At 45.8% G+C, this 57,671-nt stretch carries 48 protein-coding genes and 2 pseudogenes (1 of these 50 running past the window's edge); 18 read left to right on the forward strand and 32 right to left on the reverse strand.

Annotated elements, in window-relative coordinates:
• Window positions 1–78 precede the first annotated feature (78 nt).
• The 3 genes and pseudogenes from HMPREF9446_RS19420 to ligA all read right to left on the reverse strand — a co-directional run.
• Window positions 79–216, reverse strand: a pseudogene (locus HMPREF9446_RS19420) (ISAon1 family transposase); the annotation flags it as partial.
• 267 nt (window positions 217–483) lie between these two features.
• Window positions 484–1,377 carry a 4-hydroxy-tetrahydrodipicolinate synthase gene (gene dapA, locus HMPREF9446_RS00140; protein ID WP_009123412.1) on the reverse strand — a complete coding sequence of 298 codons (894 nt, stop codon included), beginning with the start codon at window positions 1,375–1,377 and terminating at the stop codon, window positions 484–486.
• Window positions 1,378–1,480: 103 nt separating this feature from the next.
• Window positions 1,481–3,478: an NAD-dependent DNA ligase LigA gene (ligA, locus tag HMPREF9446_RS00145; RefSeq protein ID WP_009123413.1), complete on the reverse strand. Its 1,998-nt coding sequence runs from the start codon at window positions 3,476–3,478 to the stop codon at window positions 1,481–1,483.
• Between the two features lie 152 nt (window positions 3,479–3,630).
• On the opposite strand from ligA, the gene trmD reads away from it, so the two are divergent.
• A complete protein-coding gene (gene trmD / locus HMPREF9446_RS00150; protein WP_009123414.1) occupies window positions 3,631–4,308 on the forward strand; it encodes a tRNA (guanosine(37)-N1)-methyltransferase TrmD in 678 nt (225 codons plus the stop codon).
• Between the two features lie 93 nt (window positions 4,309–4,401).
• On the opposite strand, the gene HMPREF9446_RS00155 is transcribed toward trmD, so the two are convergent.
• The 5 genes from HMPREF9446_RS00155 to HMPREF9446_RS00175 form a co-directional block, all read right to left on the reverse strand.
• Window positions 4,402–5,313 carry a dihydroorotate dehydrogenase gene (locus HMPREF9446_RS00155; protein ID WP_009123415.1) on the reverse strand — a complete coding sequence of 304 codons (912 nt, stop codon included), beginning with the start codon at window positions 5,311–5,313 and terminating at the stop codon, window positions 4,402–4,404.
• Window positions 5,301–6,077, reverse strand: coding sequence for a dihydroorotate dehydrogenase electron transfer subunit (locus tag HMPREF9446_RS00160; protein WP_009123416.1), 777 nt, complete (start codon window positions 6,075–6,077; stop codon window positions 5,301–5,303). The genes HMPREF9446_RS00155 and HMPREF9446_RS00160 overlap by 13 nt, the downstream gene beginning before the upstream one ends.
• Window positions 6,078–6,203: 126 nt before the next feature.
• Window positions 6,204–6,665, reverse strand: a complete 462-nt coding sequence (locus HMPREF9446_RS00165) for a helix-turn-helix domain-containing protein (protein ID WP_009123417.1) — start codon at window positions 6,663–6,665, stop codon at window positions 6,204–6,206.
• Between the two features lie 874 nt (window positions 6,666–7,539).
• Window positions 7,540–8,559, reverse strand: a complete 1,020-nt coding sequence (holA, locus tag HMPREF9446_RS00170; RefSeq protein WP_009123418.1) for a DNA polymerase III subunit delta — start codon at window positions 8,557–8,559, stop codon at window positions 7,540–7,542.
• A gap of 60 nt (window positions 8,560–8,619) precedes the next feature.
• Window positions 8,620–9,396, reverse strand: a complete 777-nt coding sequence (locus HMPREF9446_RS00175; RefSeq protein ID WP_009123419.1) for an AMP nucleosidase — start codon at window positions 9,394–9,396, stop codon at window positions 8,620–8,622.
• 64 nt (window positions 9,397–9,460) lie between these two features.
• On the opposite strand from HMPREF9446_RS00175, the gene HMPREF9446_RS00180 reads away from it, so the two are divergent.
• Window positions 9,461–9,910: a type I restriction enzyme HsdR N-terminal domain-containing protein gene (locus tag HMPREF9446_RS00180; protein WP_009123420.1), complete on the forward strand. Its 450-nt coding sequence runs from the start codon at window positions 9,461–9,463 to the stop codon at window positions 9,908–9,910.
• On the opposite strand, the gene HMPREF9446_RS00185 is transcribed toward HMPREF9446_RS00180, so the two are convergent.
• The 7 genes from HMPREF9446_RS00185 to HMPREF9446_RS00215 form a co-directional block, all read right to left on the reverse strand.
• Complete coding sequence (locus HMPREF9446_RS00185; protein WP_009123421.1) at window positions 9,905–13,033, reverse strand: efflux RND transporter permease subunit; 3,129 nt, start codon at window positions 13,031–13,033, stop codon at window positions 9,905–9,907. The genes HMPREF9446_RS00180 and HMPREF9446_RS00185 overlap by 6 nt on opposite strands.
• Window positions 13,034–13,073: 40 nt before the next feature.
• Entirely contained in the window at window positions 13,074–14,174 is a 1,101-nt protein-coding gene (locus HMPREF9446_RS00190) for an efflux RND transporter periplasmic adaptor subunit (protein WP_009123422.1), read from the reverse strand.
• A gap of 33 nt (window positions 14,175–14,207) precedes the next feature.
• Entirely contained in the window at window positions 14,208–15,635 is a 1,428-nt protein-coding gene (locus HMPREF9446_RS00195) for an efflux transporter outer membrane subunit (RefSeq protein ID WP_009123423.1), read from the reverse strand.
• Between the two features lie 73 nt (window positions 15,636–15,708).
• The gene (locus HMPREF9446_RS00200) at window positions 15,709–16,494 is read right to left on the reverse strand and encodes a porin family protein (protein ID WP_009123424.1); all 786 of its coding nucleotides are present in this window, start codon (window positions 16,492–16,494) and stop codon (window positions 15,709–15,711) included.
• A 20-nt stretch (window positions 16,495–16,514) separates the two neighbouring features.
• On the reverse strand, window positions 16,515–17,693 hold the full coding sequence (locus HMPREF9446_RS00205) for a PCMD domain-containing protein (protein WP_009123425.1): 1,179 nt from the start codon (window positions 17,691–17,693) through the stop codon (window positions 16,515–16,517).
• 142 nt (window positions 17,694–17,835) lie between these two features.
• Window positions 17,836–18,675 (reverse strand): zinc ribbon domain-containing protein, encoded by an 840-nt coding sequence (locus HMPREF9446_RS00210; protein ID WP_009123426.1) that lies wholly within the window; start codon window positions 18,673–18,675, stop codon window positions 17,836–17,838.
• A gap of 5 nt (window positions 18,676–18,680) precedes the next feature.
• The gene (locus HMPREF9446_RS00215; protein WP_009123427.1) at window positions 18,681–19,775 is read right to left on the reverse strand and encodes a Nif3-like dinuclear metal center hexameric protein; all 1,095 of its coding nucleotides are present in this window, start codon (window positions 19,773–19,775) and stop codon (window positions 18,681–18,683) included.
• A gap of 137 nt (window positions 19,776–19,912) precedes the next feature.
• Between HMPREF9446_RS00215 and HMPREF9446_RS00220 the strand changes: the two genes are divergently transcribed.
• Complete coding sequence (locus HMPREF9446_RS00220; RefSeq protein WP_039968157.1) at window positions 19,913–20,314, forward strand: DUF4891 domain-containing protein; 402 nt, start codon at window positions 19,913–19,915, stop codon at window positions 20,312–20,314.
• Window positions 20,315–20,316: 2 nt separating this feature from the next.
• On the opposite strand, the gene HMPREF9446_RS00225 is transcribed toward HMPREF9446_RS00220, so the two are convergent.
• The 3 genes from HMPREF9446_RS00225 to HMPREF9446_RS00235 form a co-directional block, all read right to left on the reverse strand.
• Window positions 20,317–21,114, reverse strand: coding sequence for an ABC transporter permease (locus tag HMPREF9446_RS00225; protein ID WP_039968153.1), 798 nt, complete (start codon window positions 21,112–21,114; stop codon window positions 20,317–20,319).
• Between the two features lie 480 nt (window positions 21,115–21,594).
• On the reverse strand, window positions 21,595–21,876 hold the full coding sequence (locus HMPREF9446_RS00230; RefSeq protein ID WP_009123431.1) for a hypothetical protein: 282 nt from the start codon (window positions 21,874–21,876) through the stop codon (window positions 21,595–21,597).
• A gap of 19 nt (window positions 21,877–21,895) precedes the next feature.
• Window positions 21,896–22,519, reverse strand: a complete 624-nt coding sequence (locus tag HMPREF9446_RS00235) for an ABC transporter ATP-binding protein (RefSeq protein ID WP_009123432.1) — start codon at window positions 22,517–22,519, stop codon at window positions 21,896–21,898.
• Between the two features lie 83 nt (window positions 22,520–22,602).
• On the opposite strand from HMPREF9446_RS00235, the gene HMPREF9446_RS00240 reads away from it, so the two are divergent.
• From HMPREF9446_RS00240 to HMPREF9446_RS00250, 3 genes are read left to right on the forward strand one after another with little or no spacing between them, the layout of a single operon-like run.
• Window positions 22,603–23,139 carry a ferredoxin domain-containing protein gene (locus HMPREF9446_RS00240; protein WP_009123433.1) on the forward strand — a complete coding sequence of 179 codons (537 nt, stop codon included), beginning with the start codon at window positions 22,603–22,605 and terminating at the stop codon, window positions 23,137–23,139.
• A gap of 11 nt (window positions 23,140–23,150) precedes the next feature.
• Entirely contained in the window at window positions 23,151–24,263 is a 1,113-nt protein-coding gene (locus HMPREF9446_RS00245) for an agmatine deiminase family protein (RefSeq protein ID WP_009123434.1), read from the forward strand.
• 51 nt (window positions 24,264–24,314) lie between these two features.
• Entirely contained in the window at window positions 24,315–25,199 is an 885-nt protein-coding gene (locus HMPREF9446_RS00250) for a carbon-nitrogen hydrolase (RefSeq protein ID WP_039968154.1), read from the forward strand.
• On the opposite strand, the gene HMPREF9446_RS00255 is transcribed toward HMPREF9446_RS00250, so the two are convergent.
• The 4 genes from HMPREF9446_RS00255 to HMPREF9446_RS00270 all read right to left on the reverse strand — a co-directional run bounded on the left by HMPREF9446_RS00255 (window position 25,196) and on the right by HMPREF9446_RS00270 (window position 30,772).
• Window positions 25,196–25,576: a GtrA family protein gene (locus tag HMPREF9446_RS00255; protein ID WP_009123436.1), complete on the reverse strand. Its 381-nt coding sequence runs from the start codon at window positions 25,574–25,576 to the stop codon at window positions 25,196–25,198. The two genes, HMPREF9446_RS00250 and HMPREF9446_RS00255, sit on opposite strands and share 4 nt — an antisense overlap.
• A 24-nt stretch (window positions 25,577–25,600) precedes the next feature.
• Window positions 25,601–27,358 carry an aspartate--tRNA ligase gene (gene aspS / locus HMPREF9446_RS00260; protein WP_009123437.1) on the reverse strand — a complete coding sequence of 586 codons (1,758 nt, stop codon included), beginning with the start codon at window positions 27,356–27,358 and terminating at the stop codon, window positions 25,601–25,603.
• A gap of 127 nt (window positions 27,359–27,485) precedes the next feature.
• Window positions 27,486–29,735, reverse strand: a complete 2,250-nt coding sequence (locus tag HMPREF9446_RS00265) for a sensor histidine kinase (RefSeq protein WP_410510764.1) — start codon at window positions 29,733–29,735, stop codon at window positions 27,486–27,488.
• Window positions 29,732–30,772, reverse strand: coding sequence for a diacylglycerol/lipid kinase family protein (locus tag HMPREF9446_RS00270; RefSeq protein ID WP_009123439.1), 1,041 nt, complete (start codon window positions 30,770–30,772; stop codon window positions 29,732–29,734). Before HMPREF9446_RS00270 ends, HMPREF9446_RS00265 begins: the two co-directional genes overlap by 4 nt.
• A gap of 208 nt (window positions 30,773–30,980) precedes the next feature.
• Here HMPREF9446_RS00270 and spt point away from each other — a divergent pair, with 208 nt between their 5' ends.
• Window positions 30,981–32,168, forward strand: coding sequence for a serine palmitoyltransferase (gene spt, locus HMPREF9446_RS00275; protein ID WP_009123440.1), 1,188 nt, complete (start codon window positions 30,981–30,983; stop codon window positions 32,166–32,168).
• A gap of 272 nt (window positions 32,169–32,440) precedes the next feature.
• Window positions 32,441–33,127, forward strand: a complete 687-nt coding sequence (locus HMPREF9446_RS00280; RefSeq protein ID WP_009123442.1) for a hypothetical protein — start codon at window positions 32,441–32,443, stop codon at window positions 33,125–33,127.
• On the opposite strand, the gene HMPREF9446_RS00285 is transcribed toward HMPREF9446_RS00280, so the two are convergent.
• The 6 genes from HMPREF9446_RS00285 to HMPREF9446_RS00310 all read right to left on the reverse strand — a co-directional run bounded on the left by HMPREF9446_RS00285 (window position 33,101) and on the right by HMPREF9446_RS00310 (window position 44,078).
• Window positions 33,101–35,410, reverse strand: a complete 2,310-nt coding sequence (locus HMPREF9446_RS00285; RefSeq protein ID WP_009123443.1) for an ABC transporter permease — start codon at window positions 35,408–35,410, stop codon at window positions 33,101–33,103. The two genes, HMPREF9446_RS00280 and HMPREF9446_RS00285, sit on opposite strands and share 27 nt — an antisense overlap.
• 179 nt (window positions 35,411–35,589) lie before the next feature.
• The gene (locus HMPREF9446_RS00290) at window positions 35,590–36,264 is read right to left on the reverse strand and encodes an ABC transporter ATP-binding protein (RefSeq protein WP_009123444.1); all 675 of its coding nucleotides are present in this window, start codon (window positions 36,262–36,264) and stop codon (window positions 35,590–35,592) included.
• A 37-nt stretch (window positions 36,265–36,301) separates the two neighbouring features.
• Window positions 36,302–38,701, reverse strand: a complete 2,400-nt coding sequence (locus HMPREF9446_RS00295) for an ABC transporter permease (RefSeq protein ID WP_009123445.1) — start codon at window positions 38,699–38,701, stop codon at window positions 36,302–36,304.
• 159 nt (window positions 38,702–38,860) lie between these two features.
• Entirely contained in the window at window positions 38,861–41,248 is a 2,388-nt protein-coding gene (locus HMPREF9446_RS00300; RefSeq protein ID WP_009123446.1) for an ABC transporter permease, read from the reverse strand.
• Between the two features lie 11 nt (window positions 41,249–41,259).
• On the reverse strand, window positions 41,260–42,510 hold the full coding sequence (locus HMPREF9446_RS00305; protein WP_009123447.1) for an efflux RND transporter periplasmic adaptor subunit: 1,251 nt from the start codon (window positions 42,508–42,510) through the stop codon (window positions 41,260–41,262).
• Between the two features lie 101 nt (window positions 42,511–42,611).
• Entirely contained in the window at window positions 42,612–44,078 is a 1,467-nt protein-coding gene (locus HMPREF9446_RS00310) for a TolC family protein (RefSeq protein WP_245532233.1), read from the reverse strand.
• Between the two features lie 204 nt (window positions 44,079–44,282).
• Here HMPREF9446_RS00310 and HMPREF9446_RS00320 point away from each other — a divergent pair, with 204 nt between their 5' ends.
• Window positions 44,283–45,656, forward strand: a complete 1,374-nt coding sequence (locus tag HMPREF9446_RS00320) for a sigma-54-dependent transcriptional regulator (protein WP_009123450.1) — start codon at window positions 44,283–44,285, stop codon at window positions 45,654–45,656.
• On the forward strand, window positions 45,653–46,618 hold the full coding sequence (locus HMPREF9446_RS00325; protein ID WP_009123451.1) for a sensor histidine kinase: 966 nt from the start codon (window positions 45,653–45,655) through the stop codon (window positions 46,616–46,618). Before HMPREF9446_RS00320 ends, HMPREF9446_RS00325 begins: the two co-directional genes overlap by 4 nt.
• Before the next feature lie 65 nt (window positions 46,619–46,683).
• On the opposite strand, the pseudogene HMPREF9446_RS00330 reads toward HMPREF9446_RS00325, so the two are convergent.
• Both HMPREF9446_RS00330 and HMPREF9446_RS18565 read right to left on the reverse strand, forming a co-directional pair.
• Window positions 46,684–47,029, reverse strand: a pseudogene (locus HMPREF9446_RS00330) (lipocalin-like domain-containing protein).
• Between the two features lie 179 nt (window positions 47,030–47,208).
• Window positions 47,209–47,379: a hypothetical protein gene (locus tag HMPREF9446_RS18565; RefSeq protein ID WP_009123454.1), complete on the reverse strand. Its 171-nt coding sequence runs from the start codon at window positions 47,377–47,379 to the stop codon at window positions 47,209–47,211.
• 351 nt (window positions 47,380–47,730) lie between these two features.
• On the opposite strand from HMPREF9446_RS18565, the gene HMPREF9446_RS00335 reads away from it, so the two are divergent.
• Together HMPREF9446_RS00335 and HMPREF9446_RS00340 are read left to right on the forward strand one after the other, a co-directional pair.
• A complete protein-coding gene (locus HMPREF9446_RS00335) occupies window positions 47,731–48,966 on the forward strand; it encodes a site-specific integrase (RefSeq protein ID WP_004291422.1) in 1,236 nt (411 codons plus the stop codon).
• Window positions 48,967–48,977: 11 nt separating this feature from the next.
• The gene (locus HMPREF9446_RS00340; protein WP_004291423.1) at window positions 48,978–49,340 is read left to right on the forward strand and encodes a hypothetical protein; all 363 of its coding nucleotides are present in this window, start codon (window positions 48,978–48,980) and stop codon (window positions 49,338–49,340) included.
• A gap of 77 nt (window positions 49,341–49,417) precedes the next feature.
• Here HMPREF9446_RS00340 and HMPREF9446_RS00345 read toward each other — a convergent pair whose 3' ends face one another.
• Both HMPREF9446_RS00345 and HMPREF9446_RS00350 read right to left on the reverse strand, forming a co-directional pair.
• A complete protein-coding gene (locus tag HMPREF9446_RS00345; RefSeq protein ID WP_004291424.1) occupies window positions 49,418–49,723 on the reverse strand; it encodes a helix-turn-helix domain-containing protein in 306 nt (101 codons plus the stop codon).
• Window positions 49,724–49,754: 31 nt separating this feature from the next.
• Entirely contained in the window at window positions 49,755–50,054 is a 300-nt protein-coding gene (locus tag HMPREF9446_RS00350) for a helix-turn-helix domain-containing protein (RefSeq protein ID WP_004291426.1), read from the reverse strand.
• 138 nt (window positions 50,055–50,192) lie between these two features.
• On the opposite strand from HMPREF9446_RS00350, the gene HMPREF9446_RS00355 reads away from it, so the two are divergent.
• The 6 genes in view from HMPREF9446_RS00355 to HMPREF9446_RS00380 are tightly spaced (at most 60 nt apart) and all read left to right on the forward strand, a layout consistent with a single transcriptional unit that may run on beyond the window.
• The gene (locus HMPREF9446_RS00355) at window positions 50,193–50,618 is read left to right on the forward strand and encodes a helix-turn-helix domain-containing protein (protein ID WP_004291432.1); all 426 of its coding nucleotides are present in this window, start codon (window positions 50,193–50,195) and stop codon (window positions 50,616–50,618) included.
• Between the two features lie 3 nt (window positions 50,619–50,621).
• Window positions 50,622–50,972: a helix-turn-helix domain-containing protein gene (locus HMPREF9446_RS00360; RefSeq protein WP_004291454.1), complete on the forward strand. Its 351-nt coding sequence runs from the start codon at window positions 50,622–50,624 to the stop codon at window positions 50,970–50,972.
• Window positions 50,973–50,992: 20 nt separating this feature from the next.
• Window positions 50,993–52,564 carry a DUF3945 domain-containing protein gene (locus HMPREF9446_RS00365; RefSeq protein ID WP_004291455.1) on the forward strand — a complete coding sequence of 524 codons (1,572 nt, stop codon included), beginning with the start codon at window positions 50,993–50,995 and terminating at the stop codon, window positions 52,562–52,564.
• Between the two features lie 60 nt (window positions 52,565–52,624).
• Window positions 52,625–54,712, forward strand: coding sequence for a type IA DNA topoisomerase (locus tag HMPREF9446_RS00370; protein WP_004291456.1), 2,088 nt, complete (start codon window positions 52,625–52,627; stop codon window positions 54,710–54,712).
• Between the two features lie 27 nt (window positions 54,713–54,739).
• Window positions 54,740–55,327: a DUF1896 domain-containing protein gene (locus HMPREF9446_RS00375; RefSeq protein ID WP_004291461.1), complete on the forward strand. Its 588-nt coding sequence runs from the start codon at window positions 54,740–54,742 to the stop codon at window positions 55,325–55,327.
• Window positions 55,317–57,671: the 5' portion of an N-6 DNA methylase gene (locus HMPREF9446_RS00380; protein ID WP_004291462.1), read on the forward strand. It continues 3,462 nt past the right edge of the window; the window shows 2,355 of its 5,817 coding nt (coding positions 1–2,355); the start codon lies at window positions 55,317–55,319; its stop codon lies beyond the right edge, outside the window. Before HMPREF9446_RS00375 ends, HMPREF9446_RS00380 begins: the two co-directional genes overlap by 11 nt.

Below are 57,671 nucleotides of genomic sequence, written 5' to 3' on the forward strand. Positions count from 1 at the left end.
AAGCTAACTTCTGTACGTGAAAGCGATCGGTAACTTCATTCTTTTTCTTGAGCCGTAAAAACCTGAGGGCTTTTCATTTTATGCATATAACTTAGTTAGCCTGTATAAAAAGAATGCCTTTCTCTGACGACTCCTCTAAACTTGTGCTCTGAACGCTTTAATTTTAGCATTGAATGATTCTGCAAATACATTCGTTTCCCTGTTTACGAAATAGTTGGGTCAATCCGAAAAAGGAATCAATGTAAAAAGTAGTAAAGTACTAAGGGAAAAGTGTAGAGGATTAGCTATGAAAACTTGTAGGAGTTAAGACAAATCTCTGTTCAAAGGTTGCGAATACATATTCACAGGCTTTGAACATATATTCACAAGCTTTGAATACATATTCTCAGCATTAGAATAAAGATTGGATATCTGATACGCTGAAGTCTAATAAAAAAGCCCTGCTTTTTCAAACAGGACTTTTGCTTCTTTCAAGAAAATATTTTAGCACTTGATATTCAGTTCATCCAATATCTTACGCATTGCTTCGAAGGTTGTGATTCTGGTGGGCACCAATGGGAGACGAAGTTTGTTCTCAATCATTCCCATTACATTCAGCATAGCCTTAACGCCGGCAGGATTGCCGTCAACGAACAGAAGCTTGAACAATTCGGCAAATTTATGGTGGATGGTCAATGCATTGGCATAGTCACCTTGTAAAGCCAGGCGTACCATGCGGCTGAATTCGCGTGGAAATGCATTTCCGATGACCGATATGATACCAACGGCCCCTAAGGTAATCAAAGGGAAGGTGATGCCGTCATCTCCCGAAATAACGTCAAAATTAGACGGTTTGTTTTTTATGATATCATCCATTTGGGTGATATCGCCGGAAGCTTCCTTAATGGCTATTACATTCTTGAAATCACGTGCTATGCGCAGAGTGGTTTCAGCTTTCATGTTAACTCCGGTACGCCCCGGAACATTATAAAGTACAATCGGTAGTTCAGTAGCTTCGGCAATAGCCTTATAGTGTTGGTATATACCTTCTTGTGAAGGTTTATTATAATATGGAACAACGGAAAGGATAGCATCCACTCCGGTGAAATCATCATTTTTCAGCGTTTCTACTATGGCGCGTGTGTTGTTTCCTCCTACACCGAGTAGGATAGGTATTTTTCCATTCACGCGCTCAATGACCATTCTTTTTATTTTCTGCTTTTCTTCTTCCGTCAGGGTCGGAGTTTCTGCAGTAGTACCCAATACGCATAAAAAGTCGGCATTATTTTGCAGCAAATAGTCCACCAAACGCATCAATGCATCGTAATCAACGCTTTCATCCTCTTTAAACGGAGTAATCAGCGCTACCCCCATTCCTTTCAATCTTGTCTGTATCATGAGTATTATTCAGTAATCTCTAATTAAATGACTCGCAAAAGTACGATTTTTTTCGATTTACCCTACAAATATAAGCTATAAAAAAGCTTTTTGTAGAAATTTGTTATGATATCAAGGTCAAAAACTCATCTTCGCTCATAATTTTCACTCCCAGTTTTTGGGCTTTTTCCAATTTGGCAGGTCCCATATTCTCACCTGCCAGTATGAAACTGGTCTTGGCAGAAATACTGCCAACATTCTTGCCTCCATTCTTTTCAATGAGTTCTTTGTATTCGTCACGGGAATGATGGGTGAATACGCCACTGATTACGATGGACTGCCCTGTCAATTTGTCGGTGTATCCGCTTAAATCCTCTTCTTTCCGAAAAAGTTGCAACCCGGCTGCTTTCAATCGTCCCACCAATTCCCGGTTGAATGGGTTGGAGAAATAAGTTATAATGCTTTGCGCTATTTTTTCACCGATTTCATCGATGTTTTTCAGATTTTCAAGATCTGTATTAATCAACTCTTCAATGTCTGTGAACGACTTGGCTATTTTCTTGGCTACGGTTTCTCCCACAAAACGAATGCCTAATGCAAAGAGAACCCGTTCAAAAGGAACCTCTTTACTTGCCGCGATTCCATTTATAATATTCTCTGCGGATTTTTCCCCCATGCGATCCAGATTCTTGATATCATCTGCCTTGAGATCGTATAAGTCCGCAGTATCCTTTATTAAGCCTAATCGATAAAACATATCTACCGTTTCGGGTCCCAGCCCGTCTATATTCATGGCTTTACGGCTGATGAAATGCTCTATTCTGCCTTTTATTTGGGGAGGACAAGCTGTTTCATTAGGGCAATAATGTGCCGCTTCTCCTTCGTAGCGTATGAGTCTGTTGCCGCATTCGGGACAATGGGTGATGAATCTCACTTTTTCTCCCAGCAACATACCTCGTGCATTTTTGTCAACGCCGGTGATTTTCGGAATGATTTCCCCACCTTTCTCTACATAAACCATATCTCCGATATGCAGATCAAGCCCTTCAATGATATCCGCATTATGCAAAGAGGCTCTTTTTACGACCGTACCTGACAGTTGCACCGGATCCAGATTGGCAACCGGGGTAACGGCACCGGTACGTCCCACCTGATAACTAACCTTATTTAAGCGAGTTAACGCCCGTTCTGCCTGAAATTTATAGGCAATGGCCCAACGGGGAGATTTTGCGGTGAAACCGAGGTTTTTCTGTTGTCTCAAACTGTTGACTTTCAAAACGATGCCATCTGTTGCTACTGGTAGGTTCTTGCGTTCGGTATCCCAATAATTTATATACTCAAAGACCTCTTCCAGGCTACTTGCCTTTTTTGTGTGCTCTGATATCTTGAATCCCCAGCTGCCTGCCATTTGTAAGTTTTCATAGTGACCGTCACAAGGCAATTCTTCCCCCAACAGATAATACAGGTAGGCATCCAGCTTACGTGAGGCGACAACTGCCGAATTCTGGGATTTCAATGTACCGGAAGCTGCATTGCGGGGATTGGCAAACAAGGGTTCTTCACGGGCTTCTCTTTCCCGGTTCAGCATTTCAAAAGACTCCCACGGCATTAATATTTCGCCTCTGATTTCAAATGACCGGGGATAATTTCCATGGAGTACAAGCGGTATTGTCCGGATCGTCTTTACATTGTCTGTAACGTCATCTCCTTTTTCACCATCTCCCCGGGTGACGGCGCGTATCAGTTTACCGTCTTCGTAAGTCAAAGAGATGGAAGTCCCGTCATATTTCAGTTCACAACAGATCTCAAAGTCCTCATTCAAGGTTTTCTTTACCCGGTCATAAAAATCTGTCACCTCATTTTCAGAATAAGTGTTTCCCAATGAAAGCATAGGATATTTATGCGCCACTTGCGTGAAGTTTTTGTTCAGGTCACTGCCTACACGCATTGTCGGTGAATTTTCATCTTGATATTCAGGATGTTCCTTCTCCAAATTCTGGAGCTCATGCATCTTGTCATCAAATTCTTTGTCGGATATTTCGGGAGCATTCAGCACATAATAATTGTAGTTGTGCTGATGGAGTTCGGCACGGAGCCGGTCTATCTTTTCTTTAGCAGTCATAACGTTTCGGATTGTTTGGGCGCAAAAATACAGGTTTATCCCCGAATATTTGTGCTTTTGTTGCACGAAAATAGGTTAGGTTTTGGTAAAAACAAAATAATCTTTTGCTTTTACTCTCAACTTGCACTACTTTTGCGGAAAATTAAAGTTTTATGCGTATTGATATCATCACAGTTTTACCGGAAATGATTGAAGGCTTTTTCAATTGTTCCATTATGAAACGTGCTCAAAATAAAGGGCTTGCAGAAATATATATTCACAATCTCCGAGATTACACGGAGGACAAGTATCGCCGTGTGGATGATTATCCCTTTGGTGGATTTGCCGGAATGGTCATGAAAATAGAACCGATTGAGCGTTGTATCAATGCTCTGAAGGCACAACGGGATTATGATGAAGTGATTTTCACTACCCCTGATGGTGAACAGTTCAGCCAACCGATGGCCAATACATTGTCCCTTGCACAAAATCTTATTATTCTCTGCGGGCATTTCAAGGGGATTGATTACCGTATCCGCGAACACCTCATCACGAAGGAAATCAGTATTGGCGATTATGTGCTTACAGGCGGTGAACTGGCTGCAGCCGTTATGGCGGATGCCATTGTGCGCATCATACCGGGGGTTATATCAGATGAGCAATCCGCTCTTTCCGATTCTTTCCAGGATAATTTATTGGCGGCTCCGGTCTATACTAGGCCGGCAGATTACAAAGGATGGAAGGTTCCGGATATTTTACTATCCGGCCATGAGGCCAAGATAAAGGAATGGGAGTTGCAGCAGTCATTGGAAAGAACCCGTAAGTTGCGTCCGGATTTGCTGGAAGAATAAAATTATCAATGTAAATAAAAAGAAAAAGGACATTCATAATAGAATGTCCTTTTTTATGAAATCAGATTGCGAATGGCAATCTTTTGTTTTTAGTTATAACTCCAGTGCACCGATTATGTCTGTTACAGACCTGTATCCATGTCTGTCAAGATAGTCATTGATACCTTCTGTCACCTTTACGGTAACTGTAGGATCAATGAAATTTGCAGTGCCTATCTGGATGGCCGAGGCTCCGGCGAGCATGAATTCTACTGCATCTTTCCAATCCATGATACCTCCTAACCCTATGACGGGTATTTTTACCGCTTTAGCTACTTGCCATACCATGCGCAATGCAATGGGCTTCACGGCTGCACCCGACATTCCTCCTGTAACCGTAGAAAGAATCGGGCGTCTGCGTTCTGCGTCTATGGCCATTCCAAGCAGGGTGTTGATTAGGGACACGCTGTCTGCACCACCATTTTCTGCTGCCCGGGCTATTTCGGTAATGTCGGTCACGTTGGGTGATAACTTTACGATAAGTGTCTTTTTGTAAACTGAGCGCACGGCTTTAACCACCTCTTCGGCTCCTTTGGCTGTGACGCCGAATGCCATTCCACCTTGCTTGACATTGGGGCAGGATATGTTCAACTCTATGGCAGGAATTTTGTCAAGTTCATTAATGATTGCAGCAGTTTCCGCATAATCTTCAATGGCAGATCCCGATACATTTACAATCATATTGGTTTGGACGTCTTTGATGCGGGGATAGATATGTTCAACAAAGTAATGTACACCTTTATTTTGCAGTCCCACAGCGTTTAACATACCTGATGGAGTCTCTGCCATACGCGGATACGGGTTGCCTTCACGTTTGTGAAGAGTAGTTCCCTTTACAATTATACCGCCTATTCGCGATATGTCTATGAAATCGGCAAATTCTTCACCATATCCAAATGTTCCGGATGCCGTCATGACCGGATTCTTCATTTGTAATTCACCAATCTTTACACTTAAATCTGCCATAATAGTTTGTTTATATTAAAAACCGGACCTTCTTTACATACACATAAATGACCTTCTGTCGTATTTTCCACACAGCATAAGCATGCACCTATACCACATGCCATCATGTTTTCCAAAGACACTTCGCAATTTATTCCTTTACTTTTGGCATATTTGGCTACAGCCATCATCATGGGTTTCGGACCACATGTATATATATGTTCGAAATTTACCTTATCTAATATGGAGTGCTGGGTTACGTAGCCTTTCTCTCCGTGGCTGCCATCTTCTGTTGTAGTATATACTTCGCCATAAGCTGCAAATTGCTCCAATTGCAGTAAATCCTTGTCGCTTCTTGCTCCGAGCAAGAAAATCGGTTTGCTGCCCCTTTTCGCCAATTGCTCACCTAGATATAGCATTGGGGCAGTACCTACGCCTCCGCCTACCAATAAAAGCTTGTCTGAGGGATTTTCAGGCATTGTGAAACTGTTTCCCAATGGAAGTACCACATTGATAATGTCGCCTTTATTCGCTTCTCCTAAACGCTTTGTTCCGTCGCCTACGAGCTGGATGAGGAACCATACCTCATTCCGTTGCCTGTCAATGTAATTAATGGAAATAGGGCGACGCAAGAAAGTAGTTGGAGAACCATCCACGCGGAGTTCTGCAAATTGTCCCGGCAACATTTCCGGAAGTGGAGACGGAGAAGTCAGTTTCAGCAATACATAGTTTGTATGCAAGCGGACATTCTCGGTCACTGTCAGGTCTAAAATGTATTTTTTCATATTGTTTATAAAGAGGGATGTTTATCTTTCGGCTACAAAGATAGTGCAAACCGGATACAAAACTCCAAGCTTGCTTGAAAAGTTTTGTTGGGATGCCGCCACCTTCCAAAGTATGACATCAATTTCTCAATTTTCGGGTTTGAATGTTTCGTAGGTGTTATCATCAAAAAAGATTCTTATTTCAGTTATTTTTCTAGGAGGTCTTTCTTTGTAGATAATCTCTTGTTTTACAATTTCTTTAACCTGTTTTTGGGGCGTTTCTAACGCAATTTCCTTGCGATTTTCAGTTTCTCCCGTCCCTTCGGACAAATTTTCGGGATTCTCGGCGAATAGAGGGTAGTCAAATCCTCCGTTTTCGGTTGAATCGGAATCGTTGCTCATATTGCCTTTTCCGGTGAGTAGCCATTCAAGGTTTATATCATCGTACCGTTGATGCAATCGGAGGATTACTTCGGTACTTGGATATTTGTTGCGAGGACCTAAGATATGGGAAATCGTAGCTTGAGCCACTCCAATGCTTTCGGCAAAAGCACCGGCAGTCAATTTTTCCCGATCCATAACCATTTTGAATCTGTCTTTTATACTCATAGCAAGTGTTATTACAATTGTACTTATTTTACATTTGATTACAAAAGTAAAAAAACAAAATCACAATCGCAAATTATAAATGTAAAACATGAAATATTACAAAAGTATACATAGTATTACATGTGTTACATATACAAATGTCATATTGCAAAATTTCCTATTTTACAATCGATATACCAACTTTAATAAAATTCAATAATTAACTGATTATCAACAGATACGCCATTATACATTTTCCGTTTTTTATGAAATATTACATTTGTTTTGCCTGTTGTCGACCTATATTTTAAACATTAATCAAACAAAATCATATATATATCTGATATAGATTGAATTATTGTTATAATCTGCCCGTGTTAAGCCTGCTACATATACTTTTGTAAAATGGCAAATTATTATTGGAAATAGACGTATTTACAATTGTATACAATCTTGCATTATTACTTTAGGAAAGTATATTTGTTATGCGATTAATATTGTAATATTCAATATTTACTTTAGTAAATATTGATAGTTGATTAATGCAACTATATTATACCTGCCATGTTTTACCATGACATAAAAGTCTTCTATAGGAAAGAAAATCTGCAACATGAATGAAGGTCATGAATTCCTTTTTCTTGTTTCACCTAAGGAATTCTAAAATCCTTGCTTTATTTCCGTATGAAGGGTCGGATGAATGAAAATAAGCGATTCTAAGAGGGTTAAAATCGATATATTTATCTGTATTATAATAGGTTACACCTATTTTAAAGGTTAAGTATATCAGCTGAAATAGAAAAAGGGGGATAAAATCCCCCTAATCATGACAAAATGATACGAAAGTATCCATTTTATGTTTTTTCCATTTGAATAGGATTTGGCTTATAAAGAGCTAATGCAAGATTTTAAAGACAAGTTCCCTAAGTATGTCTCCATCGTTTAAGGATGAGTTTCCTACCCCTTTAGACTTGGCATCTGCATATCTGATTTCTCCGATTATTTGCATCGTTTTTACGCCGCTATAGCGGCGCATGGCGCTTAGGTATTCGCGAGACTGCCACGGGCTTTTTAGGCCCAAGAAATTGGCAATACCCTGCTCAGATTTTTCTGGTGCATAATATGCCAACATTAGATTGGAGAAGAAACCAAAAAGTAAAGATAAAGTCATCTGAATAGGATTCGTTTTGGGATTTTCTTCAAAATATTTTATTATTTTATTGGCCTTTAAAACATCCTTTTCCACTATGGCTCCACGAAGTTCAAAGTTATTGTAATCTTTACTGATGCCGATATTCCGCTCTATCTGCTCCGGAGTGATACGTGTCTGACCTTTTGGAAGTGTTATGATCAGTTTTTCCAGCTCTCCGGTCAGTCTGCTGAGGTCAGTTCCTACAAAATCCGCAAGCATGGAAGTAGCTTTAGGTTCAAGATCCACACCTTTGCGTTTCATGTACGAGGTGATGAATGCAGGCAACTGGGCATCCTTTATTTTTTTAGATTCGAACAAGACGCCAACTTTCTCTATTTCGGCAGCCAATTTCTTTCTTCTATCCAGTACGCCATGTTTATGGCATATTACCAGAATGGTCGAATTCAGAGGTCTTTGCAGATAGTAAGACAATTCATCCATGTTACGGATGGACTGTGCTTCCTTGACGACAACAACCTGATGCTCGGACATCATCGGATAGCGTTTGGCTGCATTGATGACGGTAGCTATATCTACATCCGCCCCATACACTATGCTCAAGTTAAATTCCTTCTCAGTATCGGTGAGGACATTGTCAGCGATATAGTCTGCAATGAGGTCAATATAATACGCTTCCTCGCCCATCAGATAATAGACCGGACGGTATTGTTTGGCTCTCAATTCTTTAAGTATGTCGTCACATGTTATTTCTTGTTTTGCCATATAGAAAAATTAGGTGTTTGTTGATGAATGTGTCTGTCCTGCTGTTGCAAAAACAGCGTATCACCAGTCAAACTTCAAGTGTTTTACAGTCTTTTTCTCATCAATAATCATACGCAGGGAGGCAATTCCGATTTCAACATGCTCATTTACATAGTTTTGGGTAACTATATTGTCACTTTTATCGGTTTTTACGCCTTCAGGAATCATGGGCTGGTCGGAAACCAGCAGCAAGGCTCCGGTCGGGATATGATTGGCAAAACCGCAGCTGAATAAGGTAGCGGTTTCCATATCGACGGCCATGGCACGGGTTTTCTTGAGATATTCCTTGAAGGTTTCATCATGTTCCCAAATCCGGCGGTTGGTGGTATATACCGTACCAGTCCAGTAATCGCGGGCATAATCACGGATGGCGGAAGAAACCGCACGTTGCAGCATAAAAGCAGGAAGTGAGGGCACTTCGGGCGGGAAATAGTCATTGGAAGTACCTTCGCCGCGGATGGCGGCAATAGGAAGGATAAGATCCCCTATTCTATTTTTCTTGTCTATGCCGCCGCACTTGCCCAAAAACAGGCATGCTTTGGGATTAATGGCGCTGAGCAAGTCCATGATAATGGCAGCATTGGGGCTTCCCATACCGAAATTGATAATTGTCATTCCTTCTGCGCTGGCAGATATCATATTGGCGTCTTTGCCGAGGATGGGAACATTGAACTTTTCTGCGAAAATCTCTACGTACTTGTTGAAGTTGGTCAACAGGATATACTCTCCAAAATCTTCCAGGTTACGTTTTGTGTAACGGGGCAGCCAATTAGCTACGATTTCTTCTTTTGTTTTCATAAGATTTCATTAAATTTGTGTTCCCAAAAGGCGGGAACCATTATTTAACTTACAAATGTAGTAAATGTTATCATTAAACCTACCAGCATTCGATGCTAAAATTGCCGCAAGGAATGGAAAAAATGTTATTTTCGATGTAATACGTCGTCGATATGTCGCACTGACTCCGGAAGAATGGGTGCGGCAACACTTTGTTCACTTTCTTATCGCCCATAAGGGATATCCACAAGCATTGATGGCAAACGAAGTGCAGGTGCAACTGAACAATACCAGGAAACGTTGTGATACGGTACTCTACCGCCGTGACCTCACTGCCCGTATGATAGTGGAATACAAAGCTCCCGAAATTGAAATCACACAGAAAGTTTTCGACCAGATAACCCGTTACAATATGGTGTTGAGAGTGGATTATCTCATCGTCAGCAACGGGTTACAGCATTATTGCTGCCGAATGGATTACGAACGCAATACATACGCTTTTCTGCATGACATACCCGAATACCGGAGCCTATAGGAGAGAACTGCCCTTCTTACTGCTGAACTTCTCCTGCAACTTCTGCATCAATTCGTAGAAATTCGGGATATAGACCGTGGCGAGCAAGGTATTCAGCGCCATACCGAATACTACGGCGGCTCCCAGTGCAATACGGCTTCCCGCTCCTGCCCCTGTGGCAAACAACAACGGCATTACACCGAGCACAAAAGCCAACGATGTCATTAGAATCGGACGTAAACGAATATGGCCTGCCTGGAATGCAGCGTCACGGATGGAGTTGCCCTGCGCACGGAAATCGCGTGCAAACTCTACAATCAAGATACCATTCTTGGCAGAAAGGGCTACGAGCAGAATAATACCGATTTGAGTATAAATGCTGACAGGTGTTCCCATGGCATAACACCCCAGCATGGCACCGAGCAGAGCTACCGGAAGCCCCATAACCGCTGCAACCGGGCTAGTCCAGCTTTCGTATTGGGCTGCAAGTACCAGGAAGGCAACGAGCAATGCCATGACGAATACTATAGTCGTGGTAGTACCTGCCTGCGTTTCTTGATAGGCTACGGATGTCCATTCATAGCCGAATTCATTCCCAAGTTGAGCTTTTATCAGGCTTTCCATCTGTTTGATAGCTTCGCCGGAACTGCTGCCTGGCGCCACGTTGCAGGTGATGGCTGCCGTGGAATACATGTTATACCGGTTAATCTGGTCCATACCCAATTGCTCGTCCACATGGGTGAAGGAAGAAAAAGGAACCATCTCCCCCGAAGCATTCGGCACACTCAGCTTCAGCACATCATCTATGACCCGCTGGGCATTATCACCTGCTCCTAATTTTACTTGGTAGATATGACCGAATTGTACGTAATCGTTAACGTATGCTTCTCCCATGTAATACCCCAAGGTTGTAAATACACTGTTTAGCGGGATACCCATCAGCTGTACTTTATCCCGGTCTATGTTCAGGAAATATTGCGGTACATTGGCTTGGTATTGGCTGCTGACGGATGCCAGGGCCGGATAGTTGCGGTAATTCTCCATCAGTGTCCCGACGGCCTGCTGCATTTCAGTAGCCCCCAGGTTGTGACGGTCCTCCAATTGCAGTTGCAGTCCTCCGGTAGCTCCCAGACCGGGGATGGCAGGCGGAACCATGGCGAATATTTCAGCCTCCTGAATGCTGTATGCTTCCATATTGAATCGTTGTACAACGGATGCCGCCGTATGTTTCTTGCCTTTACGCTCATCCCAGTTCTTCAAGACGATGAAGTACGTGGCGGCATTGCTTTGCTCTCCGCCTCCCATGATAGAAAATCCGGATATGCCGATGTAGTCTTTTACTTCGGGATAACCGTCAAGAATGGCATTGATCTGCTTTCCTACATCTTGCGTGCGTTCCAGGCTGGATGCGGGAGGCAGCTGTGCCACTGCAAGAAAATATCCGTCATCTTCTTCGGGAATGAAGGTGGACGGCCATTTCGCAAACAGCAGGACAGCAATCAGTGTAAAGACTGCGTAAGATATGATTGCGGCAGAGGGGCGTTTGAGAAGGTAACTTACCATTTTGTCATATACTCCCTGTGTCTTGTCATACAAGTGGTTGAATCCTTTATACAGGAGGAACTTGGAAGGCTTGGTGGGTTGAAGCATCAAGGCGCAGAGTGCAGGAGTCAATGTCAGTGAATTGAAGCCGCTTAATATGGTACTGGCGGCAATGGTCAATGCGAACTGCTTGTACAGCTGTCCCGAAATTCCGCTGACCAGAGTGGTAGGTATGAATACTGCCAGAAGTACCAATACTACCCCCACGATAGGTCCGGTAATCTCTCCCATCGCTTCCGTGACGGCTTGGCGGGCAGTGTATCGGCCGGTGTCGAGCAGTCGTGTGGAATTCTCCACCACTACGATGGCATCATCCACAACAATGGCCACGGCAAGTATCAGTCCGAACAACGTCAAAGTGTTGATGGAAAAGCCGAACAGCGCCATGACAGCCAGTGTACCGATAAGCGATACGGGAATGGTGATGCAAGGAATGACGACCGCCCTCCAGTTCTGCAGGAAAAGGAAGATGACAAGGACCACCAGCAGGGTCGTTTCAAGGAACGTCACCATCACTTCGTCTATGGAAGCATGGATGACGTCCGTGGTATCCAGTGTTACATTGTACTGTATGCCTGCGGGGAAATTCTGCGAGAGTTCCTGCATCTTGGCTTTGACACCTTTGGATACATCCAGTGAATTACTGCCCGGTTGCTGATAAATGGCAATGGCAGCGGTAGGTTTTCCATTCAGTTGGGAAACAACACTGTAGGATGCGGATCCCAAGTCGATATGGGCTACATCACGCAGGCGGAGCACTCTCCCTCCTGCTTCGGTGCGCAGGATGATATTGCCGAATTCTTCAGGCGAAGTAAGGCGTCCTTTGACTGTCAGACTGTATTGATAGGAATTCTTGTTGCCTGCGCCGACAGGTTGCCCCACATTTCCGGCACTGACTTCCACATTCTGCGTCTGGATAGCCTGGTAAACATCCGCCGGTGAGAGGTTGCGGATACGCATGGCGGCAGGGTCGAGCCAGACGCGCATGGAGTAGTCCCCCGCCCCCATTACATTGACGGCCCCCACACCGCGCACACGTGTCAGCTGGTCCACAAGATTCAGTTTGGCATAGTTGCTGAGGTAAAGTCCGTCATAGTCTTTGTTGTCGGACTTCATAGTCAGGAACATCACGATGTTGCTTGATTTTTTCTGTACTGTAACCCCCTGCACCACTACCGGAGCCGGCAGTGAACTTTGTGCCACACTGACACGGTTTTGCACTTGTACGGTAGCCATGTCGATGTCTGTTCCTACAGCAAATGTAATTGTCAGCGAGTATGCACCCGATGAGGATGAATTGGAAGACATGTATAGCATGCCGTCCACTCCGTTTACTTGCCGTTCGATGGGGATACCGACAGTTTGTGCCACAGTCTGCGCATTTGCTCCGGGATATACGGCACTGACCTGTACGGTGGGCGGCGTGATTTCCGGATATTGCGCAATAGGCAGGATTCCCAATGTGACCAATCCCGCCACGACAATAAGCAACGCCAGTACGGTGGCAAATATGGGACGGTCTATAAAGAATTTAGAGAACATAGTTAGTTGATATTTAGTTGTTTAGTAAATAAAGTAAGCATCACTTGAAGATGGGCGAAACTTTCATCCCCTCCCTTACTTTCATCAATGCCTTGGTGACGTAGCGTTCCTGGGGAGAAAGCCCTTGTATGACTTGGCGCAGGCTGTCACCTACCAGTTGTCCCGTTTCAATGTGGCGGTAGCGTACGATATCCGAATCATTGACTATATATACGTATTTTCCAAGCTGGTCCGTACCGATGGATGCGTCAGGTATCAAGACAGCCTGTTTCTGTTCTCCGTACGGCAAGGTGATGCTGACGTACAAACCGCTTTTCAGTAATCCTTCGGGATTGTCCAGACGGGCACGGATGTTCAGCGTTCCGGTATTCAAGTCCACATTGGGCGATAAGTAATCCAAAGTGGCGGGATAACTGAGTGCGCCGTCTTTTCCCAAGCTGACGGTTACTTTCCGGGGAATGCTGTCCCCTCCTTGCATCAGCATGGAAAGCCACTGGTTATCGGCTACGTTGAAATAGCTGTACAAGCGGTCATCCTTATAGATGGTAGCCAGGGGGACCGGCTGCACGCCGCCGCTGACGTAGCCGCCTGCATCGACAAGGTTACGACTTACAGTTCCGTCAAACGGGGCACGTACCGTACAGTAACTCAAGTTAGTACGTGCCGTGTTCAAGGCAGCTTCGGCATTGCTCACCGCAGCTTGCGAACCGGCTACATTCGATTTGGACTGCAATACTTGTATCTGGCTTACCGCATCCGTCTTTACGGCCTCCAGCATACGCGCATAGTTGTTCTGTGCATATTCCAGATTGGCACAGGCCGTTTTCAATGCGGCTTCTGCTTGCGACACATTATCTTGATATACAGTAGGCTCGATGACAAACAATACTTGCCCCTGGTGTACGCGGCTTCCCGGTGCATAGGCTACGGTCTGTAATGTGCCATTGACTCTGCCTACTAAATCTACGGTCTTTTCTGAAGTCAAGTATCCCGGATATTCTTTTGTCAGCGTGATGTCCTGTATGGATGGGCGGGCTACGCTTATTTCGGGAACAGACATGGTCCTCGCTGTTTCTTTCTTTTCCCCGCACCCCGCTAAAAGCGTGAGTATGAACAGGGTAACATACATTTGATTCTTCATATATGGTTCGGTTTAGTTTTTATTCTTCAGTTCTCATTCCCCTCCGTATCCTCCGCCCAATGCCCGGTATAAGGATATGAGATTCAGCAACGAACCTCCCCGGGCCTGTACCAACTGATTTTCGTAGCTCAATAGAGAGCGCAGCGCATCCAGTACATTCTGGAAAGGAGAAAGCCCCTGCTTGTAGAGGTCAAGAGAGAGTTTCAGCGTCTCCTCCCCCTGATTGCATACTTCACGCAGGGCGACAATTTGCTGTATCGAGTTACGGTAAGAATTCATGGCATTGTCTGTTTCCTGAACGGCTGTCAGTACAGTCTGGTTGAATTGATGGATGGACTCGTCCAGTTGGGCACGTGCCAGGCGGGTGGAGCTTACCAGCTTGGTACCGCTGAACAGGGTCCAGCTGATGCTCGGGGCTATCTCAAACGTCATGCTGCCACGTTTGGCAATATCTTTCATATCACGCGAGGAATAGCCTACGGAGCCTTTTAGGAACACTTGTGGCAACCAGTCGCTTTTGGAGGCGCCAAGTAAGGCAGCTTGTGCATTGACTTGCCGTCCGGCCTGCCGGATATCGGGACGGCGAAGCAGCAGGTCGGCAGGAATGCCCATGCCGACGGGCTCCATATAATCGGGAAGTTTTCCGGCCCGTTCCAGGACCGGACGGACATATTGGGGATAAGTGCCCAACAAGATGGCCAGTGCCGTGATGTATTGGTTTATTCCTGCTTCGAGTTGCGGTATAGACGCTTTGGTACTATAATATACGGATTTAGCCTGGGCTACATCCAGTTTGGACACCAGTCCCGTTTTGTAACGCGTTTCAGTGATACTGAGCACTGCTGCCTGGGTATTGCAGTTGTTGGCGACTACGCTCAGTTCTTGTTGCAATTCCCGCAGGTTGATATAGGCAGATGCCAACTGGGCGCAAAGGGAAATCATGACAGAGGTATATTCCTCCTTGCTTGCTGCAAAGTTCTCCCGTCGGGCCTTTACTCTCTGGCGGATACTGCCGAATACGTCAAGTTCCCAACTGGCGTTAAGCGAGGCACTATACGCTCCGGAGATGGATTGGGGCAAGTCGCTGACATTACCGCTGCTTTGCTGGCGTGTCCAGCCGCCATTGAGTGAAACGGCGGGAAAGAAGTTCCCGCGTTCTATCCGCAGATTGGCTTTGGCCATATCCATGCGGTCTATGGCGGAGAGTACGGAATAGTTCCGGGTAGATGCTACAGTGATGAGTGAATCCAGCATCGGGTCGTTAAAGGCCTTCCACCACTGGTCATCTACAGGCGGTATTTGTCCGCTGAACAGATTGTCTTCTTCTGGAATGGCATGGGAAAGGCCGGTCCCCCAGCCCTGCGGAAGCGGCTTCTCAAGATAACGGTCCGTTTTCTGTGCTATAGCCGCAGGGCACAGGCATACTATGAGCAACGCAGTGCTCCAAGATTTTATATTCATAAATAAAGGTTTAGGTGGTTATCTTTTTATGGGAGTGATAACAACCTAAACCTTTATTTGTTTATACTGATTCTTAGAAGGCGTATCCGAAACCTACATTCAAGTAGATGGGATACATAGCAAAGGTAATTGTTTTAAAATCTTTCTTGAAAACATCATTCAAGCCCCAGGTAAGATCAGCAAAAACATTCAGATGTTTGAAAGCACGCCAATCTACTCCGGCTTGTGCACCCCAGGCTATTTTACGCAGGTCGTCAGAGAAGTCATAAGTGGCAATGGCGCCATCGGAGAAGTTCACCTTTTCTCCAGTAGGATTTCCTTCACGTAAGTAACCTTCATATACATAGCCAGAAAACTCTTTATCCATTAAATAGGATACATACACTCCTAATTTGGCTCGTAGTCTTGAATTTATTTTATACGCACCGAGCAAAGGAATGGTAACATAAGCATTGCGTACTTTTGTTTGCACTCCTCCGGTCCAGTTTCCCTTTAGGCGATTGCCATCGTTTCCAATGATTTCCATACCATAGTTTTTTACGGTTGCTTTGGTAATCATATTCTTCGTTTCCAGTCTTACCCCGGTTATTACACCCCATTTCTTGGTGGTTCCTAACCACTTGATGGCATTTCCTTCCAACATAAAAGCCAAGGTAGGATTGTATGAGTCTATACTTCGTATTTCAACGGGTAAAGGCAAAGGAGAAGTACCGCCAATGCTGACCCCGGCTCTTATCTCATATTCCCATCCGTGCAAAGCTGCATTTATCAATGTCTGGTTTTGATTTTTTTGGGCGTACAGGGCCATTTGCATGCATCCTGCCAATAATATTATAGATGCTATTATCTTCTTTATCATATTCTGAATTTATAAAGTTCTTATTCGTAAATCAGTTCTACTTCGTCTATTAATAGCGTACTTCTCGGTGCACCTTCAAAAGTTGCCCCATCTTTACTTGAAGCAAAAATGATACCGATCTTATACTCACCGTTAGCAAGCTTGGTTTCATCTATTTTTTTTCCGTACCGTTGGTAGTCGAAAGGTATATCAAAGAATTCCCAATCATTAGTTTCATGCGGATTAGATACCAAAGCAAGGGCTACCATGCTTTCATGCTGATAATTTTCATTAGGCAGATTTCCATCCAATGTAACATCTATAGCTTTTCCGTCATTGTCATAGGCAACACCATCATAGAAGATAGCATAGATATTGTATATATCTTTCCGAGAAGTATATTCTCCGTTCTCATAAAATCTATCTCCTGCCTTGTACTTATAATACCCCGTTAGTCGTATGGGTTTATTATAGAAAGGTGTTCCGAAACGGGTGGCGCTTAATGGGCTGGTAATGGCATTCTGCATGTTGAAACTACCGATAAAAAGGTTGCCGGCAGCAATAGGCATTCCTACCATATTACCCAACGAGCCGGTGAGGCGTGTTTCTAATTTGACACATTTTCCCACTTTCCCATTCTCGTACTGTACAGTTGGATAATCGGCTGTTTTGGAATTACTTGCAGCCCAGTTAAATCCTTTGTTTCCACTAGCCCATGTCAGTTCTTCTTCATTCTGTTTTTCATAGAATTCATGATAATAAAGTTCTTTTTCAGGGTCATTTGTTGATGAAATGCCTTTTATGAGCCTTACATTTTCAAAATGAAATACTGTCGGAATATTACTTGCCTTCTGCTCTCTGACACTGATGGAATAAGTACGTTGCCATTTCTTGTCTGCTGAAGTTACAGTATAGAACACTGATGTTGTAAAATCCTGATTGCTTCCACTGGCCGGATTGATGGTAGCGCCTGGAGTGAGTTCAAACATAGGTGACAGATTTGTCACATCTGTCCCTTCCTTGACATTAATCTGTATAGGATAAGCGTTCAGAACTTCATCATAAGAAGGATTTAAATCTATATATGAATTCGCCAGAATATCAGTTTCAAAAGATATTCCTGTTATATCTGCTTCAGCATTTGGTGCTTCATCCTGTATGCACGATGTTATCAATATTCCCAGAAGCGAATAAAGTATGAATAACTTGTTTAGTCTCATGTTTCTATATTTAAATCTATTGTTTCTGATTGGCAAAACTACACCTTTTTTCTTTAATTATAGAGCTTTGTGAGTTTATTTAACAAAAAATCGGCAATAGATGTTTCACTATTGCCGATTTAAATATAAAAATGTTCTATTTTTAATCTTCCGATCCGATATGTACGATTTTTCTTTTGGCTCTTACCGGCTTTTCCTTCACGACTTCTACCTTCTGTTCGGGAGCTATGCCTGCCAATTCCGGGTCAATCATGATACGTCCGCAATATTCGCAAACAATGATTTTCTTACGGGAGCGGATATCCAGTTGTCTCTGGGGCGGAATTTTGTTGAAGCAACCGCCACAGGCGTCGCGTTGTACATATACGATACCCAACCCGTTGCGTGAGTTTTTGCGGATACGCTTGAAGGACTGGAGCAGACGCGGTTCAATTTTGGTTTCAAGCTCTTTTGCTTTGTCTCTCAGCTTTTCTTCTTCCTGTTTGGTTTCAGAGATAATCTCATCCAATTCGTTTTTCTTCACCTCAAGGTCTTTTTGTCTTTCTTCCAAAGCACTTGTGCTTTCGGCGACTTCCTTGGACTTTTCAGCCTCCTGTTCGGAAAATTCTCTGATACGCTTTTCGCACAATTCGATTTCCAAAGTCTGGAATTCAATTTCCTTGCTTAGGAAATCATATTCGCGGTTGTTGCGTACGTTTTCTTGTTGATCCTTATATTTTGCTACGGAAGCCTTTGATGTTTCAATTTCCACTTTCTTTCCTGCGATGGCGGATTTTAAATCGGCAACTTCTGTCTTGATTCTATCTATACGGGTGCTCAAACCTGCAATTTCGTCTTCCAAGTCTTGTACTTCCAACGGAAGCTCACCTCTTAAAGTCTTGATTTCATCAATTTTAGACAGCATAGTCTGCAACTGGAACAAAGCCTTTAACTTTTGCTCTACAGTCAATTCCTGGGGATCTTTTTTTGCTTCTTTAGCCATTTTATTTACATGTATTTTATGGGATTTGTATTCACTTTAGTCAATTGGACCGCAAAATTAGGAAATAAATCCCGGATTATAGTATAAAATATCTCTTTTGTATATTGTTCGCTTTCATAATGTCCTATCTCGGCCAATAGAATATCGCTTTCGTGCCCGAAATAGTCATGGTACTTGATTTCACCGGTAATGAAAACATCCGCGCGGTTCCTTATGGCAAGAGGCATCAGGAAAGCTCCGGCGCCACCACATAAGGCTACTGTCTGGATTTCGCGTCCGGTCAGTTTATTATGTCTGAGGCACTCTACCTCAAAAATTTTCTTGATACGTTTCAAGAATTCCGATTCAGTTTCAGGCGCTTCCAGTTCACCGATAACCCCTGCCCCAGCCTGCGACCAGGTATTCTGCAAAGGATAAATATCGAATGCGGGTTCTTCATAAGGATGTGCGGAGACCAATGCCTTGACTGCCCCGGCTTTCCTGTATGCAGGCAGTACAGTTTCAATACGCACCTCCTTTTCCGTGTGCAACTCACCAGTTTTTCCGCAGAAGGGATGTGTGCCTTCCTGGGCACGGAATGTCCCCTCGCCCTCTTGGTTATAGCTGCAAGAGTCATAATTGCCGATACAACCGCAACCTGCTGAAAATAAAGCCTTTCGCACTTCTTCCGCTTGGGCGGACGGTACGAAGGTCACCAGTTTTACCAATGCGTTCTCCTTGGCTTCCAGTACACGTACGTTTTTTAAGCCGATCTTTTCAGCGATTTTGAAGTTTACTCCCCCCGGGGCGTTATCCAGATTGGTATGGGCGGCATAAATGACGAGGTCGTTCTTGATGGCTTTCAAGATACAACGTTCTACATAATCTCTACCCGTAATGGATTTATACCCTTTAAAGATGAGGGGATGGTGTGCTATGACAAGGTTGAATCCTAACGCAATCGCTTCATCCAGCACGGCTTCAGTAACGTCAAGACACAACAAAGCCCCTGTTGCTTCCGCATCTGTCAATCCGATTTGCAGGCCGGCATTATCAAATCCGTCTTGCAATGGCAGAGGCGCGAACCGTTCAAGGGCGCTTACTATCTCTTTAATTTTCATTATAAAACAGAAAATTTGCGTGCAAATATAGTAAAAAGCCGTGAAATGGATCTATTTTTTTCATTCTTTTTATGAAAAACTCGGAAGTAACCGATATTTATTTTATCTTTGCCCTACACGATATAAAACGAAATAGTATGAAAACATTACTTGGCTTATTCTTCTTGTTCTTCTCATTTTTCCTGCTTTCCTGCCAGCAGTCCGGCCGTGCCCAAGCTGCCGGTGACGAAGGTGAGGAAGAGTGGATGGATACCACTCCGAAGGCTACCGCTATCTTTTGGATAGACAAGAGCAAGGATCCGTTGAAAAAAGAGTTCCCCCTTCCCATACGTAGTGTAAAAACCAAGGTGGATATTGATGCTGCGGGCAAAGTCAAGATATTATCCTATGTCAAGCCGCAGGACGGGAAAGTCAGAAAATACATCCAACATAGGATGAAAACGTTCCGTGTCTCTAAAATGATGCTGGACAGTGGTTTTGTAAAGACGGGCGAACAGTATGTACAGCTTCGGTATATGCCGGAAAAAATGCCGAAATAGTGTCAGTGTTCTTTTTTCTCCACGGAAATCGGTAATAATTTGCCGTATGCGTCAAATGATTTGCGGGAGGCCAGAGAAATTGTGATCATCAATGAAAGCATGGATGCCGTAAAAGTGATGACCATAATCATCATCTGATATTTGATGGCGACGTTCGGGCTGCTTCCCCCCAAGATTTGTCCGATCATTGTTCCCGGAAAAGCCACCAGTCCCATGACGGAAATATTGGCTATCAGCGGGCTGAATGCCTTGATAATGGCCTGGCGTATGAAAGGGGCTTGTGCCTCTGCCCTGGTAGCACCGTTGCCAAGCAGGTAACGGTACAATTGTTGTTCCCTTTTCAGTCCACTGTAATATGTGTTGAGGGCTATCACATTACTGGACAGCATATTTCCCATCAGTATGCCGAATATCGGAATGAAATACCGGGCACTGAATACGTTTTCCAATTGCAGGACTACTCCGATGAAATACATGCCTACGCATACCACACTGCATAGAAACCCCACGGAGATGGGAATGAGCAGTACTTTCCTTTTCAGCCCGGTACGTGCCAATGCTGTCTGCGAAGCTACAAAAATCATGACTATCACCCATAGGAAATTTATCCACGGATTATCCCATAGGAACAGGTATTTCAGGTAAATACCGATAAAGAAAAGTTGTACAATCATTCGTGCCGTACCGATAAGGGTGGCGCGCAGGAGTCCGGTTTTGAACTTCCAGATGTAAAACAGCGGTATCAGCAACAATAAGAGTCCGATTCCCAAACTAAAATATGATATGTCTATTGTTCCCAATCTTTTATATATTTATTCATGCGAACCGGCATTACATTCCGCAATCCCAGTGTTGCCTGCCATTCCGTAATTTGACACAAAGATAAGCATCAGCAAGGTTATTCCGTTGATGTTTGAACTGTTTTTTTTCGCATAAGTCTTTGTTGTTTATTTGTAGTTGCTAATTTAAATACCTGAAGTTCGCATTGTGATGTACCTGAATTTCCCGCCTGTCCGTATTTTTATGCCTACAAAACATGTATATTGCGTTCCTGATGCAAACTTACCTCTTTCTGCAAGGCTGTTTAAATGAGCAACAGCCTGCTTATTCTGTCGTTTCTTCCTCCGCGGAAGTAAGGAAAAGAAAGGCAACTATTAAATCGTTCCACCATAGAGAAAAAATCATTCCACCACGGTGGAACGATTTTTCTTCCGTGGTGGAATGATTTAATATCAGCATGCAAGCATACTAATCGAAAGGAGGAAAAATAGGAGAATATTCTATTTGATAAACATGAGTACCAGTAATGAAGCTGTCAGAATACATATCCCCAATATTATCAATGTCATCTTGGTACTGTAATTCAGCTCTGCCTTTTCTTTTCTTGCCGTTTGCTGTTGTATCTTTTTCATGTCTTCAGCTGTGGTATTTCGGGGTATATTGTTATGCCCTTTATACATTTTGTCTAAACGGCTGTCCAGGCGTTCCTTACGAAGGTTGCGTAAATCGCGGTTTTCCTTGTCACGCCGTATCATATCAAAAACAAATCCTGCAAAACTCATGATACCTGTTTTATAAATTTTATTGCATTCTAATGTGTTGGTCGCATCCGGAAGAGAATCCTTCGTCATGTGAAACGGCCAATATACTGCTTCCTTTTTCGGTTTGTTGCCGAAAAAAGGAAAGTACCTTCCCAGTGGAGTCCGGATCCAGGGCAGAAGTCGGTTCATCAACCATAATCAGAGGTTTCCCGATCATGGATGCTACGGCTATCATCATGCGTTGGCGCTGCCCGCCCGAAACTTCATTGACTCGCTTGTGATACAATTCCGGCTCAAGCCCCAACTCTTCAAAATAGGTAAATAGCAGGGACTCGGAAAAAGGACTCTCCCGGTTGGCTTTCAGACCGAAGGGTAACTGTACCATATCCTTCACCCACTCCAGAGGCAATGCCAGTTCTTGTGGAATCCATGCTGTCTGTTTACGGATCATATCCACGCTTCCTTTTTCCAGCAAGATGCCGTTCAGTGTGATGCTCCCTTCTTTCAAGGGCGTGAAACCCAATACCGCATTCAACAAGGATGTTTTTCCACACCCCGAAGGGCCGGAAATGCTTGCAATCTCTCCCCGGTTCAGATGCAGGCTGAATCCTGAAAAAAGTACATGATTGCCATAGGCGATACAGGCATTTTCTATTTGGAGCATGTCGTTTCTTTAATTTATCTTGGACAAAGATATAGAAAAAAATATTTGTACTATCTTTGTCTCACTAATTAATTCAGAGAACTATGATACAGAACGAACGTGATTGCCGCCATGAACATGTACTGGATGTGGCAAGGCAAATGTTGACCGCTGCACGTACAGCTCCTAAAGGCAAGGGTGTGGATATCATTGAAGCAGCATTGGTTACTGGTGAAGACATAAAGAAGCTGGCCGAGAAAATGGTTGCCATGGTTGAAGAACATGGCATGAAGTTTTTTCTGCGGGATGCGGACAATATCTTGCAGTCCGAATGTGTAGTTATAATAGGTACGCGCGAGCAAGCCCAGGGCTTGAACTGTGGGCATTGCGGTTTCTCCACTTGCGCCGGGCGGACCGACGGGGTCCCGTGCGCCTTGAATACCATTGATGTGGGTATCGCCATCGGTTCGGCCTGTGCCATGGCAGCCGATATGCGTGTAGATACCCGTGTCATGTTCTCGGCGGGGCTTGCCGCCCAACGTCTGGACTGGCTGAAAGGCTGTAAGAATGTGTTTGCCATACCGGTCAGCGCATCTTCCAAGAATCCGTTTTTTGACCGTAAACCGAAAGAAAAAGAATAACCGGACTGATTATGGGAATTATCGTCGGACTCCCGATGGGGGGAGCTACAGAGAAAGATTACCAAGTGCGCTTTGGCAAGAACATGACCGTACAGGTGGAGATGCGCGCTCCCCTGCTGCCTGCCGAGTGGGCGCTTCAGAGTGGCGTACAATTGACTTGGCCCCATGCCGGAACCGATTGGGCATATATGCTGGATGAAGTGCAGGAATGTTTCGTGGCTATTGCCCGTGAAATAGCCTTGCGTGAAAAACTGCTTGTCGTAACTCCGGAACCGGAAGATGTGAAGCGGCAAATTGCGGCTGTGGTCAATATGGATAATGTGCGTTTCTTCAAGTGCGGGACAAATGATACCTGGGCGCGCGATCATGGAGCCATAACCATGTTGGATGCCGAAGGCCCTTCCCTGCTCGATTTTAAGTTCAACGGATGGGGACTGAAATTCGCTTCTGACAAAGACAATCTGATTACACGGCATGCCGTGGAAGCCGGCATGTTGCAAGGACGCTACACAAACCGCCTGGGTTTTGTCCTTGAAGGCGGCTCCATTGAAAGTGATGGCATGGGTACGCTGCTCACCACCTCCGAGTGTCTTCTCTCTCCTAACCGCAACGGGCAGATGAACCGGGTGGAGATAGAAGAATACCTCCGTTCCGTTTTCCACCTGGAGCGTGTGCTTTGGTTGGATCACGGCTATTTGGCAGGAGATGACACAGATAGCCACATCGATACTCTTGCCCGTTTTTGTTCGCCGAATACCATTGCATACGTACAATGTACTGATGTGCGGGACGAACATTATGGGGAACTTCACAAAATGGAAGAGCAGCTTAAGACTTTCCGTACGCTGGACGGTGAGCCCTACCGCTTGCTGGCCTTGCCTATGGCTGACAGAATAGAGGAAGACGGAGAACGCCTCCCGGCTACATACGCCAATTTCCTGATCATGAATGATGCTGTGCTCTATCCTACTTATGGGCAGCCGGAAAACGATGCACGTGCCAAGGAGGTATTGCATGAGGCCTTTCCGGATCATGAGATTGTAGGCATCGATTGCAGGGCCTTGATCAGACAGCATGGCTCGCTGCATTGTGTGACCATGCAATATCCTGTGGGAATATTATAATATTCAGCACTCCGTGCAAAATTAAGTCGTAAAACAGTAAATATTTTGATGATGAGAAAAATAAAAGTCGGTATTGTTCAACAAGCCAATACGTCCGACCTTCGGACCAACCTCATGAACCTGGCCAAGAGCATTGAAGCCTGTGCCGCCCATGGGGCGCAACTGGTGGTATTGCAGGAACTGCACAACTCCCTGTACTTCTGTCAAACGGAAAATACACAGTTGTTTGATCTGGCGGAACCTATTCCCGGCCCTTCTACCGGATTTTATTCGGAATTGGCCGCGGCCAACAATATTGTGCTGGTTACTTCCTTGTTCGAGAAACGTGCACCGGGCCTGTACCATAATACAGCCGTAGTTTTCGAACGTGACGGAAGCATTGCCGGAAAATACAGGAAGATGCATATTCCGGATGATCCCGCCTATTATGAAAAATTCTATTTTACTCCCGGTGATATAGGTTTTGAACCTATCCAGACATCTCTGGGTAAATTAGGAGTATTGGTGTGCTGGGACCAGTGGTATCCGGAAGCCGCTCGTCTGATGGCGTTGAAAGGTGCGGAATTATTGATTTATCCTACTGCCATCGGTTGGGAAAGCACCGATACGGATGACGAGAAGGCACGCCAGCTCAATGCCTGGATAATTTCACAGCGCGGCCATGCCGTGGCTAACGGATTACCGGTGATATCAGTCAATCGTGTGGGGCATGAACCGGACCCATCCATGCAGACTAACGGTATCTTATTCTGGGGAAACAGTTTTGTTGCCGGACCTCAAGGTGAGTTTTTGGCACAAGCAGGAAATGACCGTCCGGAAAACATCGTAGTGGAAATAGATTTGGAACGTTCGGAAAACGTACGCCGTTGGTGGCCGTTCTTGCGCGACCGCAGGATAGATGCATACGACGGACTGACGAAACGCTTTCTGGATTAGCAAAAGGTGAACTTCTTGTTCATCAGGAAGTTCACTCCTCCATATACAAATAATCCCAGGAACTGGGCCAGATACTCGTCACAATCCAGTCCTTCCACCAATCCGATAAGGAAGGTGAACTGTGCTCCGTATGCCATTCCGAAAGCTATGGAAAAGAGCAGCACTTGTTGCCAAGTGTTGCTCTTCTTTTTTGAAGGGAATATCCAATACTTGCACCAGATGAAGTTGTGAATCTGTGCAAGTATGTAAGCAGTTACATTGGAAAGCATGTAATTGATATCCAATTCATCCATCATTACCCAGACGGTAGCGGCCATGATCAAGGCATTGAGTGTACCGATTACTGCAAAACGGAAAATGCGTGTGGACTCTTTCACTCTTTCCTGCTTTATATACCGCCTTTATTCTTTTACCTCGACAACAAGGTTCAGCTCATCCAGTTGCTTCTGATCAATGGCAGAAGGCGCATCCAACATCACATCGCGTCCGCTATTGTTCTTCGGGAAGGCGATACAGTCACGGATACTGTCAAGACCGGCAAAAATACTTACCCAACGGTCAAGACCGTAAGCCAGACCACCGTGAGGGGGTGCACCGTACTTGAAGGCATTCATCAGGAAGCCGAACTGCTCTTGCGCCTTTTCGGGAGTGAATCCCAGAATCTCGAACATCTTGGCCTGCAACTGTGCGTCGTGGATACGGATAGAACCGCCTCCTACCTCGATACCGTTGCATACCATGTCGTATGCATCTGCACGGACAGCTGCCGGGTCGGTATCCAACAAAGGTATATCTTCCTCTTTCGGATGGGTAAACGGGTGATGCATAGCCATCAGACGGCCTTCTTCTTCGCTCCACTCGAACATCGGGAAATCGACCACCCACAAAAGAGCGAACTGGTTCTTGTCGCGCAGGCCCAATTGGTTACCCATCTCCAGACGAAGCTCGCAAAGTTGCTTGCGGGTCTTCATGGCATCGTCACCGCTCAAAATCAGAATCAAGTCACCCGGTTTTGCACCGAATGCAGCTTTCATTTCCTGCAACACTTCCTGGGTATAGAATTTATCAACGCTTGACTTTACATTTCCGTCCGCTTCTACACGGGCATATACCATGCCTTTTGCTCCGATTTGCGGTCTCTTCACGAATTCAGTCAGTGCATCCAGCTGCTTGCGGGTATAACTTGCGGCACCCTCTGCACAGATACCTCCGATGTAGGCGGCATTGTCGAATACGGTGAAACCGTGTCCTTTCAGTATACCCATCAACTCGACAAACTTCATGCCGAAGCGGAGGTCGGGCTTGTCGCTTCCGTAGTACTTCATGGCGTCTGCCCACGGCATGCGAAGGAAGGGTCCGGTCAATTCCACACCGCGGATTTCTTTAAACAGATACTTCGCCATTCCTTCGAACAGGTTGATGATGTCATCCTGTTCCACGAAAGACATCTCACAGTCTATCTGGGTAAATTCGGGCTGGCGGTCGGCACGCAAATCTTCATCACGGAAACATTTGGCAATCTGGAAGTAACGGTCAAAGCCGGAAACCATCAGCAGCTGCTTCAAAGTCTGCGGACTCTGCGGCAGAGCATAGAACTGTCCCGGATTCATGCGTGAAGGAACAACGAAATCGCGGGCACCTTCCGGGGTGGAACCTACCAGAATCGGAGTCTCCACTTCAATGAATCCTTGGCTGTCAAGGTATTTGCGTACCTCGATGGTCATTTTATGGCGAAGTTCCAGATTGCTGCGTACATTGGCACGGCGCAAGTCCAGATAACGGTATTTCATGCGGATATCGTCACCACCGTCCGTATTTTCCTCAATAGTGAAAGGAGGAGTCAACGAGGAGTTCAGGACATTCAGCTCTGACACGATAATTTCAATGTCACCGGTAGGTATATGGCTGTTTTTACTGAAACGCTCGTTTACCGTACCTTCTATCTGGATGACGAATTCACGTCCCAGACGGTTGGCACGTTCGCAAAGTTCAGCGTTTACTTCTTCGTTGAATACCAATTGGGTAATTCCATAACGGTCGCGAAGGTCAATGAAAGTCATGCCTCCCATTTTGCGGCTGCGTTGTACCCAGCCTGCAAGTGTCACTTGCTTGTTAACATCGGAGATCCGGAGCTCTCCGCAGGTATGTGATCTATACATAATTTATATATATAATTTAAATTCTACAGTTCATTATTTACTGTCAACTTTATAAATGCATTGCATGAATATTGTGCAAAAATACGCAAAACATATTATATGACGCACCAATCAGCGACAGTTTATTTTATAAAATAGCTTTGCAGGGCAGCATTATAGTAAAACGGCTTCCTTTCCCTTTCTCCGACCATAGCTCAATCCTTCCGTTTAGCCTTTCAACTATACTCTGGCATATTGACAATCCCAAGCCCGATCCCTTGGCAAATTCATTATGCTTATAGAAGCGGCTGAAGATAATTTTCTGCTCGGCAGGGTCTATTCCTACCCCTGTGTCTTCCACATATATTGCCGCTTCTTCCGTTTCCGGGTGGTAATCATAACCTATAGTGATGCTCCCCTCTTTGGTAAACTTGCAAGCATTGCCCACAAAGTTTGTCACTACTTGAACAAGCCGGTTTTTGTCAACGTCCACTTCCAGCGGAATTCCTGCTTTTGCCTCTTTCCGAAATTCCAGCTGTGAAGGTATCAGCATCTGTTGGGTAAGATATATCCCTTCTATGAGTTCTTTTACCCGGCATTTCTCGATAATAAAAGACATTTGTCCTGATTCAAGACGGGACAGGTCCAGGATATCATTGATGAGTTTCAGCAGAAGTTCGTTATTTTGGTTGATGGTTTGTATGAATTCTCGCCTCTCATCTGCAAGCAGCTCCTCATCAGATGCCAATATGGTGGAAAAGCCCACGATGGCATTCAGCGGCGTACGGATTTCGTGGCTCATATTAGCAAGGAAAGACTCCTTCAGTTCTGCCTTTTCAGCCAATTCACGGGCCTCTTCCAACTCTTGCTCACGTTTTTTGAACGCATGAATATTAATCAGCAGCCCGGCGGTACGGAACTTTCCTGTGCTGTAAGTTGTGGTTGTATATCGGAATTCCCACCATTGGTAGCCTTTTCCGTTGAAATCGCATAGCACCTGGGAGGTTTCTTCCTGTGCTTCGGGCAGACGTTTCCAGTTGGCGATAAAAAGTTCTTTATGGTCAGGATGAATGAAGTTAATCAAGTTGTCTATTTCCACATCCTGTATTTCTATATTTACTTTTTCCCAAAATGCTTTTTCAAATGAAAATGTCTTTCCTTCATATTTCCAGGCATAGGTATTGCTTCCTTTGATGGCCAGTGCCAAGGCTTCTTTTTCGCTGGCCAATGCGTGCAACACCCTTTTCTTTCTGTTTTGTTCGCGCTTGTATAAAAACACCAGCCAAGTGATGAGAGATACGAATGATAGGACGGAGACAGTTATGATTATAATCCAGAGTGTCCGGTATTTGACACTGAAAGGCATATTGATGACCGTATATTGAGGGGGAATCTGAGTCAGAGGCATATTGATCTGTTGCATGATTTTCCAGTCAACCAGATATTTTTTGGCACTTTCACTGACAGGGATATTTTCGGGAGCCTCGCCACGCAACAGGCGGACTGCCGCTTCCACTTCCTCTTCGACTTGAGTGGATAAAGGAGTAAAGTACCCTCCCAACAACTTTTCCCCGAAAGAAAATCCTTCGTTGATGGTTGTCAGGCTTAAGCATGATGCCATATTGCTGATGTTAGCGGTTGTAAAGTCGCGCTTGAATTGCAGATAGCAATGTTTGTAGAGGTTTCTTAAAAGCCAAATGAGACTGGCGTCATTTGACTTGTTTTTCAGACGGACATGAACGGCGGTAAAAATGGTATAGCCTTTTTCTACCAAATCTCTACGCTCTTTAAACTTATATTCGTGGAGTTCCGTTATTTTTTCATTTTTTATTTGTTCTGAAAAGTCAGCACGCAATTTCATATCTATAAAAGTACTGTCGATGATAGTGAAGAAGTCGATATTTGACTTCAGAATATTGCGAGCCATATCAATGTTAGCCTTGAAGTCTATTTTATCATGAAACCCCGTAACATTGGGGTATTGCCCAATCAGATTCCAGTCCGGATAGTTTACGCCGCCAAAGACAATCGGTGTCTCCCGGGCCAGCCGATGGTTGCTTTTCAGCAGCGAATAAGTGGCCTGGTCTTCGTTTACGAGGATAATTTCCGGCTTCCAGGTTGCCGCAGAATCCAGTATGCCTTTTATTTTTGCTATTTCACGGTGACTTTGGTGGTTTTCGCAATCAAGATAAACGATGCGTAAATCTGACTCTATGCCTCTTTTCTGGAAAGCTCTCTCTATGAGATTGTTGAATTCGGGATATCCGGCATACCCTTCTTCGTAGGAGTGTATGACCAAAATGCGCCTGTGCTCCTTTTTCGTACAGCATGTACACAGCATCCCCACTAATATAAAAGAAAAGAACAATTTAAAGTGTCTTGTTTGCATGCCTGCTATATTTTTGTCAGTTTTTTTATCTGTTCTTTTCCTTTATCAATAATCATTTTGTTTTTCTGCGTAATGTCTTCTACAAAAATTTCATTGAGTTGTTTGAGCCCGTTGATATAATCCTGCGCCCGTTGCAAAACATTGGAAGCCTCTTTTCCAGTTGTCCGTGGAACGATTACCTGCAATCCCTTTTGGATAATCTTGACGTCAATATTATTCCCCATCATCATGGGATCTCCATCAAAATGTACAACTCCCGGTTTAGAACGGTGAATGCGCAACGTCTGGCAGCGGAAAGTCTTGATACGACTGTTCTGATCAATGGTCTTGTTGAATAACTGGAAAGATAATGACGGTACATCAAGCACGGTAAAGGGCTCCAGTATCGTGACATCCAGCAATCCATCGGTCAGAGTAGCCTGAGGGGCAATATAGGCATTGTTCCCGTATTGCGACGCATTTCCGCAAGCTATCAGGAACGCCTTATAACGCAAGGTGCTGCCATCCATTTCCAGTTCGTATGTTTCCGGACGGTATTTCAAACTTTCGAGCAATGTTTTTTCCAGATAAGTAAGCGGCCCTCTCCTCCCTGCTTTTGAAAATTTCAGGCTGACAAAAGCATCGAACCCTACTCCACAAGTACAAAAAAACGGCACTTCGTTGATTTTTCCATAATCAATGACGTCTATCAGCCCTTCATTGATAATGTCTATGGCTTTTTTCGGTTCCATCGGAATTTGCAGATGGCGTGCCAGTCCGTTGCCCGAGCCACAGGGAATGATACCTAAAGCCGTCTGGGTATGTACCAACGAACGTGCTATTTCATTGATGGTGCCGTCTCCTCCGATGGCAACCACCGCATGTACCCCTTCCCGGGCTTTTTGTGAGGCTATTTCTACGGCATGGCCTGCACGCTCGGTATAGACAACCTCCTGCGCATACTTTTCTTTATCCAGCCTTTCATCAATCCATTTTAATACTTGCTCTTTACCCTGTGTGCCGGATATCGGATTTATTATAAATGATATTTTTTTCTTTTCGTCCATGCAAAAGGATGTTATTATGCAATTCTTCTGACCTGCAAAAATAATATAAATCCTTTATATTTTGACCATCCGGGCATTTTAAAACGAGTCCGAACAGTTTTTTTAGAGTAAATGAAACATTTAACCACATATTTTGCTATCTTTGCCCCCTGTTTTAAAAAGACATGTATTTAATAGAATTAAATATTCATAATATAAAAGACATTTCATGGGTTTACTACAAGACAAATTTGCGAAATACGATTTGCCGCAACAGTTTATGGCGAAAGGCGTATATCCTTATTTTCGCACAATTAACAGCCATCAGGATACAGAGGTAATGATGGATGGCAAAAAGGTCCTGATGTTTGGCTCTAATGCATACATGGGGCTGACTTACGATAAAAGAATCATTGACGCTTCAATCGCTGCCACAGAAAAATATGGTACCGGTTGTGCGGGTTCCCGTTTTTTGAATGGTACGCTCGACATACACGTTGAATTGGAGAAAGAACTGGCTGAATTCGTAGGTAAGGATGAAGCGCTCTGTTTCTCTACTGGGTTTACGGTGAACGAAGGTATTATTCCGGCTGTAGTGGGGCGTGGAGACTACATTATTTGTGATGACCGTGACCATGCTTCCATCGTGGACGGACGCCGTCTTGCTTTTGCCACACAGTTGAAGTACAAGCATAACGACATGGAAGCTTTGGAAAAAGAACTCCAGAAGTGTGAGCCGGATGCCGTGAAACTGATTGTGGTGGACGGAGTATTTTCCATGGAAGGTGATTTGGCCAATTTGCCCGAAATAGTCCGCTTGAAGAAGAAATATAATGCCAGTATCTATGTGGATGAAGCTCATGGCTTGGGCGTATTCGGCAAACAGGGTCGTGGTGTTTGCGATTACTTCGGTGTGACGGAAGATATTGACCTTATTATGGGTACGTTCAGTAAATCATTGGCTTCTATCGGCGGTTTTATTGCCGGGGACAAGGAAGTTATCAATTGGTTGCGCCACAATGCCCGTTCTTATATATTCCAGGCAAGCAGTACGCCTGCCGCTACAGCAGCTGCCCGTGAGGCACTTCATATCATCAAGTCCGAGCCGGAACGTATCCAGCGTCTGTGGGACATCACCAACTATGCATTGAAAAGATTCCGTGATGCCGGTTTCGAGATTGGCGAGACCGAATCTCCTATCATTCCTTTGTATGTGCGTGATACCGAAAAGACATTCGTGGTAACCAAGTTGGCTTTTGATGAAGGTATTTTCATCAATCCGGTAATCCCTCCCGCATGTGCTCCGCAGGATACTTTGGTGCGCGTCGCACTGATGGCTACCCATACCAAGGAACAAGTGGATTATGCAGTGGATAAACTGACTAAATGTTTCAAGGCACTGGAAATCATCAAATAGAAATTTGACAAACAAATCAATATGGAAAAAGAACCGTCAGTCTGAATTGGATAAACGGTTCTTTTTTTATGTACGCATTACTCTACACAATATTTATTAAGATAGGTATGTTGTATGAAGTAGTTATGCTGTGATTAGTATGTGATTCGCATATGCAAGTGTGTAGGTAAAAGCTGTAAAATCAATATATATATTGATTTTACAAATAGTCTTTCTAATCTAAATATTTTTCGTATGTTTGTCAAACTATTCATGAAAAACACATCTTTTGTATGAAAAAGCAGGATTTTATTTTCATTCTGGTTTTAGCAGCCATTTTTCTACCGTTCTTTGTAAGTGATGCGGTGTACGATTGGTATAAATCCTTCAATGCGGCCCATGGCATGGTGATGAGTTTCATTAAATTCGGAATTCTTGCTACATTGGGTGAGATGTTGGGACTTCGCATCAGTGCCGGAGTCTATAACCGAAAAGGATTTGGCATACTGCCGCGTGTCGTCGTGTGGGGACTGTTGGGAATGGGAATCAACACGGCCATGATTATCTTCTCCAAAGGTGTACCGCAATTCATGGAATATATGGGAATGACAGATGCCGCTACTATCATAAACGGGGAGTTTTGCTTTGATAAATTATGGATAGCTTTTGCTATTTCAGTGGCCATGAACACAATATTTGCTCCGGTATTCATGACATTCCATAAGATTACGGATACACATATTCTGGATTGTGGCGGCTCTCTTCGCAGCCTCCTCACCCCTATCCCAATGACCCGCATCATTACCCATCTGAACTGGGATGCACAATGGAATTTTGTCTTCAAGAAAACAATTCCCTTTTTCTGGTATCCGGCACACACCATCACATTCCTCCTGCCGGGAGAAATGCGGGTGCTGTTTGCAGCGATATTGGGTGTAGTGCTCGGAGTATTATTAGCTATTGCGGCACGGATGAAATGAGGTGACGGCTGCCCGATATCCATTCAGGCATATCGTAAAGCAGGTGATGCCTATAGTAAAAAGCAAGGGTAGCAGAAAGTGAAAGACGTTTAGAGTGGCATGGTATGCAAATTGCTGTAGCCAATATGCCATAAAGAGATAAATGACAGGGACGGCTACGACGAATGCGATGCCTACATAGCTAAGGAACGGATAATTGATTAGCCATAGAATCTGGCGGGCGGATGCACCGTGAATTTTACGGATGCTTATTTCACGTTTACGCTGCGAGATGGCATAATGTGTGATGCCAAATAATCCGAAAAGAGTAAGGAATATACTGATACAAGCGTACATGAATAAGATATGTGAGAAGTTTGTTACATCCTGATTGTAGGACATAAATTCCTGATACATATCATCATATTCAAAAGTAATGCCCGTATTTTTCTTTTCGTATGCTTCTCTCATACGGTTAATGACTTTATCTTTATATCCTTTTTTTACCTTTATAACCAAAGTTGAGAAATTATCTTGTGGGGTATCATAAAGGAGTATGCGTAAGGGAGCTACATGGTCTGTCATGGAGTACTTTTTGAAATCCTTTACTATACCGATAATTGTACCTTTTGTGAGCTCTTCCCTTTCGTGTACATACTTGGAAATGGGTTGTCCAATAGGATTTTCTCCTTCGGGCACCAATAAATCCACGAATGTTTCATTGATTAGTGCAGGTTGTGGAGTGCGGGACATTAGATGGAATACTTGCAGGGAGTCTTGCAGTTCAATGTGATGCATTGTCAGGAATTCCGGACAATCCTCGTATAGTTCCAACATGAGCAGATTGTCACCGGAACCATCCTTGGCCGGGATTCCTAAACTCATCGGATATATTCCGGTATTGGAGGTTATTGCTGCTTCTACCCCTTCTATATTCTTCACCTCATCTACCCAGTTTTTTAGCGCCGGTTGTACATTGGCATCTGCATATACATTAATAATATCCTCATAGTGCCTTTCTTCCTGCTTAATCAGATACATCTGTGAACGGATAATCATGAATGTACTCATCAAGCCAATGGAGATGATGAATTGTATGGTTACCAATAAGGCCACAATGAAACGTTTTTTGCGTCCGGTAAAGAAATGACGGTAATTAGTTTCGGATATGGAATGTAACCTTCGGCTCATATAACTTGCTGGTATGACAGACAATATAATGATAAACAATAAGATAAGAGGGAACACTTGCCATGAGAACAGATATCCCATTGTCAGCTTGGCAGAAACAATATGATTGAATGCAGGCAATAAGTCATTCATCAGCAATAAAGATAAAAGGAAAGCGACAAGAACCATCAGAAAAGTATCCAAGAAAAGCTGTTGGCGCGTTTGTGACCTTGTAGCTCCCATTATGGATTCAATGTGAAGCATGTGCACTTGACGCAACAAACGGGAGAAACTCAGATTTATAAAGTTGAAACAACCGATGAATAGAATCAGCAATGCAGACAACAGCCCTACACCCAACAAGGTGCTCTGCTGATGTTTGATAACTTGATTACTGTCTTTTACCGTAGCATCGAAATAAGATTCCTGCAATGTTTGGGTACGAAGGTGTCCGTTTCCCAACAAAGTAGGCAGTTCCGTTTCTCCGAAACGTTGGCGGAATTTCTTTATATCCGTACCTTCTTTCAGCAATAGCATACAATCAGAACTTTCGGTAGCTTCCAATGGTAGGAGCATGTCTGTCTGCATCATGCTTTGCTCCGGTTGGCTGAATACGGCAACGATGCGCCTGATGCCTATTCCGCTCAATAGTATATCTACATTTTTTCCTATACAATCTGTTGTACCGAAACATTTCTTGGCAAACAGTTCACTTACGGCTATGTCTCCTGGTTTCAGCAATGCGTCTTGAACTTTTCCGGCTATATTATGGAAAGGGAAAAAAGCCGTTAATGTTGAATCTGCTGCTACCAAGCTCCAGCTTTGAAATTCTTGTCCATCAATCTTTACCCTTACATTCTTGAATGTTTGCGTACGTAAGTAAGACTCTATTTCTGGGAACTGAGCTACTATTTGAGGAACAGTTCCACCGTATATGAATGTACCTTCCACTGCCTGCTGAGCAAAAGGCAGAGTCTGAACCAACCGCAGAATACGATTTTTGTTGGGGTTGTTGTTCTCAACGTTATATTCGTGTATCACAAATGCCATCAACAAAGTGGTGCAGGCAATACCGACGACCAGACTGACAAGGGAAATGGCAACAAACAGTTTATTGCGTTTCCAGCTTCTCATGACTAATTTCAAGGAAAGATAAGAGTTCATATCATGTATATAAAAGGTTCAGAAAATCTATAGTTGACGATGTACGACTGAAATTTGTATTGCCAAACGCCCGCCTGCTGACAGACAGTTAGTAAATTCAGGAGTGACATCAATCGTACATTGCCAACTCATAAATAGAACAAGGGTTATCACAAATTGGCTTCTGTCACCACTTGTCCGTCAAACAGATTGATGACGCGGCTTGCGAATCCGGCATCATGCTGTGAGTGTGTCACCATAACAATTGTGGTACCTTCTTTATTCAACTCACTCAGCAGTTCCATCACCTCTTTTCCATTCTTTGAATCGAGGTTACCGGTAGGCTCATCGGCAAGTATCAGCTTCGGGTTGGAGACCACGGCACGGGCAATGGCTACACGCTGTTGCTGCCCACCGGACAACTGTTGCGGGAAATGCTTGCTGCGGTGCATGATTGCCATACGTTCCATGGCGGTTTCCACCCGGCGTTTTCGCTCGACAGCAGGAATACCCATATAAAGCAGCGGCAATTCGATGTTTTCGTATACGCTCAGTTCATCAATCAAGTTGAAACTTTGGAATACAAAGCCGATAACTCCTTTGCGCAAGTTGGTACGTTGGGCTTCTGTATATTTGGATACTTCCGTCCCATTCAAGTAATATTCCCCGGATGTAGGATTGTCCAACAGACCGAGAATGTTCAGCAAAGTGGATTTTCCACAACCGGATGGTCCCATGATAGCGACAAACTCACCCTCTTTCACTTCCATGTTCACATCGTTCAAGGCCAGAGTCTGTACCTCCTCGGTTTTGAAAATCTTTTGTAGATTTACTGTCTTAATCATAATGCTTTGGTTTTATGGTTTATAAATATTTCATTTCTTATTCGTTTTTAATGACTTCTGCCGGATTTGTCCTTGCTATTTTCAGAATACGGAAAATAATAGTCAGAGTAGTAATGACAGCTACGATTATAAAGATTGAAATCCAAAATAGCAGGCCGTCATTAAAGAATACGATATACATGCTTTTCCATAACTGTAGTATGGCATAACATAAAGGAAATGCTATCGCTGCCGAGAGTACAAGCTGATAAATATACGTACGGGCAAACAATATGATAATCTGTTTCAATCCCGCACCATTTACTTTACGGATTGCCACTTCCTTTTGTCTGCGTTCCGTATCCAGTGTGATTGCCGAATAGACGCCTAATAAAGTGATTATAAGGCTGACAAATGAGAAGAATAAGATTATCCCTTTCATGTTGTTCTCGATGGCTTGCGCTTGGTGAATGTCTTCCAGCAAGGTCGAAATGTGTAATTGTATGCTCGGTGGAAGATTCTCTTCCAGCATTTTCTTAACGAAAGCCTTTACTACTTCTACTTTTCCGGGTACACACTTCAAATAGCAATGCCCTACATAATATTTGAAATCACAAGGCAGAAAGACGAAGCCCTGGCTCTGATTGTAAGTGTCGGCTACAAAATCGGAGCAAATGCCGCATACCGTGTAGCTGTCTTGATAATTGTACAAGGTGGTTCCCAGTAAATCTTTCTTCATACGCTCTACCAGTTTACGGTCTGCTACCATGTCACTATTTGTCTTCAGGGCATGTCCGGAGAAAATAGGGATATTCATAAACTCGAAAAAGTTATTAGGAACATTCATTATATTGACTTCAAGGCTACTTTCCCGGTTATCTTTTTCTGTCTGCATGCTTGTTCCCGAAATACCTTTCAGATAATTAATATCTGTCAGCATTTTATCTTTTACATCCGGATGTTGACTGATGCGCTCTATGAGAGCAAGCTTTTCGTCATTTTTCAAAAAACGGTAATCCATAGGAATACTGATGATTTCGGACTTTTCTTTTTCTGTCAGTGTGTTAAACAGTGTGGAACCGGTCTTATCAGCCTGCAAATATAAAGCGACTGTAAAGACTATGAATAACCAACAGATGAAAAATTGGATACCCAAAAGACAATTTCGTATCTTCTGTTTGTGGCGTTTGGATTTGTTCTTGTAGATACTTGACTGGATGGAGGCATACCTCATTCTCCATACGGTAAACAAGCATAGTAATAAGCATAGCAAAATAATGCCTGCCATATATTCTATTGTTTGTATCAATAATGAGTCCCGTTCAATGACTAATGTGAAATCAAATAAAGAGAATGAAAGGTAGGGATTAAATATTTCTATCAGACAGAAAGTCAATAAGAAGGCTATGAACGAAATGATAATGGCTTGGGTAAAAAGTAACCAGAATAGTTGCTTACCATTACTTCCATTTACTTTACGAATGCCGAACTCGTGCGAACGGTTCAGATAACTCCCCGTCAAAAAATGAAAAAAGTTGAGTAGGCCAGTCAGTAGAATCAAAAGGCCGACAATGAATGTGATTCCGGCAAAGTAAGGAGCAACGGATTTCTCCCGAAAAAGTTTCCCGAAATTCGAAGCTGATACGGTATTTTTCTCATTGAATATTGTGTGCTTCAAGTCCATTGTACGGAAACTTGCTTCGAGTTGTGCAGATGTTTTGCCCGGACGAAGAAGAGCAAAAGTAAGTCCACCGGTCATACTGTCTCGTCCATCGAATTGTATAAGTCCTTCGCTATCGTTCAATATTAACATATCAATCTTTTGGAGAAAGCTAAGGCTGGTATTCAATGGAATATCTTCTATTATCGCTTGTATGGTATAGATGGTACCTCCTGTTCGTGGTGTGGTATCAGGTGAAGAGAAAAGCCGTTGTGCTAAGGTCAGTCGCTTTCCTATCGGATTCTCTCTGAGACCAAATATTTTGTGTGCCAGAGAGCGTGTCAGTATCACGGCATTGGGAGTTTGCGATGCTACAGCCCATGAACCTTGTAATACTTCCGGGGTGAACACGCTATGGTAGGCTGTATCTACTTCCATAGCATATAAATCTTCGTAAGGCAGTTCTTCCTTGTCGATAGTTTCCACATTGTAGCTACGTGGGCGGGGATAGGCAACAAAAGTAAATGCTTCTACTTCTTGGAATTGCAATTGGCGCAGACTTTCAAACAACGTAGCGGGAGTTCCGGAATAAGGTTCTTCTGCTGGAGTGTATAAGTTTATATCTGCAATCCGTTCCCAATGGGTAAAGCACTTGTCGGTAGAGTTTATATAGCGGCTGCAATATAGGCATATACTAAAGCAAAGTATGCCTACTGACAGTCCGATAATAGAGATGATATTCTGTGTCTTGTACTTCAACAAGTTCCTAAATGCTGCTTTTAGATAATGTATAATCATGATTTCTGTTTTTTATTTGTCTTCAATAGGCTTCCATTATAATCTTAATCCAAATATTATGCCAGATAGTTAAGTATTTTATAATTAAATAATTAAATCTTGTAGCGTCTTACTGTATCTGTGCGGTATAGCACACATATTGTACGAAAGTACACGCTTTTATTCGCTCTTTATTACTTCCGCCGGATTTATCTTCGCAGCCTTGTGTATTTGCCAAAACAATGTTCCCAGTGAGATGAAAGTCACTATCAGCAACGATATAACATATATTCCTATACCTACGGATGCCTTTACTGCGAAATCTTGTGTATATAGGTATATGACATAGTAAGTCAGAGGAGCAGCTATAATAAATGCCACGGCTAATACAAGAATATATTTGCAGAACAATAACCGGTAGAGATCACACATTCCGGCCCCATTGATCTTGCGAATGCCTATTTCCCGATAACGCTGACGAATGTCAAAAAGTGAAATGCCAAATAGCCCTAAACAGGATATCAAGACAGCTATCAGTGCGAAACAAGAATAGATAACCGCTATCTGACGGTCCTTTTGATATAGTTTATGCCATTCATCTTCCAATAAAGTATATTCGAAGTCTGTACAACCATAGATGCGCAGCTCTGTGTCGCGCAAATAGTCAAGTACATCTTTAAGTCGTTCGGGGGTATAGGCTATTTGGCACATATCGTCACTGCGCTGTTTGCATACATTGTAGATAATGGGACGATGTCCTGCACTCAAGTGGCGGTCATAGTAATCCTCAACAACGGCAACAATAGGATGCAGAGGAGCATTGGGGTTTAACCGGCGCTCATTCTCTTCCTGTACCAAGGCTTCAGACAGATTATCGTAGTGCAAGGCTTTCATGGCTGCCCGGTTGGCTACCAAAACCTCTCTTCTGCTTCCCTCTCCTTCAAAATCGGGAATGTTGCCTTCTACTATCTTGATACCGTATAACTTAAAAAAGTTGGGAGTGGCATACCAAAACTTCATCTCTACTTTCTCCTCTTTATTGTTATAGTAGGTTACTTTAAAGCCTTCGGAAAGTATATGCCGTTTTTCCATTTCAAAATGTTCAATAAAAGGACACTGTGCAAGTGCCTCCCATAGTTCATGTCTGCGTTGCCACATGGCTTCTCTGGCTTTCTGCCATTCCTCGCGTGGCATCACCGATTCCGATTCATACCCTAACTTGGCTATCAGTACATTTTCTATGCGAAATCCTGGCTGCGTGTGTAATAAGAGCGAAAGTTGCTTGTTGAAATAAAGAGAAAGACTGATGAGCAGAAACGTGAAAATGTACTGTATAAAAAGGAAAAGAATGCGTGTGTGTATAGCACGTTTGTTTTGGGTGACATCACGGATGGAGCTGACGGGTGATGCATAATTGTATTTTACAAACGGATAGATAGAGGTCAATATGGGCAATACTACCAAAATCCCGGCAGAAAGCCAGAAGTCGAAAGATGTATAAGTGAAAGGATATTCCAACAAACGGCTGACAGGGATTATCGTTATCTCTATCAGTAACCAGGCCAGTAATAAAGCGCAACTAACTAAAAGCCCGTTTTCGGTTAATATCTGCAGGAAAAGTGCCGTCCCCCTTATACCGAACATTTTTTTAAGCCCATACTCTTTTCCTCTCCGTTGTGTGCCTATCAAATAGAGATTGATGAAGTTGATAATACCGGTAAGCAATAACAATAAACATACACAGGATAAAATGTAAAGATGGGAACGGTTTCCATAAGTAAGCATGGCGGGGCAACCGGCATTTTGCACATAAGCGGGTTCCCAATAGATATCTGCTATGGGCATGAACGAAAATGTATATTGCCGTGCATCTATATTTTTCCAGTTCGGATTTACCCAGCGCGCCTGTTTCCCGAGTTCGTTCATTTTCCTGATGCTTGTACCCGGCATGAAACGGACGAATTCAATAGGCATACGTCCCCAAAATGAGGAAAGCGTATTTGACACCACAATGTCAAATTGTATCATTGTCTTGCAAGCCGGTTCAGCTATAATGCCACTTACGGTGATATCTTTTCCATTTGAATAATGCAACACTTTGCCTATGGGGTTGTCATGGCCAAAAATACGACGTGCACATGTTGCAGTCAGCAGTGCGGATTCAGGAGATTTTATAGGGGTTCCTTGTACTATGCGGTATGGAAAAAGCTGAAAATAACAACTGTCTGCTACAAGTGTCCGCACTGTGTAACGGGATGCTTCATCACTCACAAAATCTTGTTCCATCAGAATCAAAGAAGTGCGCTTTTCTATGTAACGATGGTCAATGTATATACTGTCTTCATTGGTGTTTTCTATGGTTGCCATTCCTCTATTGCCATCCATGTCTTGAATGACACCATATACATGATTGCGATCCACGCAATGTGTATCTACCGTCAATTCTCTATGAATATATCGCGTCAGTATGATGCAGCACGCCAGACTGAAAGCCAGACCCGCCAAATTTATGACTGTGTATGATTTTGAGCGCATCAGGAAGCGCCAAGCGTATTTCAGTGTTTTCATGTTTCGTCGTTTTATTTCAGTATCAATTCTTCCGCCTCGCCAAAGGTATCATATCCCGTTGTAATTACCCAATCTCCGGGCTGCAAACCTTCCGTAATTTCGTATTGTTGCGGGTTTTGGCGACCGATGCCGATCGGCACGCGCACGGCTTTTGTCTTTGCGGCGTTCAGTTTATAAATCCATTGTCCGCCGGTACTCTGGTAGAAGTTGCCGCGCGGGATGACGAGCGCCTCTTCCGGCTGGCCTAACTCAATCTGTACCCGGAAGCTCTTGCCTACACGTACGTTGTCGGGCATGTCGCCGACGAAGACGAGATCTACGTCGAACATGCGATCCTTGACTTCGGGAACCACTTTCGTGATGCGCAACGGGTATTTCCGTCCTTGATAATTGATGGTGGCAGGCAATCCTGTAGTGATGCGGTCAATATAGTATTCGCTGAGGGAAGTATGTACCTTATATTGGTCTAATACTTTGATTTCTGCGATACTCTCTCCGGACGCAACCTGTTGTCCCGGAGTAACTTTTACAAAACTCAGCTGTCCTGCGACGGGAGCTTTTATAACCAGATTGTTCAAGCGTTCACAAGCACGTTCATATTTTTTTCTTTCACGTTCACGGTCATTGCGGATAAGATCTTTGCGGATGACTGTCACGGCAGAATCATGACGGAGACTTTCCCGCTGAAGGCGGGCATTCTTCACTTTGTAGTTGTATTCATCTTCTGAAACTTCCAGTTGCGCCTTGCTCTTGATACCCATGCGGTACTCCTCCTTGTCAAGAGCAAAACTCTTGCGCAGACGGTTGAGGTCATAGTCGGTCTGCAGGGCTTGTTGTTGCAGGTTCAGACTTTTCTGTTCCATTTCAATTTCTTTCTCACGGTAAGTGATGAGTTGTTTTTCCCAATCATCGCGCTGGTCTTCAATGCTGCGCAGCAGGTCGGGGTTCTCCAAGACAAGGATGGTGTCTCCGTGCCGGAGCAGACTTCCCTCCTCTCCTATGATACGCTCCACGCTTCCGGCTTCGCGTGCGTTGACCTTGATGGTGAGTATAGGCTGAATCAGTCCCTCCACATCTACATATTCCATGAACTTTCCGTTCTTGACTTCGGCTATCTGGATGTTGTCCTGCTCAATACGTAGTTTGCTGGGACCCAATGAAAGGACGACTACGTAAATCAGGAAAGCAAGGAAGGCGGCACCTCCCGCCAAATAGTAGCGATAACGGATGTACCAGGGTTTCTTTTCAAGTTTTATATCCATAATGCAATGCTTTGTATATTTTTTACTTTTTAGATTCCTTCTTCGGAAGTGGCTTCCAGAGGGGGATTCCGAATTTTACTAAAGCGTACTCCGCGGTTTTGTTACTGTATATATTTTTCATCAATAATTTTTTCCAAGTCTTCTGCCAGTGCCCGATCCTTTTCAAAGTCGTATAGAGTGATGCTTCTCAGTGTATAGTACAGACTCCAATAATTGTACAAGGCCGTTATGTAGTTTCTCCGGGCCGTATCTTTTTCCGTGATGGATGCATTGAGATCGAGTACCGAAGACTTGCCAAGCAGATAGAGCTTGCGGGCTACTTCGGCACGTCGTTGCGCTGTTTCATCCGTACGGGCGGCAATATGTACCCGTTGTGCCTGCAGATTGAACTGCTTGACAAGTTTCCGTATATTCAAATCGAAATCGGTCTTGTCTTGTTCCACTTGCGTATGAACGAGGTCGCGGTTGGAACGTGCTACACGTACCTGCCCTTTTCCACGCCCCCAGTCCAAGATAGGAAGTGTTATGCCTAAACTGATATACTGTTGGTCTAACGGGCTTTGATAAGCATTCTTCAGCTTCTCGGCAGTTTGCGTCAATCCGAAGCGCAGGTAGATGTCAGCTTTCAGTCCTGCATTGGCACGAGCCTTGGACACGGCACTTTCGCTCTCTAATTTTCGGCGCAGCATATTTTGTATCTCCGGACTGTTTTCATTGGCTAGCAGCAAAGCTGCATTCAAATCAATATGCAGGTCCGGAACATGCTTGCTGATACCGGCCTTTATCTCAATGTCTTCCTGAATTCCAAGGTACGAGCGAAGTTCCTGCATACAGTTTTCCATCTCAATACGGGCATTCATGCGGTTTGTTTCTTCCGTCAGTTTGTTGAGCTCAAGCTGTAACATTTCGTTTTCGGAAATAGTACCAATGTTATAACGTCCTTGGGCATATATATATAAAGTGTCTGCGTTGGCATAATTGGTGTTGGCTATTTCGTAGTTGCTTTGGGCTTTGGCAAGATTGAAAAACTTTTCTGTCGCATAGGCGGCTACCAGTTCAAGGGTCTCTACATAGGTCTTCTTGGCTTCCCGGTAGCGGATAGGCTCTATGCGCCTATCCCACTTCAGATTATTATACCCGAACAGAGACTGGCTATATCCGATATTTACAGGTGAAGTTTGCCATGAATAAGAATCGTTGCTGAAAAGATCGAGGCGTTGTGCGGCCGTTTCAACAAAGACTGTACCACCGGTCCAAGGAATGTTCTGCGTCAAACTTAATGTGAGATCGGTACTTAACAGATTCTGCTCTACAAACTTGACGTTGCCGTCACCTAAGGTAACCTTGTTAATGGCACGGTTCAGATAGGGGCTGGAGGTTAATTTAAGAGTCGGCAGGTAGTTGGCCCGATAATATTTGTAGTTCCAGTAAGCGGAACGGAAACTGTGCCGGGCGTTTTGTGCGTCAGGAGACTGCAGACGAGCCTGGTTGATAGTCTGCTCTAAAGTCAGTTCTATCGTATGTTCCTGGGAAAAGGCGGTGACTGCCGCTCCACACAGTATGAGCATAAAGAATATATTTCGGTGCATGGCTATTTCTTTTAAAAAGAAGAATCAAACAATGTGCCAAAATCTTAACCACCTATTCATCAACAAGATAACAATAAAGATAAAGGCAATATCGTGTGCTGTTTCGCACAAAAACAGTGCGTATCCGCACATACAACACAAGTATATATTAGTTATCTTTGCCAATAAAAAATACAGATTTCCATGGAACAATTAGGCAAAATATTGATAGTGGATGACAATGAAGATGTATTGTTTGCCCTTAACCTTCTTCTCGAACCGTATGTAGAGAAGATAAAAGTAGCTATAACACCCGACCGTATAGAATATTTCATGACGACTTTCCAACCGGATATCATCTTGCTGGATATGAATTTCAGTCGCGATGCCATCAGTGGGCAGGAAGGGTTCGACAGCTTGAAACAAATTCTCAGCATTGATCCGCAGGCTGTAGTTATCTTCATGACCGCCTATGCCGATACGGACAAGGCGGTGAAAGCCATCAAGGCAGGAGCTACGGATTTTATTCCCAAACCATGGGAAAAAGAAAAATTATTGGCGACATTATCTTCGGGAATGAAATTGAGGCGTTCGCGCAGTGAAGTCAATCTGCTGAAAGAACAGGTGGAAGTATTGAGCAACGGCATGGCCGGATGTCCGGAGGAGGCTATTATCGGCGACTCAGAAGCGATGCAGGATGTTTTTTCTACTGTAGAGAAATTGCGCGATACAGATGCAAACATCTTGATATTAGGTGAGAATGGAACCGGGAAGGATGTCATAGCCCGTATGCTTTACCGCAATTCGCCCCGTTATGGGAAGCCGTTTGTTACGATTGACCTTGGAAGTATTCCGGAGCAATTGTTCGAGAGTGAGTTGTTCGGTTATGAAAAAGGGGCATTTACCGATGCGCGTAAGTCCAAGGCCGGACGGATGGAGGTGGCAACCGGAGGTACATTGTTTTTGGATGAGATAGGAAACCTGTCTTTGCCGATGCAGGCTAAATTACTGACCGCCATCGAGAAACGGCAAATCAGCCGTTTGGGTAGTACGCAGGCAACGTCTATCGATGTCCGGCTTATTTGTGCAACTAATGCAGATATCCGTCATCTGGTGGAAAATGGAGAATTCCGCCAAGATTTATTATACCGTATCAATACAATTGAACTGCGTATTCCGCCATTACGAGAACGTGGAAATGACATACTTCTGTTGGCAGAGCATTTCCTGCAGCGCTATGCCCGTAAGTATCAGAAGGAAATGAGGGGATTGAACCGGGAGGCCAAGAATAAATTGTTGAAATATGCCTGGCCGGGTAATGTGCGCGAACTGCAACACACGATGGAACGTGCTGTCATATTGGGAGATGGCTCCCTGCTTCGTCCGGAAAACTTCATGTTCCAGGTTTCGGCCCTGAGGCAAAGGAAGGAGGATGAGGTACTCAATCTTGAACAACTGGAACGGCAAGCGGTAGAACGAGCCATGCGTATCAGTGAGGGCAATGTGACACGTGCTGCCGAATATTTGGGCATTACCCGCTTTGCTTTGTACCGGAAACTTGAAAAATTAGGTTTATGAAACGATATTCATTGATTGTAATGCTGCACATTGCAGGCATTGTTTTGCTGTCAATAGGTATTTATTTGTTGATAGAGGCTCGGTTGTGGTTCAGCGCGTTGATGGCTTCTTTTATTTTAACGGCTGTTGCCATCCATCTGTATCGCATGCAAATGGTGCAGGTACGGATGATGCGGCATCTTGCTGAAAGCTTACGTTATGATGATATGATGCTTTCCTTCCGGTCGCCCTATCGAAACCGCTCCATGGAAGACATGGTCAATGAGCTTTCCGATGCGATGACAAATTTCCGTACCCGCATATTGGAACGCAACGAAATGGAGGCGTGGCAGAAATTGATACGGGTATTGACACATGAGATAATGAATTCTATAACCCCCATTATTTCTCTTTCTGAGACTTTGAGTGAACGGGAAATGACTGAAAAAAATTATCCTGTCATGCGACAGGGTATGCAGACTATTCATCGGCGTAGTAAGGGGTTGCTGGAATTTGTAGAAAACTACCGGAAACTGACACGGCTTCCTGCTCCCGTTCGCCGCCCGGTGTCTATCCGGGAACTTCTGCAGGACTTGAAGAAATTATTTTCGGAGGAATATATCCATATTGAACTGCCGGAAACAGACCGGACGTTGCAGATAGACCGAATACAGATAGAACAAGTATTGATTAACTTGATTAAAAATGCCAAGGAGGCTTGTAGCAAAAAAGAAGAGCCGTTGATTGAAATAAGAATGGTACCCGCTTTTTCTTGGCAGTGTCTTATCACCATCCGGGATAATGGTGGAGGAATCATGCCTGAGGTACAGGATAAAATATTCGTCCCGTTTTTTACAACGAAAACTTCCGGTTCCGGTATCGGGCTCAGCCTCTGCAAGCAAATAATGAACCGTCATGGAGGAAACATTACCGTACAATCCACAGTGGGACAAGGCAGTTGCTTTACCTTACAGTTTGGATAAAGAAAAACCGTCCTGTCAATCAAACAGCTATCTGCCTTTGATTTATAGGACGGTTTGTTGTGGATTTATTTCTGTCTTGCATAACGCAGCATATAACCATAATTGGAATTCAGTACCAATGAGTCTGCGGTAAGTTTTTCAATCTTCAGAGTATCCACTCCTTCTATTTCAATTCCATTACCAATACTCTTGACTGTAAGGTAGAGGTCATCTCCTTGCTGCTCCCAATGTTTATACACCAAAGTGGCCATATTTATGGAAGAGGCATTTCCGCCTTCTTCTATTTTAATGCCTTGCGTTTTACCCGGCTGTCCCTCGATGGGCATAACCCAGGAACTCCGGACTTTTTTGACCGCCGCAAGCCGTAAATGTCATAGCTATGGCAGCAAATCCTAAAAATAGTTTTTTCATGTTATCTCTTTATTTAATTAATGTATTTCTTTGCTGTTGAAACCATATTGATGCCGGGTGTGTCTTCTGTAATCGTATAAGATACCTCCAGCGTATTTCCCAATGAGAAACTATCCTTGGCGGTAGAAAGCACCCAGGATCAGTTTGAAGAATTGAAGAAACGGGTGGAAGGATAAGGATTAAAGTTTACGCCTGCTGAATAAATTGCCTATAATGATGAATCCCAAAGCAAGAATGGCACATATAAGAATGGCGCTCAGCACTTTCCAGGAGAGATCAACTCCATATCCGCTGGGCGTTGCCAGAAAGAAGGCTACTAGAATAATGAGGACGATGCAATCTTGCTTCATGATTTTGTAATAATAACAGGATGCAAAGTTACTACAAAAAAGTGAAATGCGGAAAGATATAGTGATAGAATTGAGTTACAAGGGTTTTGGTTGAAGTGGCGATAATCCGTGAAGCCATTACAATCCCTGCCGAAGCCAAATCCTGACGCCGCTACGTTACTTGTTCGTAACCATGCCCGAAAATGCGACAAACGGGTACGAATAGCGAAACAAGGCTCTAAGGAATAGTGAGTTATCCATAACTCATGCGAAAAATCAGGTTACGGAAAAAGATTGCGCCGTTCCTCCCCGTTTTGCGTACCAACACCGGACTCTTCACCAACTAATTTTGAAACCCAAAAATTAAGGACAATGAAGAGTACATTTTCAGTAATCTACTACCTCAAGCGTCAGGTAGTGAAAAAGGACGGGACAGTTCCCGTCATGGGACGCATCACGGTGGACGGCAGCCAGACACAGTTCAGCTGCAAACTGACTGTCGATCCGAAACTGTGGGACACCAAAGGTGGACGTGTCACGGGCAGAAGCACGGCGGCACTCGAAACGAACCGTATGCTTGACAAGATGCGGGTACGCATCAACAGGCATTATCAGGAAATCATGGAGCGTGACAACTTCGTCACGGCGGAGAAGGTGAAGAACGCCTTTCTCGGACTGGAACACCGCTACCACACGCTGATGCAGGTGTTCCGCCAGCACAACGAGGACTACGAGAAGCAGGTGGAGGCAGGCATGAAAGCCAAAGGCACGCTGCTGAAGTACCGCACCGTTTACAAGCACATGCAAGAGTTCCTCGACATCCGCTACCATGTGAAGGACATCGCCCTAAAAGAGCTTACCCCGGCTTTCATCTCCGACTTCGAGATGTTCCTGCGCACGGACAAGCACTGCTGCACCAATACCGTGTGGCTGTACGTCTGCCCGTTACGGACGATGGTATTCATCGCCATCAACAACGAGTGGCTGACGCGCGACCCGTTCCGCGAGTATGAAATCAAGAAGGAGGAAACAACACGCAGTTTCCTGACCAAAGATGAGATCCGCCTGCTGATGGAGGGGAAACTGAAAAACGCCAAACAGGAATTGTACCGCGACCTCTACCTGTTCTGCGCCTTCACGGGGCTGTCGTTCGCGGATATGCGCAACCTTACGGAAGAGAATATCCGCACCTACTTCGACGAACACGAGTGGATAAACATCAACCGCCAGAAAACGGGCGTGGTGTCCAACATCCGCCTGCTCGACATCGCCAACCGCATAATCGGCAAATACCGGGGACTGTGCGGGGACGGCAGGATATTTCCCGTTCCGCATTATAACACGTGCCTTGCCGGTATCCGTGCCGTCGCCAAGCGTTGCGGCATCACCAAGCATATCACGTGGCATCAGAGCCGCCACACGGCAGCCACGACGATATTCCTCTCCAACGGTGTTCCCATCGAAACGGTCAGCTCCATGCTCGGACACAAGAGCATAAAGACGACGCAGATTTACGCAAAGATAACCAAAGAGAAGCTCAATCAGGACATGGAGAACCTTGCCGCAAGATTGAACGGCGTCGAGGAATTTGCAGGTTGCACCATCTAAAAAGAAAAGCCATGAAACGTGACACAATCATCATCGAGGACAAGGCAGTCAGCGTAACCGGTAACGACGTGTGGATGACCGCCACCGAAATAGCCGGATTGTTCCATACGACCGTCCCGGCAGTGAACGCCGCCATCAGAGCCGTCCGCAAGTCGGACGTGCTGAACGACTACGAGGTGTGCCGCTACATGCAGCTTGAAAACGGGCTGCACGCGGACGTGTACGCCCTTGAAATCATCATCCCGGTCGCTTTCAGGGTGAATACCTACAACACCCACCTGTTCCGCACATGGCTGGTGGGAAAGGCACTCTCACAAGAGAAACGGCAGACATACGTGATGTTCATACAGAACGGAAAAGCCGGGTATTGCTGATTGCACATACCCCATAAGACAAGTAAACGGGTAGCACCACAAAAGGTGTCACCCGTTTACTTTTTCATGAAACCGCCTCACTCCAGCGGCTTGCGGTAGTTCGCTTCCAGTACCCCGCGCAGCCCCGTTTCCGGGTAAAGCACCTTCCCTCCCAAAAGTATGAAGGGCAACACGCGGTTGTTGCGGTATTCCTGCAAGGTGCGCCGGCTCACACGGAGCAGTTCCGACACCTCGCCGTCCGTCAGGTAACGTTCCCCGTCCAGCGGAGGACGGTAGCTTTCCAGAAATGCGGACAGCCATTTCGAGCCTTTGCGCATATCCTGCACCACAGAGGCTATCGGCTCGTCTTCCATCGTAAAAACATCGTTGTTCTCGTTCATCATAACTTCGGATTCAGTGGGTGAATAAATCAAATCATCTGCCGTGCGGATAGAGCGTGCCGACAAGCGGTATCAGCCGCTTCACCTCCTCTGGCTTGTAATAGAACCTGCGGTTTATCTGCGAGTAGCCGATAAGCCGCCTGTCACGCAGCGTCTGCAACGTGCGCGGGCTTATTCTCAACTGCCCGCAGACCTCCTCGCCCGTGAGCCATCTTTCCATGCGCCCCGTGTCGCTTTTGCGCCTCAGGGCGGCGACCTTCTCCGAGAGTGCGCCGAATGCCGCCACCATCATCTCGAAAGTCTTTTTCTCGATAGATACTATTTCCATATTCATGTCATTTAGAGTTTGCCGCAAAGGTAACGAAACGGCATACAAGACGTATCGTTTTCCGCTGAAAGGCTGCCTGTTGCGCCGTTTGACCGGGTTACGGAGCCATCTTCCGCAAAAATCTTACGTGAGTCACGTAGTGAGTTGTTAAAGCCCCTTTTGTTTATTGCCGAATTTTGTCGCAGAAACAAAAAGAAAGGACTGAACATGAAAGTGATAACAATGGAAAGTTCCGCCTACAAGGAGATGATGGCGCAGATTGCGAACATCGCAGGGTACATCCGCGAGGCAAGGGACGAGAAGAAACGGAAGCGGGAAACCGAAGACAAGCTGCTTGACACGGCACAGGCGGCGAAGATGCTCAACGTGAGCAAGCGCACCATGCAGCGTATGCGCACCGACCACCGTATCGAGTATGTGGTGGTACGCGGAAGCTGCCGCTACCGCCTTTCCGAGATACTGCGGCTATTGGAGGACAACACAGTAAGGAACGAGGAAGGGACAATAGACACCCTGTTCCACAACCACACGCTGCGCACGGGCGGCAAACCAAAAGGAAGGAGGACATAGGTCATGGAACTGCTCACACGAAACAACTTCGAGGGCTGGATGCAGAAGCTGATGGAACGGCTCGACCGTCAGGACGAACTGCTGCTGGCGATGAAGGCTGAGGGGAAACAGCCCACTATCACGGAAAGCATCCGCCTTTTCGACAATCAGGATTTGTGCATGTTGCTCCAGATAAGCAAACGCACCCTCCAACGCTACCGCAGCGTAGGCGCATTGCCCTACAAGACGCTGGGCAAGAAGACCTATTACAGCGAGGAGGACGTGCTGACATTCCTTTCCAACCATATCAAGGACTTCAAAAAGGAAGATATAGCCTTCTACAAGGCTCGTATCCATAATTTCTTTCATAAATAACCCATTAAAACATTTTTCAGATGGCAAAGAAAAAAGACGAAAAGGACGTGCTGGTAGTCCGTGACGAGAAGACAGGCGAGATCAGCGTGGTAGCCGGGCTGAACGCGGACGGCACACCCAAGCGCACCCCCGCAAAAGCGGAGAACGCGCAGAGTTTCCTGCAATTCGACCGACATGGCGACGTGCTGGACAACTTCTTCAAGAACTTCTTCCGGCAGTGCAAGGAACCCAGCCGCTTCGGTTTCTACCGCATTGCGGCAGACCAAGCTGAAAATCTCTTAGAGGTGATGAAGCAACTGCTGAAAGACCCCGAAGCGAACAAGGAGCTGCTCGCCCCTCACAAGGTGGACACCTCCGACTATGAGAAGAAGGTGCAGGAAGAGATGGCAGCACAACAGACAGAGAAACAAGAACCTCAAAAACAGGAGAACATGGAACAACGGAAAGAACAGCAACAGGACAAATCCGAACAGATGCAGGGCAAACGTGGCTACCAGCCCATCGACGAGAGTAAAATCAACTGGCAGGAGCTGGAGGACAGATGGGGCGTAAAGCGGGACAACCTTGAAAAGTCCGGCGACCTTACGAAGATGCTCAACTATGGCAAGTCCGACTTGGTAAAGGTCAAACCGACCTTCGGCGGCGAATCATTCGAGCTGGACGCCCGCCTCTCCTTCAAGAAGGACGGTGAGGGAAACATCAGCCTCGTGCCGCACTTCATCCGCAAGGAGCAGAAGCTGGATGAGTACAAGGAACACAAATTCTCCGACAATGACCGGAAGAACCTCCGCGAAACGGGCAATCTCGGTAGGGTCGTGGACATTGTGGACAGGGAAACGGGCGAGATCATCCCCTCCTACATCAGCATCGACCGCAAGACGAATGAAATCACGGACATTCCGGCAAGCAGGGTGCGCATCCCGGAGCGCATCGGCAAGACGGAAATCACCACGCAGGAGCGGGACATGCTCCGCGCCGGACTGCCCGTACGCGACAAGCTCATCGAGCGCAACGACGGCAGAAAGTTCGTCACCACCCTGCAAGTGAACGTGGAGCAGCGCGGCGTGGAGTTCGTGCCGGGAACCGGCAAGTCGCCCCGTACCGCACAGACACAGGAAACCAAAGGCGACACATCGAAAAGTCAGGCGCAGGGCGGGGAAAATGCCGCACAGACCAAGAAGGAGCAACGCCGCAACACGTGGACGAACGAGGACGGCAGCATCCGCCCCATCAGCAAATGGAGCGGCGTGAGCTTCACCGACCAGCAGAAAGCCGACTATGTGGCGGGTAAAGCCGTGAAGCTGGAGAACGTGACCGACAAGCAGGGCTTCCATGCCACGATGTATATCAAGTTCAACCCGGAGAAGGGACGCCCGTACCGCTACGACACGAACCCTGACAATGCACAGCAGGTTGCTCCGTCCAACGAGAGCCGCACGCAGGTGGCGGTGAACAACGATGGCAAGACCAACGAGGCTACAAAGAATCTGAGAGAGCCGTTGCAGAAAGGTCAGACCAACCCGAAGGACGCCCGCCAGCAACAGCAGCAGGAGAAGCCGCAGAAGAAAACGGGCAAGGGCATGAAAATGTAATCCCGTGTCCGCCACTGAATCCAAAATAAAATCCAAAGTATCAACAAAAAAGAAGAAGACATGAAGACAATCATTGCAGAAAAGCCCTCCGTGGCACGTGAAATCGCCCGCATCGTGGGCGCGACAAAGAGAGAGGAAGGATATTTCGAGGGAGGCGGTTATGCCGTGACATGGGCATTCGGACACCTCGTTCAGCTTGCCATGCCCGACGGCTACGGCGTGCGCGGATTTGTCCGTGACAACCTCCCGATTATTCCCGACACATTCACGCTCGTCCCCCGTCAGGTCAGGACGGAGAAAGGTTACAAGCCCGACAGCGGCGTGGTGTCGCAGATAAAAGTCATCAAAAGACTGTTCGACACAAGCGAACATATCATCGTGGCGACCGATGCCGGACGCGAGGGAGAGCTTATCTTCCGCTACCTCTACCACTATACGGGTTGCACCACTCCTTTCGTGCGCCTGTGGATCAGCTCTCTCACCGACAAAGCTATCCGCGAGGGACTGCGGAAACTCGAAGACGGCAGCAAATACGACAACCTCTACCTCGCCGCCAAAGCGCGGAGCGAATCCGACTGGCTCGTGGGCATCAACGGCACACAGGCGTTATCCATCGCCGCCGGACACGGCACGTATTCCGTGGGGCGGGTGCAGACACCAACGTTGGCTATGGTATGTGAACGCTACTGGGAGAACCGCCGCTTTACGTCCGAAGCATTCTGGCAGCTCCATATCGCAACGGACGGTTGCGACGGCGAAGTCGTGAAATTCTCATCCTCCGAGAAATGGAAAGAGAAAGAACCGGCGATGGAACTATATAATAAGGTAAAGGCGGCAGGTTGCGCCACTGTCACGAAAGCCGAGCGCAAGGAGAAGACGGAGGAAACTCCCTTGCTCTACGACCTGACCACGCTCCAGAAAGAAGCCAACGCCAAGCACGGCTTCACGGCGGAACAGACGCTTGAAATCGCGCAGAAACTCTACGAAAAGAAGTTGATAACCTATCCGAGAACGGGAAGCCGCTACATCCCCGAAGACGTGTTTGCCGAAATTCCCAAACTGCTCGCTTTCATCGGCACACAGCCCGAATGGAAAGACAAGGTGCGGGCAAAAGCCGCCCCGACACGCCGCAGCGTGGACGACGGCAAGGTGACAGACCACCATGCCCTGCTCGTCACGGGTGAGAAACCGCTCTTCCTCTCCAAAGAGGACAATACCATCTATCAGATGATTGCCGGGCGCATGGTCGAGGCATTCTCTGAGAAATGCGTCAAGGATGTGACCACTGTCACGGCGGAATGTGCCGGAGTGGAGTTTACCGTAAAAGGCAGCGTCGTGAAGCAAACCGGATGGCGTGCCGTCTATGGCGAGGAAAAAGAGGAAATTACCATCCCCGGCTGGCAGGAAGGCGACACGCTGACACCGAAAGGCTCGTCCATTACCGAAGGAAAGACCAAACCCAAGCCGCTGCATACCGAAGCCACCCTGCTCTCGGCAATGGAAACGGCGGGCAAGGAAATTGAGGACGACGCACTGCGGCAGGCGATGAAGGACTGTGGCATCGGTACTCCCGCCACACGCGCCTCCATCATCGAAACGCTTTTCAAGCGCGGTTACATGGAACGCTGCAAGAAGTCGCTTGTTCCCACCGAAAAAGGACTTGCCCTCAATTCCGTCGTCAAGACGATGCGCATCGCCGATGTTGCCATGACGGGCGAATGGGAAAAGGAGCTGGCGCGTATCGAGCGCGGGGAACTGTCCGACGACACCTTCCGCAAGGAGATAGAGGCGTACACACGTGAGATAACCTCCGAACTGATCTCGTGCGACAAGCTCTTCGGCAGCCGTGACTCCGGCTGCGCGTGTCCCAAGTGTGGCACGGGCAGGATGCGGTTCTACGGCAAGGTGGTACGCTGCGACAACACGGAGTGCGGACTGCCCGTGTTCCGGCTGAAAGCGGGACGCACCCTGTCCGACGATGAAATCAAAGACCTGCTCACCGAAGGGCATACCAAGCTGCTCAAAGGGTTCAAGAGCAAACAGGGCAAGAGTTTCGATGCTGTTGTCGCCTTTGACGGGGAATATAACACGACTTTTGTGTTCCCGGAGGCTAAAAAGGACAAGAAATTTTCAGGACGGAAGAAATAGTATTAACTTTGCCACTTGTTCAGAGTAATGAATTGTTCTTCGATACCGGATTACACTCATACTTTGGATTTAGTGGTGGCACTCGGAGGGATACCGAGTGCCTTTTTCTTCCTTTTTCCAACCGATTATCCCGTTAATTATCAATCCGCTAAATCCAAAGTAATGAACAACAAGAAGAAAAACGAGGGTCAGACCGACTTTTCCTATTACGGTCTGTACCTGCTGGACTATCTCCGCACGAACAAGTTTGAACAGGCTGACGACACCGCTTTCATACGGGAACGGGCCGACCGTGCCGCCGAAACGTATGAGAGGGCACGGCTTGAAGGCTATCCCGCCGATGGTGCGCAGGAACTGGCGATGGACACGCTGCTGCGCGGGCTGCATTATTCCCGTTACGCCATCCTCCGCGAAGTCGTGGAAAACGAGTTTGCCGATGAAGTGCCGGAAGAGAAGCGTGAAGCCTTTGTCCTGAAACTGCTGCCGCTTGTCGGCAACGTGTTCTCCGTCTATGACCTCTCGGATGACAATTTCGCCCTGTCTTCCGATTACGACCTGCTCTACACGGAGCTGACGGGAGCAACCGTCCTTTACTTAGACGAATATGGCGTTTAACCGCAAACAGAAACTGCGGGACAACATCGAGGCGATACGGACGGCATTCATCCTTGACAGGGAAAATAGGACAGCGACAACCGAAGAGCGTGCCATACTTCAAAGGTACTGCGGTTTCGGCGGTCTGAAATGTATCCTCAACCCTGCAAAGGAACTGACGGATGCCGTCCGGTGGGCGAAATCCGACCTCGAACTGTTCGCCCCGACGGTGGAGCTGCACAGGCTTATCCGTGAGAACAGCAAGGACGAAACAGAGTACAAGCGGTTTGTGGATTCGCTGAAAGCGTCCGTGCTGACCGCTTTCTACACCCCCAAAGAGATAACCGACACCATCGCGGACGTGCTGGCAGATTACAGCGTCCGCCCCGCCCGTATGCTCGAACCGTCGGCAGGTGTCGGCGTGTTCGTGGATTCCATGCTGCGGCACAGCCCCAATGCGGATGTGATGGCTTTCGAGAAGGATCTGCTCACGGGTACAATCTTGAGGCATCTCTATCCCGACCAGAAAATGCGCACCTGCGGTTTTGAGAAAATCGAAAGACCGTTCAACAATTATTTCGACTTGGCGGTGTCCAACATTCCGTTCGGTGACATTGCCGTGTTCGACGCGGAGTTTCAGCGGAGCGACTCTTTCGGCAGACGCTCCGCCCAGAAAACCATCCACAACTATTTCTTTCTCAAAGGACTGGATGCCGTGCGTGACGGCGGTATCGTGGCGTTCATCACCTCGCAAGGGGTATTGAATAGCACCAAGACCTCCGTGCGTAACGAGCTGTTCAGTCAGGCCAATCTGGTATCCGCGATACGCCTGCCCAACAACCTGTTCACGGACAACGCGGGCACGGAGGTGGGCAGTGACCTGATTGTCCTGCAAAAGAACCTCAGCAAGAAGGAAATGTCGCAGGACGAGCGGCTGATGACCGTGATACAGACGGACACGAAAACCGCCCTGACCGACAACGCCTATTTCATCCACCACCCGGAACGCATCGTGCATACGATGGCGAAACTTGACACAGACCCCTACGGGAAGCCCGCTATGGTTTATCTGCACGAGGGCAAGGCAGCAGGCATCGCCGGGGATTTGCGCCGTATGCTCGACGAGGATTTCCATTACAGGCTTGCCATGCGCTTGTATTCGGGTTCAATCCGGCAGGCAGGAACGGAAGAAAAAGTTGCCGTTCAAAATAAAGTAGAGCGTCCTGCCATAAAATTGGAAACAGTATCCTCGGCGCAGACGGTGGAAACTCCGACAGAAAAGCCGCAACCCGCAGATGAAAAGCCGGAGATAGAACCGCGCCCGCAATATTCCGCAGGCGTGCAGCTCACCCTGCTTGACCTCTGGGGGATGACGGAAGAGGTCAGCCAACCGAAAACCTCCAAAAAGAAAAAGACGGTGAAAAAGGCAGTTACGGCAAAGTCCACTCCGCCCAAACCGAAAGTCACGGTTACACCGACAGCTCCAACTGCAAAACCCGCAATGGAGAATAAGGAGGTGAAAGCGGAGAACACCGCCAAGCCTGCCGACCCGGACGACATCTATGCCACACTGGACTGGGATACCAATCCTCCCATCAACGGTTTCTATGAAATGATGATGGGTTTGACGCCGGAGCGTAGGAAAGAACTTCGGGAACTGGCAAGGCAGCATAACGAGAAACAAGTGGCGGAAAAGACGGAAGTGAAAGCCGTGCCGGAAACTTCCCGTGAGCAGCCACGACAGGAGGAAACACAGCCGGAGGCAGTCGCCGCACCTGCCGTTACAGATACCCCATCGGAAGCGGTGGGGACTTTCCTTTTCCCCGACATCGAAGCGGAAAAGCCGAAGGAGGAAGTCGTGGACCTTTCTCCGCGTGCCTACCACCGCACGCCGGAGATGCACCTGCGCGAAGGGTCGCTGGTGGCTGACCGGGGGCGTCATAACATCGGCTACCTGAAAGACATCACGCCATACGGGGCGACATTCCAGCCGCTCGACCTGAAAGGATACCAGAAGGAAAAGGCGTTGTTGTATGTGTCGCTGCGTGACGCCTACGAGCGTCTGTACCGTTATGAATCGCTCCGGCGCGAGGCAAATGTTCCGTGGCGAGAGCATCTGAATACCTGTTACGATGAGTTTGTCATGCGCTACGGCAACCTCAACGCCAAGCAGAACGTGAAGTTAGTGATGATGGATGCGGGCGGGCGCGACATCCTTTCGCTGGAACGGATGGAAAACGGAAAGTTCGTCAAGGCGGACATCTTCGAGCATCCTGTTTCCTTCGCGGTGGAGAGCCATGCCAACGTAGGCTCTCCCGAAGAAGCCCTGTCTGCGTCGCTCAACAAATATGGTACGGTCAATCTC

It is taken from the genome of Bacteroides fluxus YIT 12057 (assembly GCF_000195635.1).
Lineage (GTDB): Bacteria > Bacteroidota > Bacteroidia > Bacteroidales > Bacteroidaceae > Bacteroides > Bacteroides fluxus.

Excerpts from the sequence above, each read along its gene's own strand:
- dapA (WP_009123412.1), bottom strand. The coding sequence starts at position 1,377 with ATGATACAGACAAGATTGAAAGGAATGGGGGTAGCGCTGATTACTCCG.
- ligA (WP_009123413.1), bottom strand. The coding sequence starts at position 3,478 with ATGACTGCTAAAGAAAAGATAGACCGGCTCCGTGCCGAACTCCATCAG.
- trmD (WP_009123414.1), top strand. The coding sequence starts at position 3,631 with ATGCGTATTGATATCATCACAGTTTTACCGGAAATGATTGAAGGCTTT.
- HMPREF9446_RS00155 (WP_009123415.1), bottom strand. The coding sequence starts at position 5,313 with ATGGCAGATTTAAGTGTAAAGATTGGTGAATTACAAATGAAGAATCCG.
- HMPREF9446_RS00160 (WP_009123416.1), bottom strand. The coding sequence starts at position 6,077 with ATGAAAAAATACATTTTAGACCTGACAGTGACCGAGAATGTCCGCTTG.
- HMPREF9446_RS00165 (WP_009123417.1), bottom strand. The coding sequence starts at position 6,665 with ATGAGTATAAAAGACAGATTCAAAATGGTTATGGATCGGGAAAAATTG.
- holA (WP_009123418.1), bottom strand. The coding sequence starts at position 8,559 with ATGGCAAAACAAGAAATAACATGTGACGACATACTTAAAGAATTGAGA.
- HMPREF9446_RS00175 (WP_009123419.1), bottom strand. The coding sequence starts at position 9,396 with ATGAAAACAAAAGAAGAAATCGTAGCTAATTGGCTGCCCCGTTACACA.
- HMPREF9446_RS00180 (WP_009123420.1), top strand. The coding sequence starts at position 9,461 with ATGTTATCATTAAACCTACCAGCATTCGATGCTAAAATTGCCGCAAGG.
- HMPREF9446_RS00185 (WP_009123421.1), bottom strand. The coding sequence starts at position 13,033 with ATGTTCTCTAAATTCTTTATAGACCGTCCCATATTTGCCACCGTACTG.
- HMPREF9446_RS00190 (WP_009123422.1), bottom strand. The coding sequence starts at position 14,174 with ATGAAGAATCAAATGTATGTTACCCTGTTCATACTCACGCTTTTAGCG.
- HMPREF9446_RS00195 (WP_009123423.1), bottom strand. The coding sequence starts at position 15,635 with ATGAATATAAAATCTTGGAGCACTGCGTTGCTCATAGTATGCCTGTGC.
- HMPREF9446_RS00200 (WP_009123424.1), bottom strand. The coding sequence starts at position 16,494 with ATGATAAAGAAGATAATAGCATCTATAATATTATTGGCAGGATGCATG.
- HMPREF9446_RS00205 (WP_009123425.1), bottom strand. The coding sequence starts at position 17,693 with ATGAGACTAAACAAGTTATTCATACTTTATTCGCTTCTGGGAATATTG.
- HMPREF9446_RS00210 (WP_009123426.1), bottom strand. The coding sequence starts at position 18,675 with ATGGCTAAAGAAGCAAAAAAAGATCCCCAGGAATTGACTGTAGAGCAA.
- HMPREF9446_RS00215 (WP_009123427.1), bottom strand. The coding sequence starts at position 19,775 with ATGAAAATTAAAGAGATAGTAAGCGCCCTTGAACGGTTCGCGCCTCTG.
- HMPREF9446_RS00220 (WP_039968157.1), top strand. The coding sequence starts at position 19,913 with ATGAAAACATTACTTGGCTTATTCTTCTTGTTCTTCTCATTTTTCCTG.
- HMPREF9446_RS00230 (WP_009123431.1), bottom strand. The coding sequence starts at position 21,876 with ATGAGTTTTGCAGGATTTGTTTTTGATATGATACGGCGTGACAAGGAA.
- HMPREF9446_RS00235 (WP_009123432.1), bottom strand. The coding sequence starts at position 22,519 with ATGCTCCAAATAGAAAATGCCTGTATCGCCTATGGCAATCATGTACTT.
- HMPREF9446_RS00240 (WP_009123433.1), top strand. The coding sequence starts at position 22,603 with ATGATACAGAACGAACGTGATTGCCGCCATGAACATGTACTGGATGTG.
- HMPREF9446_RS00245 (WP_009123434.1), top strand. The coding sequence starts at position 23,151 with ATGGGAATTATCGTCGGACTCCCGATGGGGGGAGCTACAGAGAAAGAT.
- HMPREF9446_RS00250 (WP_039968154.1), top strand. The coding sequence starts at position 24,315 with ATGAGAAAAATAAAAGTCGGTATTGTTCAACAAGCCAATACGTCCGAC.
- aspS (WP_009123437.1), bottom strand. The coding sequence starts at position 27,358 with ATGTATAGATCACATACCTGCGGAGAGCTCCGGATCTCCGATGTTAAC.
- HMPREF9446_RS00270 (WP_009123439.1), bottom strand. The coding sequence starts at position 30,772 with ATGGACGAAAAGAAAAAAATATCATTTATAATAAATCCGATATCCGGC.
- spt (WP_009123440.1), top strand. The coding sequence starts at position 30,981 with ATGGGTTTACTACAAGACAAATTTGCGAAATACGATTTGCCGCAACAG.
- HMPREF9446_RS00280 (WP_009123442.1), top strand. The coding sequence starts at position 32,441 with ATGAAAAAGCAGGATTTTATTTTCATTCTGGTTTTAGCAGCCATTTTT.
- HMPREF9446_RS00285 (WP_009123443.1), bottom strand. The coding sequence starts at position 35,410 with ATGAGAAGCTGGAAACGCAATAAACTGTTTGTTGCCATTTCCCTTGTC.
- HMPREF9446_RS00290 (WP_009123444.1), bottom strand. The coding sequence starts at position 36,264 with ATGATTAAGACAGTAAATCTACAAAAGATTTTCAAAACCGAGGAGGTA.
- HMPREF9446_RS00295 (WP_009123445.1), bottom strand. The coding sequence starts at position 38,701 with ATGATTATACATTATCTAAAAGCAGCATTTAGGAACTTGTTGAAGTAC.
- HMPREF9446_RS00300 (WP_009123446.1), bottom strand. The coding sequence starts at position 41,248 with ATGAAAACACTGAAATACGCTTGGCGCTTCCTGATGCGCTCAAAATCA.
- HMPREF9446_RS00305 (WP_009123447.1), bottom strand. The coding sequence starts at position 42,510 with ATGGATATAAAACTTGAAAAGAAACCCTGGTACATCCGTTATCGCTAC.
- HMPREF9446_RS00310 (WP_245532233.1), bottom strand. The coding sequence starts at position 44,078 with ATGCTCATACTGTGTGGAGCGGCAGTCACCGCCTTTTCCCAGGAACAT.
- HMPREF9446_RS00320 (WP_009123450.1), top strand. The coding sequence starts at position 44,283 with ATGGAACAATTAGGCAAAATATTGATAGTGGATGACAATGAAGATGTA.
- HMPREF9446_RS00325 (WP_009123451.1), top strand. The coding sequence starts at position 45,653 with ATGAAACGATATTCATTGATTGTAATGCTGCACATTGCAGGCATTGTT.
- HMPREF9446_RS18565 (WP_009123454.1), bottom strand. The coding sequence starts at position 47,379 with ATGAAGCAAGATTGCATCGTCCTCATTATTCTAGTAGCCTTCTTTCTG.
- HMPREF9446_RS00335 (WP_004291422.1), top strand. The coding sequence starts at position 47,731 with ATGAAGAGTACATTTTCAGTAATCTACTACCTCAAGCGTCAGGTAGTG.
- HMPREF9446_RS00340 (WP_004291423.1), top strand. The coding sequence starts at position 48,978 with ATGAAACGTGACACAATCATCATCGAGGACAAGGCAGTCAGCGTAACC.
- HMPREF9446_RS00345 (WP_004291424.1), bottom strand. The coding sequence starts at position 49,723 with ATGATGAACGAGAACAACGATGTTTTTACGATGGAAGACGAGCCGATA.
- HMPREF9446_RS00350 (WP_004291426.1), bottom strand. The coding sequence starts at position 50,054 with ATGAATATGGAAATAGTATCTATCGAGAAAAAGACTTTCGAGATGATG.
- HMPREF9446_RS00360 (WP_004291454.1), top strand. The coding sequence starts at position 50,622 with ATGGAACTGCTCACACGAAACAACTTCGAGGGCTGGATGCAGAAGCTG.
- HMPREF9446_RS00365 (WP_004291455.1), top strand. The coding sequence starts at position 50,993 with ATGGCAAAGAAAAAAGACGAAAAGGACGTGCTGGTAGTCCGTGACGAG.
- HMPREF9446_RS00370 (WP_004291456.1), top strand. The coding sequence starts at position 52,625 with ATGAAGACAATCATTGCAGAAAAGCCCTCCGTGGCACGTGAAATCGCC.
- HMPREF9446_RS00375 (WP_004291461.1), top strand. The coding sequence starts at position 54,740 with ATGAATTGTTCTTCGATACCGGATTACACTCATACTTTGGATTTAGTG.